56 protein-coding genes (1 of these 56 cut by a window edge) are annotated in these 55183 nt (G+C 60.6%); 33 read left to right on the top strand and 23 right to left on the bottom strand.

Features of this window, described 5'->3' with window-relative positions; genetic code table 11:
• A protein-coding gene (locus ABD837_RS09195; protein ID WP_345053217.1) for an AsmA family protein crosses the window boundary here: on the bottom strand, positions 1 to 2167 show its 5' portion. The gene continues 518 nt to the left of window position 1, outside the view; 2167 of the gene's 2685 nt are visible here — the first part of the coding sequence; its start codon is at positions 2165 to 2167; the stop codon falls past the left edge of the window.
• Between the two features lie 168 nt (positions 2168 to 2335).
• Between ABD837_RS09195 and ABD837_RS09190 the strand changes: the two genes are divergently transcribed.
• Positions 2336 to 2893: a DUF1572 family protein gene (locus ABD837_RS09190; RefSeq protein ID WP_345053214.1), complete on the top strand. Its 558-nt coding sequence runs from the start codon at positions 2336 to 2338 to the stop codon at positions 2891 to 2893.
• On the top strand, positions 2890 to 3510 hold the full coding sequence (locus ABD837_RS09185) for a 2'-5' RNA ligase family protein (protein ID WP_345053212.1): 621 nt from the start codon (positions 2890 to 2892) through the stop codon (positions 3508 to 3510). The genes ABD837_RS09190 and ABD837_RS09185 overlap by 4 nt, the downstream gene beginning before the upstream one ends.
• A gap of 44 nt (positions 3511 to 3554) precedes the next feature.
• Here the strand turns inward: ABD837_RS09185 and ABD837_RS09180 are convergent, their stop codons facing one another.
• The 4 genes from ABD837_RS09180 to ABD837_RS09165 form a co-directional block, all read right to left on the bottom strand.
• Positions 3555 to 4187, bottom strand: a complete 633-nt coding sequence (locus ABD837_RS09180) for a DNA-3-methyladenine glycosylase family protein (protein WP_345053209.1) — start codon at positions 4185 to 4187, stop codon at positions 3555 to 3557.
• A 35-nt stretch (positions 4188 to 4222) separates the two neighbouring features.
• The gene (locus ABD837_RS09175; RefSeq protein ID WP_345053207.1) at positions 4223 to 4879 is read right to left on the bottom strand and encodes a metallophosphoesterase; all 657 of its coding nucleotides are present in this window, start codon (positions 4877 to 4879) and stop codon (positions 4223 to 4225) included.
• Between the two features lie 49 nt (positions 4880 to 4928).
• On the bottom strand, positions 4929 to 6209 hold the full coding sequence (locus ABD837_RS09170) for a cation:proton antiporter (protein WP_345053204.1): 1281 nt from the start codon (positions 6207 to 6209) through the stop codon (positions 4929 to 4931).
• Positions 6210 to 6357: 148 nt separating this feature from the next.
• On the bottom strand, positions 6358 to 7401 hold the full coding sequence (locus ABD837_RS09165; protein ID WP_345053202.1) for a threonine aldolase family protein: 1044 nt from the start codon (positions 7399 to 7401) through the stop codon (positions 6358 to 6360).
• A gap of 297 nt (positions 7402 to 7698) precedes the next feature.
• On the opposite strand from ABD837_RS09165, the gene ABD837_RS09160 reads away from it, so the two are divergent.
• Positions 7699 to 8115, top strand: a complete 417-nt coding sequence (locus ABD837_RS09160) for a hypothetical protein (protein WP_345053199.1) — start codon at positions 7699 to 7701, stop codon at positions 8113 to 8115.
• Between the two features lie 159 nt (positions 8116 to 8274).
• Here the strand turns inward: ABD837_RS09160 and ABD837_RS09155 are convergent, their stop codons facing one another.
• Complete coding sequence (locus tag ABD837_RS09155; protein WP_345053197.1) at positions 8275 to 8778, bottom strand: metallophosphoesterase family protein; 504 nt, start codon at positions 8776 to 8778, stop codon at positions 8275 to 8277.
• A gap of 139 nt (positions 8779 to 8917) precedes the next feature.
• Here ABD837_RS09155 and ABD837_RS09150 point away from each other — a divergent pair, with 139 nt between their 5' ends.
• Positions 8918 to 9616, top strand: a complete 699-nt coding sequence (locus ABD837_RS09150) for an NUDIX hydrolase (RefSeq protein ID WP_345053194.1) — start codon at positions 8918 to 8920, stop codon at positions 9614 to 9616.
• Between the two features lie 27 nt (positions 9617 to 9643).
• The gene (locus ABD837_RS09145) at positions 9644 to 10153 is read left to right on the top strand and encodes a hypothetical protein (protein WP_345053190.1); all 510 of its coding nucleotides are present in this window, start codon (positions 9644 to 9646) and stop codon (positions 10151 to 10153) included.
• Positions 10154 to 10160: 7 nt separating this feature from the next.
• Here the strand turns inward: ABD837_RS09145 and coaD are convergent, their stop codons facing one another.
• The 4 genes from coaD to ABD837_RS09125 all read right to left on the bottom strand — a co-directional run bounded on the left by coaD (position 10161) and on the right by ABD837_RS09125 (position 12901).
• The gene (gene coaD / locus ABD837_RS09140) at positions 10161 to 10628 is read right to left on the bottom strand and encodes a pantetheine-phosphate adenylyltransferase (protein ID WP_345053186.1); all 468 of its coding nucleotides are present in this window, start codon (positions 10626 to 10628) and stop codon (positions 10161 to 10163) included.
• 30 nt (positions 10629 to 10658) lie between these two features.
• The gene (locus ABD837_RS09135; protein ID WP_345053184.1) at positions 10659 to 11534 is read right to left on the bottom strand and encodes a DUF3822 family protein; all 876 of its coding nucleotides are present in this window, start codon (positions 11532 to 11534) and stop codon (positions 10659 to 10661) included.
• Positions 11535 to 11639: 105 nt separating this feature from the next.
• The gene (locus ABD837_RS09130) at positions 11640 to 12149 is read right to left on the bottom strand and encodes an NUDIX domain-containing protein (RefSeq protein ID WP_345053181.1); all 510 of its coding nucleotides are present in this window, start codon (positions 12147 to 12149) and stop codon (positions 11640 to 11642) included.
• Positions 12150 to 12283: 134 nt separating this feature from the next.
• Positions 12284 to 12901 (bottom strand): DUF4126 domain-containing protein, encoded by a 618-nt coding sequence (locus ABD837_RS09125; protein WP_345053179.1) that lies wholly within the window; start codon positions 12899 to 12901, stop codon positions 12284 to 12286.
• Between the two features lie 214 nt (positions 12902 to 13115).
• Between ABD837_RS09125 and ABD837_RS09120 the strand changes: the two genes are divergently transcribed.
• The 4 genes from ABD837_RS09120 (at position 13116) to ABD837_RS09105 (ending at position 16069) form a co-directional block, all read left to right on the top strand.
• Positions 13116 to 13574, top strand: coding sequence for a PaaI family thioesterase (locus ABD837_RS09120; protein ID WP_345053177.1), 459 nt, complete (start codon positions 13116 to 13118; stop codon positions 13572 to 13574).
• Positions 13575 to 13588: 14 nt separating this feature from the next.
• Positions 13589 to 13969 (top strand): hypothetical protein, encoded by a 381-nt coding sequence (locus ABD837_RS09115; protein WP_345053175.1) that lies wholly within the window; start codon positions 13589 to 13591, stop codon positions 13967 to 13969.
• Positions 13969 to 15399: an ATP-dependent DNA helicase gene (locus ABD837_RS09110; RefSeq protein WP_345053173.1), complete on the top strand. Its 1431-nt coding sequence runs from the start codon at positions 13969 to 13971 to the stop codon at positions 15397 to 15399. Before ABD837_RS09115 ends, ABD837_RS09110 begins: the two co-directional genes overlap by 1 nt.
• Before the next feature lie 133 nt (positions 15400 to 15532).
• The gene (locus ABD837_RS09105; protein ID WP_345053171.1) at positions 15533 to 16069 is read left to right on the top strand and encodes a DUF1573 domain-containing protein; all 537 of its coding nucleotides are present in this window, start codon (positions 15533 to 15535) and stop codon (positions 16067 to 16069) included.
• A 91-nt stretch (positions 16070 to 16160) separates the two neighbouring features.
• Here ABD837_RS09105 and ABD837_RS09100 read toward each other — a convergent pair whose 3' ends face one another.
• The 4 genes from ABD837_RS09100 to ABD837_RS09085 all read right to left on the bottom strand — a co-directional run bounded on the left by ABD837_RS09100 (position 16161) and on the right by ABD837_RS09085 (position 19336).
• Positions 16161 to 16538: a DUF423 domain-containing protein gene (locus tag ABD837_RS09100; RefSeq protein ID WP_345053169.1), complete on the bottom strand. Its 378-nt coding sequence runs from the start codon at positions 16536 to 16538 to the stop codon at positions 16161 to 16163.
• A 59-nt stretch (positions 16539 to 16597) separates the two neighbouring features.
• Positions 16598 to 17869: an aspartyl protease family protein gene (locus ABD837_RS09095; protein WP_345053167.1), complete on the bottom strand. Its 1272-nt coding sequence runs from the start codon at positions 17867 to 17869 to the stop codon at positions 16598 to 16600.
• A gap of 73 nt (positions 17870 to 17942) precedes the next feature.
• Positions 17943 to 19013, bottom strand: a complete 1071-nt coding sequence (locus ABD837_RS09090) for an o-succinylbenzoate synthase (RefSeq protein WP_345053165.1) — start codon at positions 19011 to 19013, stop codon at positions 17943 to 17945.
• A gap of 41 nt (positions 19014 to 19054) precedes the next feature.
• Complete coding sequence (locus ABD837_RS09085; protein ID WP_345053163.1) at positions 19055 to 19336, bottom strand: KGG domain-containing protein; 282 nt, start codon at positions 19334 to 19336, stop codon at positions 19055 to 19057.
• 291 nt (positions 19337 to 19627) lie between these two features.
• On the opposite strand from ABD837_RS09085, the gene egtB reads away from it, so the two are divergent.
• From egtB to ABD837_RS09055, 6 genes are all read left to right on the top strand, one after another.
• Positions 19628 to 20941 (top strand): ergothioneine biosynthesis protein EgtB, encoded by a 1314-nt coding sequence (gene egtB, locus ABD837_RS09080; protein ID WP_345053161.1) that lies wholly within the window; start codon positions 19628 to 19630, stop codon positions 20939 to 20941.
• Between the two features lie 135 nt (positions 20942 to 21076).
• Positions 21077 to 22021, top strand: coding sequence for an L-histidine N(alpha)-methyltransferase (gene egtD, locus ABD837_RS09075; RefSeq protein ID WP_345053158.1), 945 nt, complete (start codon positions 21077 to 21079; stop codon positions 22019 to 22021).
• 174 nt (positions 22022 to 22195) lie between these two features.
• On the top strand, positions 22196 to 23350 hold the full coding sequence (locus tag ABD837_RS09070) for a pyridoxal phosphate-dependent aminotransferase (RefSeq protein WP_345053156.1): 1155 nt from the start codon (positions 22196 to 22198) through the stop codon (positions 23348 to 23350).
• Positions 23351 to 23461: 111 nt separating this feature from the next.
• Positions 23462 to 24826 (top strand): MATE family efflux transporter, encoded by a 1365-nt coding sequence (locus tag ABD837_RS09065; RefSeq protein ID WP_345053153.1) that lies wholly within the window; start codon positions 23462 to 23464, stop codon positions 24824 to 24826.
• 57 nt (positions 24827 to 24883) lie between these two features.
• Positions 24884 to 25468, top strand: coding sequence for a DUF922 domain-containing protein (locus ABD837_RS09060; RefSeq protein ID WP_345053151.1), 585 nt, complete (start codon positions 24884 to 24886; stop codon positions 25466 to 25468).
• Between the two features lie 6 nt (positions 25469 to 25474).
• Complete coding sequence (locus tag ABD837_RS09055; protein WP_345053148.1) at positions 25475 to 25819, top strand: tRNA-binding protein; 345 nt, start codon at positions 25475 to 25477, stop codon at positions 25817 to 25819.
• A gap of 203 nt (positions 25820 to 26022) precedes the next feature.
• Here the strand turns inward: ABD837_RS09055 and ABD837_RS09050 are convergent, their stop codons facing one another.
• Positions 26023 to 26421: a DUF4296 domain-containing protein gene (locus ABD837_RS09050; RefSeq protein ID WP_345053146.1), complete on the bottom strand. Its 399-nt coding sequence runs from the start codon at positions 26419 to 26421 to the stop codon at positions 26023 to 26025.
• A 36-nt stretch (positions 26422 to 26457) separates the two neighbouring features.
• Between ABD837_RS09050 and ABD837_RS09045 the strand changes: the two genes are divergently transcribed.
• Positions 26458 to 27360 (top strand): DUF58 domain-containing protein, encoded by a 903-nt coding sequence (locus tag ABD837_RS09045; RefSeq protein ID WP_345053144.1) that lies wholly within the window; start codon positions 26458 to 26460, stop codon positions 27358 to 27360.
• A gap of 1279 nt (positions 27361 to 28639) precedes the next feature.
• Here the strand turns inward: ABD837_RS09045 and ABD837_RS09040 are convergent.
• Complete coding sequence (locus ABD837_RS09040) at positions 28640 to 29119, bottom strand: hypothetical protein (RefSeq protein ID WP_345053142.1); 480 nt, start codon at positions 29117 to 29119, stop codon at positions 28640 to 28642.
• 172 nt (positions 29120 to 29291) lie between these two features.
• Complete coding sequence (tssD, locus tag ABD837_RS09035; RefSeq protein WP_345053140.1) at positions 29292 to 29483, bottom strand: type VI secretion system tube protein TssD; 192 nt, start codon at positions 29481 to 29483, stop codon at positions 29292 to 29294.
• A 158-nt stretch (positions 29484 to 29641) separates the two neighbouring features.
• Here tssD and ABD837_RS09030 point away from each other — a divergent pair, with 158 nt between their 5' ends.
• The 10 genes from ABD837_RS09030 to ABD837_RS08985 all read left to right on the top strand — a co-directional run bounded on the left by ABD837_RS09030 (position 29642) and on the right by ABD837_RS08985 (position 44476).
• On the top strand, positions 29642 to 30547 hold the full coding sequence (locus ABD837_RS09030) for a hypothetical protein (RefSeq protein ID WP_345053138.1): 906 nt from the start codon (positions 29642 to 29644) through the stop codon (positions 30545 to 30547).
• A gap of 294 nt (positions 30548 to 30841) precedes the next feature.
• The gene (locus tag ABD837_RS09025) at positions 30842 to 33817 is read left to right on the top strand and encodes a T9SS type A sorting domain-containing protein (protein ID WP_345053135.1); all 2976 of its coding nucleotides are present in this window, start codon (positions 30842 to 30844) and stop codon (positions 33815 to 33817) included.
• 108 nt (positions 33818 to 33925) lie between these two features.
• Entirely contained in the window at positions 33926 to 34948 is a 1023-nt protein-coding gene (locus tag ABD837_RS09020; protein ID WP_345053133.1) for a VWA domain-containing protein, read from the top strand.
• A gap of 137 nt (positions 34949 to 35085) precedes the next feature.
• Complete coding sequence (locus ABD837_RS09015; RefSeq protein WP_345053129.1) at positions 35086 to 35754, top strand: YggS family pyridoxal phosphate-dependent enzyme; 669 nt, start codon at positions 35086 to 35088, stop codon at positions 35752 to 35754.
• 124 nt (positions 35755 to 35878) lie between these two features.
• Positions 35879 to 37063 carry a lysophospholipid acyltransferase family protein gene (locus tag ABD837_RS09010; RefSeq protein WP_345053127.1) on the top strand — a complete coding sequence of 395 codons (1185 nt, stop codon included), beginning with the start codon at positions 35879 to 35881 and terminating at the stop codon, positions 37061 to 37063.
• Positions 37064 to 37206: 143 nt separating this feature from the next.
• Entirely contained in the window at positions 37207 to 38181 is a 975-nt protein-coding gene (locus ABD837_RS09005) for an alpha/beta hydrolase (RefSeq protein ID WP_345053124.1), read from the top strand.
• A 250-nt stretch (positions 38182 to 38431) separates the two neighbouring features.
• Positions 38432 to 39049 (top strand): phasin family protein, encoded by a 618-nt coding sequence (locus ABD837_RS09000; RefSeq protein ID WP_345053122.1) that lies wholly within the window; start codon positions 38432 to 38434, stop codon positions 39047 to 39049.
• Positions 39050 to 39212: 163 nt separating this feature from the next.
• Entirely contained in the window at positions 39213 to 40895 is a 1683-nt protein-coding gene (locus tag ABD837_RS08995; RefSeq protein ID WP_345053119.1) for an ABC1 kinase family protein, read from the top strand.
• Positions 40896 to 41113: 218 nt separating this feature from the next.
• Complete coding sequence (locus ABD837_RS08990) at positions 41114 to 42190, top strand: hypothetical protein (RefSeq protein ID WP_345053118.1); 1077 nt, start codon at positions 41114 to 41116, stop codon at positions 42188 to 42190.
• A gap of 135 nt (positions 42191 to 42325) precedes the next feature.
• Positions 42326 to 44476 carry a hypothetical protein gene (locus tag ABD837_RS08985; RefSeq protein WP_345053116.1) on the top strand — a complete coding sequence of 717 codons (2151 nt, stop codon included), beginning with the start codon at positions 42326 to 42328 and terminating at the stop codon, positions 44474 to 44476.
• 9 nt (positions 44477 to 44485) lie between these two features.
• Here the strand turns inward: ABD837_RS08985 and ABD837_RS08980 are convergent, their stop codons facing one another.
• From ABD837_RS08980 to hppD, 4 genes are all read right to left on the bottom strand, one after another.
• Positions 44486 to 44953 carry a hypothetical protein gene (locus tag ABD837_RS08980; protein ID WP_345053114.1) on the bottom strand — a complete coding sequence of 156 codons (468 nt, stop codon included), beginning with the start codon at positions 44951 to 44953 and terminating at the stop codon, positions 44486 to 44488.
• 1 nt (position 44954) lies between these two features.
• Positions 44955 to 46691, bottom strand: coding sequence for a phospho-sugar mutase (locus tag ABD837_RS08975; protein ID WP_345053111.1), 1737 nt, complete (start codon positions 46689 to 46691; stop codon positions 44955 to 44957).
• Between the two features lie 251 nt (positions 46692 to 46942).
• Positions 46943 to 47839 (bottom strand): SdiA-regulated/phytase-like domain-containing protein, encoded by an 897-nt coding sequence (locus tag ABD837_RS08970; protein WP_345053109.1) that lies wholly within the window; start codon positions 47837 to 47839, stop codon positions 46943 to 46945.
• Positions 47840 to 48023: 184 nt separating this feature from the next.
• A complete protein-coding gene (gene hppD / locus ABD837_RS08965; protein WP_345053107.1) occupies positions 48024 to 49157 on the bottom strand; it encodes a 4-hydroxyphenylpyruvate dioxygenase in 1134 nt (377 codons plus the stop codon).
• A gap of 165 nt (positions 49158 to 49322) precedes the next feature.
• Between hppD and ABD837_RS08960 the strand changes: the two genes are divergently transcribed.
• From ABD837_RS08960 to ABD837_RS08940, 5 genes are all read left to right on the top strand, one after another.
• Positions 49323 to 49709 (top strand): hypothetical protein, encoded by a 387-nt coding sequence (locus tag ABD837_RS08960; RefSeq protein WP_345053104.1) that lies wholly within the window; start codon positions 49323 to 49325, stop codon positions 49707 to 49709.
• Positions 49710 to 49864: 155 nt separating this feature from the next.
• Positions 49865 to 50221 (top strand): DUF952 domain-containing protein, encoded by a 357-nt coding sequence (locus ABD837_RS08955; protein ID WP_345053101.1) that lies wholly within the window; start codon positions 49865 to 49867, stop codon positions 50219 to 50221.
• 83 nt (positions 50222 to 50304) lie between these two features.
• Positions 50305 to 51063, top strand: a complete 759-nt coding sequence (locus ABD837_RS08950; RefSeq protein WP_345053098.1) for a hypothetical protein — start codon at positions 50305 to 50307, stop codon at positions 51061 to 51063.
• A 193-nt stretch (positions 51064 to 51256) separates the two neighbouring features.
• Entirely contained in the window at positions 51257 to 52015 is a 759-nt protein-coding gene (locus ABD837_RS08945) for a hypothetical protein (RefSeq protein ID WP_345053096.1), read from the top strand.
• 85 nt (positions 52016 to 52100) lie between these two features.
• A complete protein-coding gene (locus ABD837_RS08940; protein ID WP_345053093.1) occupies positions 52101 to 52967 on the top strand; it encodes a carboxypeptidase-like regulatory domain-containing protein in 867 nt (288 codons plus the stop codon).
• An 85-nt stretch (positions 52968 to 53052) separates the two neighbouring features.
• Here ABD837_RS08940 and ABD837_RS08935 read toward each other — a convergent pair whose 3' ends face one another.
• Positions 53053 to 53319, bottom strand: a complete 267-nt coding sequence (locus tag ABD837_RS08935; protein WP_345053984.1) for an ABC transporter C-terminal domain-containing protein — start codon at positions 53317 to 53319, stop codon at positions 53053 to 53055.
• On the opposite strand from ABD837_RS08935, the gene ABD837_RS08930 reads away from it, so the two are divergent.
• The gene (locus tag ABD837_RS08930) at positions 53318 to 54208 is read left to right on the top strand and encodes a carboxypeptidase-like regulatory domain-containing protein (RefSeq protein ID WP_345053091.1); all 891 of its coding nucleotides are present in this window, start codon (positions 53318 to 53320) and stop codon (positions 54206 to 54208) included. The genes ABD837_RS08935 and ABD837_RS08930 overlap by 2 nt on opposite strands.
• Positions 54209 to 54284: 76 nt before the next feature.
• Here the strand turns inward: ABD837_RS08930 and ABD837_RS08925 are convergent, their stop codons facing one another.
• Positions 54285 to 54659 carry an ABC transporter C-terminal domain-containing protein gene (locus tag ABD837_RS08925; protein ID WP_345053088.1) on the bottom strand — a complete coding sequence of 125 codons (375 nt, stop codon included), beginning with the start codon at positions 54657 to 54659 and terminating at the stop codon, positions 54285 to 54287.
• Here ABD837_RS08925 and ABD837_RS08920 point away from each other — a divergent pair.
• Positions 54550 to 55167, top strand: a complete 618-nt coding sequence (locus ABD837_RS08920; protein WP_345053086.1) for a carboxypeptidase-like regulatory domain-containing protein — start codon at positions 54550 to 54552, stop codon at positions 55165 to 55167. The genes ABD837_RS08925 and ABD837_RS08920 overlap by 110 nt on opposite strands.
• Positions 55168 to 55183 lie beyond the last annotated feature (16 nt).

Below are 55183 nucleotides of genomic sequence, written 5' to 3'. Positions count from 1 at the left end.
AGGTTGTGGCCCTGCCGGTGAGAGGCCGGGCGGGCGTCTGGTGCCGGCGGTCGTTGCTCAGGTTGTAGAACGTGCCGTTAAAGCGGGTGATGTTCATGGTGCCGGTGAGGGGCGTGAGCGGGCTGCGGTAGGCAGTGTACAGGTTGCCATTCACGAGGTCGAGGCGGGCCACATCGACGATAACACCGAGACTCCGCATTTCATCGGGCGAAATTTTGGAGCGGTTGGGGTTGATGGGGCCGCGGCCGTCGGAGGCAATGTTCACCACCGGGCTTTGCACTGTGACGCGCTTCAACCGAAAGTCGCCGTGGTTCACCAATCCCACAAAGTCCATCCCGGCCAGGGTCAGCTGTTTCAGTTTGATGGTGACGGCCGGGGCCTGGTACCCTTTGTGCAGGTTCATGCCCACAGGCGAGTATCGGGGCTTCAGCAGCATGTCGCTGAAGCGCAGTAGGTGAGCATCGGTGTCGAGGTGGACGTGCTGGCTGCTGGCCCGGTAATAAGGCGCATCAAACGGCATGGAAAGCTGGCCGGTGTTCAGCAGCCAAGCGCGGGCGTAGGCAATGCGGCGCGGGTCGGCATTAGCCGCCGAATCGATGCGGATGCCTTTGCCCGTCACGTTCAGGTCGCGCACGTGGGGGGCGTGCCGCCAGCGGCCGAAGCGCACGTCGCCGTGCTGCACCCGCACCACGGCCACCTCGGAGCGACGCAACTGCTTCGAGAGCAGCTTCCAGAAGGGCGGGGGCGGCTGCAGCGGCGGCGTGAAATGCAGCGTTGGCCGGTCCAGAACCAAACTCTGGGCTTGGAGATGCTGCTTTTGCAGCGCTTTCGCATCGAGTCCGGTCAGCGCCAGGCTGGGCAGGGTCAGGTCAACGCGCACGCCGTCGGGCTTGCCCTGGCCGGCCGCGGGCGGCCGAATCCGCACCGATTGCAGGTTAAATGTGCCTTTTGAAGTTGATAGATGCAGGCTGCCCAGGGCCACCGCGTGCGCCGCCACCGTGGCCTGGCTACGGCCCAGGGCCACTTCCCAGGCCTTGGCGAAGAAAACGCGCTGCGCATCGGGCGCGTTCGTCGAATCGAAATGAATAGCGGTGCCCGCCACTTTCAGCCCGCGGATTATGGGATGCGAAGCTTTATTCTGTACTTCAACATAGCCGCCTTGCACGGCCAGGTGAGCCAAATCCAGGCTTTTGATAAAGCTCATCGCCGGGCTCGAATTTCCTGCCGCGCCAGTCGTCGGCAGCACGGCCACAACCTGCGGCTGCTGAATCAGGAGCGAATCGGCCTGAAAGCGGTGCTGGTGCTGCAACGGTGCCGCCCGCAGCCCCACGAGGCGTAGGCGCGGCAGCGTCAAATTGAGACGGGGCTGGCCGGACGGGGCAGGGCCCAGCGGCTGCACCCGCCCGGAGTCAAGCTGCAGGCGTTGGTCGGCGGTTGAAATAGCCAGTTTGGCCACGGCTAGCTGGTGGCCGGCCGCTTGCCCTTGCGCATGTTGCAGCAGCAGGTTCCAGCCACTGGCATAGCCCAGGCGCTGCGAATCGGCCGCGCCGGCCGCACTAATGAGGATATTCTGGGCGCTTAAATCGGCGCGGCGGAACCGGGCCATAAGCGGGGCCTGCGCGCCGCCGGGCTGGTAGGTGGCCTGCGTGTGCAGCAGGCCGAAATAGCCAATGTCAAGGCCCTTTAGCTTGAGCGGTAGCTGCTCGTGGAGCGGCTTGGCGGCGTTGCGGGTGGGTTTCTGGGCCAAAGCCAGCACCTCAATGCGGGCCGAATCGAGCACCACGCTGTCGATGGGCACCACACCTTTGCGCAGCAAAGCCAGTAGGCCGACGCCTGTAACATTCAACTGCGCCACATCGAGCCGGATGCGGGGCAGGGTATCGGCTACCGTGGCGGCCGGGCGCAGGCGTAGGCCACTCAGCCGGATGGCGCGCTGCCACAGACTAGTGTGCAGGCCACCCACTTGCAGGCGGTACTGGCCATGGGTTTGGGTGGTTACCTGCTGCTCCAGCTTGCGGCGCAACCAGGGGTCGAGCAGCTGCTGCACGACCAGGGTAAGCACCAGCAACACGGCCGCTACTCCCAGCAGCCACCACAGCCAGCGCCGCCGGGGGCGTGGCAAATCTGAAGCGTAAGAATTAGAGGAAGCAGCGGGCGGTGCAGACACGGAATTTCAGGGGACTGGCCGGCTTAACGATGAAAACCACCGGCAGGGTTGTGCTGGAAAGAATCAAGTCGATGAAGGCGCGAATTTTCCCGACCATTACGCTGGGTATAAGGACGCACCTTGGAAATTATTTGCGCAATTTTTGCCCGCCGCACCTACATTTACCCCATGCAAGCTCCTCCCGATTCCGCCGCCGTGGGCGAGGCCCTGCTGGCCTCCTTTCGCCATAACTTCCAGCAATACAAAGCCCTGGCCGACCGAGCCCTGGCCCAAATCAGCCCCGAGGAATGGCTGCACCAGCCCGCGCCGGGCAGCAACTCGGCCGCTGTTATCGTGCAGCATCTGGTGGGCAACCTGCGCTCGCGCTTCACCGATTTTCTGACGACCGACGGCGAAAAACCCACCCGCCAGCGCGACCAGGAATTTGAGGAGCCTGCCACGGCCGCCGGCATTGCGGCGCTGCAAGTCGAGTGGCACGCTGCCTGGCAAGTGCTGTTCGACCTGCTCGACGAGCTGCGGCCCGATGAGTTGCTGCGCACCGTGCGCATTCGGGGCGAGGCGCATACGGTATTGCAGGCCGTGCAGCGGCAGGTAGCGCACTATGCTTCCCACGTTGGGCAACTGGTGCAACTCGCCAAAATCATTCGGGGCGAAAGTTTTCAGTCCCTGAGCATCGCGCGGGGGCAAAGCCACCAATTCAACCACGCCATGATTGCGAACAAATGAAACAACTTTTTCAGGGTGAAACGGTCCACGACATGGGCGCCGGCCCCGAAAATTCCGTAACGACTGGTATGCTCGCCATTACCTCCCTGCTCAGCGCTCCACACGTCTCGCGCATCAATACCGTCATCAAAAAGCTGGAGGAAAAATTCGGCATTGATGACGTGCAGGCTACCCTCGACCCGCACCTTACCTACCAGTTAGCCGGCGTCAAAAAACTCAGCTCGCTCAAAACAGCCCTGGCTAAAGTTGCGGATAGCACCGAACCATTTCCGGCCTTTACCACCGGGCTGGGCGTGTTTCCAGGCGAGCGGCCGGTCATCTACATCCCCGTGCTGCGTTCCGATGCGCTCAATGCGCTGCACCGGCGCATTCTGGCTGCCACCGCGCCGCTGTGCCTGCGTACCGACAAGTTCAGCGGCCCCGACTGCTGGCTGCCGCACATCTCCCTGGCCCTGCACGACACCACCGCCGACCTGCTCGGTCCCGTGCTCGGCTACCTCAACCAGGAAACCTACAACCTCAAAATCACCATCGACAACCTCGCCATTTTGCGGCAGGAAGGCGATTTGTTCGTGAAAGAGGAGGTCTTTCACATGAAGGAAAAGGTGCTGGGGTAGGTGGTGCTTTGGTAGAGAAACTAAAAACTCCCACCGCTTTCCCCTTACACCGTTGGCGGAACCTGCGTGCCTTGGTCGAGGCTTTGCCACAGGTACTTGCAGGCCAGCGAGCGGTAGGGCCGCCAGGGTTCGGCAATGAGCAGCATGCGCTTTTGCAGGGCGCGGCCGGTTTCTTCAAGGCCGTAAAGCTTGCGCATGGCATTCTGCACGCCCAGGTCACCTTCCGAAAACACGTCGGGCTGGTCGAGGGCGAACATTTGCAGCATCTGCGCCGTCCAGCGGCCCACCCCTCTGATGGCCGTGAGGTGCAGGGTGAAATCTTCTTCCGAGAGGCTGGTGAGGTGGTTGTAGTCGAGCAGGCCGCGCTCGTTGTACTCAGCGATGGCTTTAAGGTAGCCGGCTTTCTGGCGCGAGAGGCCAGCGGCGCGCAGCTCGTCCTCGCTCAGGGCCAGCACTTCGCGCGGCTCGGGGTAACCTTCGGGCGGAAACAGCGACTGGAAGCGTTTCCAGATGGCGGCGGCAGCTTTGGTCGAAATCTGCTGGCTCACGATGGCGCGCAGCAGCGACAGGTATAGATCTTCGTGCGGACGCGGATGAATGTCGCGGCCGTTGACAATCAAAGCCCCCAGAAGTGGGTCGGCAGCCGAAAGGTGAGCAATGGCAGCTTGGTTGAGCATAACGTCGGGCGGAATAAGGCGCGAAAAAACAGGCGTTACGCCGGTAGGTCGCGAGGGTCAACGGGGATTAAGATAATGTCGAGCACCACGCCGGTGGGGGAGAGGCGCAGGCCGGTGAGGTTGCGCCCAAACACCGCGCCCGTATCAATGTACATGGTGTGCGAGTCGGGGTCGTGAATGGGCTCGCCGTCGTCCATGGGCGTGTGGCCCACCACCTGCAGCTTATCGAGCCGCTTGAGCGGGCCGCGCACCCACAGCAACCCCTCGGCACTCTTGGGGTTGTACGCCTCGGCGGAGGCACTGATGCCCGCATGGCTTGCCAATACGTAGTCGTTTTGCCACAGCAGCGGGAGTTGCTGCAGCCAGGGCAGGTGTTCGGCGAGCAGGCTGGGTTGGCGTTTGTACTGCTCGGTGGTGCTGCGGCCGCCCCACCGCAGCCAGCCCAGCGAAGGGCCATGGGGGCCGTAATGGTGCAGCATTTCGGCCTCGTGGTTGCCCATGAGAAAAGTGGTAGAGGACGGATATTGCTCGGAAAGCTGTTTGGCCAAAGCCACGGTTTCGGGAATGTGCGCGCCCCGGTCCACAAGGTCGCCCACCTGAATGAGGTAGTCGGTAGCCGGATTCCAGTGCTTTAGCAAGGTTCTGAACGTGTGCAAGCAGCCGTGCACATCACCAATGAAAAATAGATTCATGGCTCGAAAAACAGTGGAAAGCTAGCGGAAAGGTCCTGGAAGGTGTGCGTTAATCGACTTTTTTTACATCTTCGGCCTGCGGTTGGCTCAACCCCAGCCAGCGTACCAGCGGCCCAATGGTAAGTCCCTGGCCAATAATTGAAAACACCACAATCACATACGTGATGCCCACCAGCAGCTCACGGGGCGTGGTGGCGGGCAAGCTTAGGGCCAGCGCGACCGACAAGCCGCCGCGCAGGCCGCCCCAGGTCAGCACCGTCAGGCTGTGGTCGGAAGTGCGGAAGGTGCCGCGAATGCGCAGCAGCCCCAGCGGCACCGCCACCGCCACCAGCCGGGCCGCCAATACTACGGCAATGGCCACCAAACCCGCCACTACGGTGCGTTTAGGAATGTGCAGTACCAGCACTTCCAGCCCCATCAGCACAAAAAGCAGGGCGTTGAGCACTTCATCAATCAATTCCCAGAATTTGTCGACGTAATCCTGTGATTCTTCCGAAAGCATGCCGCCGTTGCGGCTGAAGTGGCCCACCAGCAGGCCGGCCATCACCATGGCCAGCGGGCCCGAGGTGTGCAGGCGCGTGGCCAGGGCCGTGCCGCCGGCTACCAGGGCCAGCGTCATCAGCACCTCCACCTGGTAATTGTCGATGCTGCGCAGTAGCCAGGCCGTGCCCAGGCCCAGGGCCGTACCCAACGCCAGTCCGCCCACCGTTTCGCGGAGGAAAATGCCCAGCGCGTGGCTTAGTGTTACGTCGCCGGGCCCCAGCATCGCAATTTCCAGCGTCACCACAAACAGCACCACGCCCACGCCGTCGTTGAACAGGGACTCGCCCACAATCTTCGTTTCGAGCGATTTCGGAATATTGGCTTTGGTTAGAATGCTGAGTACCGCCACCGGGTCGGTGGGCGAGATAAGGGCCCCAAACAGCAGGCAGTGGATAAAGGGCGTGGGCAGGCCAAGCCAGGGCAGCAGCACATACATGGCCCCCGCCACCAGCCCCGTACTCAGCGGCGTGCCCACCAGCGCCAGCACGCTCACCGGCCACCGCAGCTGCCCCAGGCGGCGGGTATCGACGTGAATGGCGCCCGCAAACAGCAAAAAACCCAGCATCACCTGCATTACAATGGCGCTGAAATCCAGCCTGTTCACCAGCCGAGCAAAATCCAGTACGGGTTTCACCTCGAAGCGCGCCAAGGCCACCAGCGCCAGCGATGCCACCAGTCCCAGCACCATCAGCCCAATAGCGGTGGGCATTTTGAGAAAGCGCAGGTTGAGGTAGGCAAAAGCTGCCGCCGTGACGAGCAGCAGCGCAAGGGCGGTGTAGAGGTCCAAGCTAGTATGGGTAAGTGAGGCTGGCGATAAAGAAAAAGAACGTCATGCTGAGCGCAGCCGAAGCATCTCTACCGCGATACTAAGTCTTATTAGTTGCGTGGTAAAGATGCTTCGGCTGCGCTCAGCATGACGTTCTTCTATTAGTGCTCTACGATATTCCTGCCAACGCCATCTCAATGCGTGCCAGCATGGCATCATCCACATCCAAGTGCGTCACGAAGCGAATCCACTGCGGCCCGAAGCTGCTGGCCCGGATGCCCTGCGCCTCCAGCGCGGCCAGGAAACCGGCCGCGGGCTGCACGTCATGCAGGCGGAAAATGACGAGGTTGGTTTCCGGGTTCAGCACCTCGGCCACATAGGGCTGCTGGCGGAGCACCTCGGCCAGGCGGGTGGCCCGGCGGTGGTCGTCGGCCAGGCGGTCGACGTGGTTTTCGAGCGCGTAGAGGCCGGCGGCGGCCAGGTAGCCGGCCTGTCGCCAGCCCCCGCCCATCACCTTCCGAATGCGCTTGCATTTCTGAATAAAAGCCTTCGAGCCCAACAGCACCGAGCCCACCGGCGCGCCCAGCCCCTTGCTCAGACACACGGAAATCGTGTCGAACAGCTGCGCGTAATCTTCGCTGCGTTGCCCGGTAGCCACCAGCGCATTGAAAATGCGCGCCCCGTCGAGGTGTCGGGCAAGGCCGTGCCGCTTGGCCACTTCGCTGATGGCCACCATCTCCTCCCAATTGTAGCAGCTGCCGCCGCCGCGGTTGTGGGTGTTCTCCAGGCAAACCAAGCGCGTAGTCGGATAATGCACGTTTTCAGGCCGAATTGCGGCTTCTACCTGCGCGGCCGTCAGGCGGCCCCGTTCGCCCGCCAGCAACGCCACCGACGCGCCCGAATGGAAGGCAATGCCGCCCACTTCCCACAGGTACACGTGGGCCGTCTGCTCGCAAATTACTTCGCTCAGCGGCTCGGTGTGGGCCTTAATGGCAATTTGGTTGGTCATGGTGCCCGAAGGGCAGAACAGGCCGGCTTCGAGGCCAAAGCGGGCGGCGGCGGCTTCTTCGAGGCGGCGCACCGTGGGGTCTTCTTCGTACACATCGTCGCCCACCGGGGCCGCCCACATGGCGGCCAGCATGCCGGGTGTGGGGCGCGTCACGGTGTCGGAGCGCAGGTCGATAACGGGCAGGGCAAAGGTTTCAGCAGGCATAAGTAATGAGATTCAGTGAGTGTTTGGCGCTGGACAGGTAATGATTGATGCTCAAATGTGGCGCGCGAACAGTGAAGCGAAAGGGTTTGGGATAGATTTATAAAATAAATTCTCCAACCAAAACACAGGCACTGGCCGCTGAGTATCGGCAAAAGTAGCGCCTGACGCGGCCCGGTTGCAGCGGGGCCAAATCCACAGTCATTCAGCAAAATGCCTAGCGGGCTTGCACTTTCCACCAGAAAGCCTTACTTTTGCCCTCCGTTTCGTAAGCCCCTAGACTTTAACCATTCCGGCACCATGTCCGTTACCCGCCTCAAGCGCAAACACCGCAAGAACATTGCCCGCGCCAACAACAAGCAGCACATCATCAAGGAGTTGCTCCGCACGCCCGTTCTGAAAAACGTGGACCTGGACGAGCTGAAGTCGCGCTTCGCCCCAGCTGGCGTAGCCGGTGCCGTGGCTGCCGTAAAGGACACCGCTGCTTCTGCTGTGAAAAAAGTGAAAGAAGTAGCTGATGCCGTTGTGCACAGCGACGTGGTCGAAAAGGCCAAAGAAGTAGTAGCTGACGCCGTTGAAAGCGTGAAGGAAGCCGTAACCGGTTCCGACGAAAAAGCCGACAACGCCGAAGCTTTCGACGCTGCCGATGCCGAAACCAAGCCCGTGAACGAAGACGGCCAGGAAGGCGAGCACCCCAAGCCCGAAATCGCGCTGTAAGTAATTAGCTGCGGCCCCAGGCCGGCAGCTTCCCATTTCCACAAGCCCCGTTTCCCTGTTCTGCAGGGAGCGGGGCTTGTTGGTTTGTAGTGGGTGCCGGCTGGCGTTGCGAGTGAAGCGCAGCGGAATGCCGCGCCCCACTCGCAGTCACATATGCCCTTACCCCGCCCGCTTGCCCAACTCCACGGCCTGCAAATTCACCACTTTACCACCGTCGATTCCGAAGCGCAGCAGCGTGCGCACCTGGTGGAAGCCGTGCCGGCCGGCCGCGCCGGGATTGAGGTGCAGCAGGTGGCGGCGCGGGTCCGGCATCACACGCAAAATGTGGGAGTGGCCCGTTACAAACAGGCCGGGGCGGGTAGCGTCGAGCAGGGGGCGAGCAGCGGGCGCGTAGTGGCCCGGGTAGCCGCCAATGTGGGTAATTACGACGCGCAGTCCCTCAATTTCAAAGTCTTGCACCAGCGGTTGGGTGTGGCGCACGTCCGTGCCGTCGATATTGCCGTACACGCCCCGAAACCGCGGCGCCAAGGCCTGCAATTCGTCCACCACCCGGGCGTCGCCGAAGTCGCCGGCGTGCCATATTTCGTCGCAGCCGCGCAGATGATGCGCGATGCGCTCGTCGAAATAGCTGTGGGTGTCGGAGAGCAGGCCAATGTGCGTCATGGGGCAAAGATGGGGCAGGCCGCGAAATCGGTTCGGCCCCGTATCTTGCGGCCGCTGCCTTCCGCTATATTCTCTTTTTTCTTTGGATGCCGGCAGCCCCTGTTTGCCCGACGTCTGTTTTCACAAGCCGCCTATCCCGATGAACATTTTCATCAACGACATTCCGCTGGTCATCAAAAAGCTCAGCGAAAAAGTGTACAAGCACAAGTATGACCTCGTGCTGAATCCGGACGACGATTTTACGTCGAAGGACTTGGTGGGCGACGTGCTGGTGCGCGACGCCGGCCCCTTGTTCATCGACCGCTTGCTGCGCCTGATGGAAGTGAAAAAGCTGAAAAAGCTGAAATCGCTGACCATGCTGGTAAAAAAGAAAAATTTTATCACCCTGCATTTCAAAGACCAGTTCAAGATTGCCAAGGCCGGCGGTGGGCTTGTGGTGAAAGGCGACCAGGTACTGATGATTTACCGCCTGGGCAAGTGGGATTTGCCCAAAGGCAAGCTTAAGAGCGACGAAGACCAGGCCGCTGGCGCACTGCGCGAAGTGGAAGAGGAAACCAACATCAAGCTGGAGTTGGGCGAAGAACTGCCCAGCACCTGGCACAGCTATGCCTACAAAGGCAACAAGATGCTGAAAAAGACCAGCTGGTACCTCATGAAATGTCTGGACGACAGCCTGATGAAGCCTCAGACCGAGGAATACATCGAGGAAGTGCGCTGGATGTCGCCTCAGGAAGCCCTGGCTAAGCTGGAGGATTCCTACGCCTCTATCGCGCTGGTGGTGCGGCACTACCTGAGCGAAATGGCTGGCAAACCAAGCAAGGAAGCCAAAGCCAAATAGTGCCTTCGGCCCCGTATCTTCGTAGGTATGGGGCTGCAACGTATCATCATCTGGGGAATAGCCGGCACAGCACTGGTCGCGTTGGTAGCCGCGTGCTCGCGCTCGAGCGAACGTATGCAGGAGCACGCTATCCCCGCGGCAGCCCACTTGTCCTCCGCTCCTTTGGCGCGGGCGGAAGTGGCTGTACCTACGTTATTAGGGCTTTCGGTTGATGAACTGGCCCGGCACCTGGGGCCACCGCAGCCCATGCCGGTTTCGGTGAAGGCGGTGCTGGAGCAGTTCCCCATCGCCGATACTGCCGATTCGACGCGTTACTTCCGCTACCAGCACCTCTCTTTGCTGGCCAGCTACGATAATGCAACCCGCCACCTCAACGACTTGGTGCTGCTGGGGACTAACGAGGACCTGCTGATGCAACAGGCTGGTTTAGCCGTTGAAGCTGCCAATTATTTAGTGTTGCCGGTGTTTCAGGCGCACCGCCCCACGCAGCTGCTTGGGCTGCGGGTCGTACCGCTCGACCCCACCCAACTGCAATAAGCTCGCGCTAGCTAACCCGGGGCGGCAGTTCAAACGGCACAAATGCCGAAACGTCGGCCCCAAAACGGTGCAGGTCGCGGATAATGGTGCTACTGATGGCCCCCAGCGTAAGCGAGGTCAGTAGAAATACCGTTTCCAGCTCCGGGAAAACGTGCTGGTTGCCGTAGGCAATGGGTTTCTCGTACTCGAAGTCGGGGCTGGTGCGCAGGCCGCGCAGCAGGTAGCGCGCCCCGGTGGCACGTGCAAACTCGGCCGTGAGTCCCTGATAGAGCTGCACCGATACGCGGGGTTCATCGGCAAACAAGCCAGCAATCAGGTCCTGCATTTGCTCGGCGGGCAGGTAGCGTTGCTTGGCGCTGTTGGTGCCAATGGCAACGATAACCTTGTCAAAAAGCCCCAGCCCGCGCCGCACAATGTCGAGGTGCCCAGTGGTGAAAGGGTCGAACGAACCGGGGAAAAGCGCAATGCGGGGCATGGGAGTAATGTTGAGGCTTTTTATTCGGGATTAAGCGAAGTGCAGGCTGAACAAATCGAAATAGCGGTACTCGAACACGTCGTTGAGGCGGTAGCTGTACTGCACGTTGGGGGGGCGCGAGCCAAAGTGCACGTTGCGCACATAGGTGCGCAGCAGGCTGAACACGGCCGAATCGGGCGTGAGGTCACCCCACACGGTCACATCGTCCTGGTCGGGGTCGAGGGCCAGCTCCTGCATCACCAGAATGGTGTAGTACACCACGTCTTCGGCGGTGGTGCAGGGGAACACGTTGCAGTATTCGAGGTGCTGCCCCAGCACCACGAGGGTGAGTTCCTGCTGGCCGGGGTTGAGGTAGAGGCGGCGCTGCGAAGCGGCTCCGCGCTGGTTAACGAGGCCTGCCAGCAGGGCGCTGGTGTGGTGCAGCAGGCGGCCGGTGGCCCCGTAAGTAGCCGTGAGCCACGCGGCTAGTGCGGCATCGGTGGCAAATACATTCACCAGCTCCAGGCCGGGGTGGGTGGTGTGGCGGATGGTGTCGGTGGGCGAAGGCGTGTGGTGCAGGCGCAGGGCCGCCGCCTCGTCGCCGGCCCGGAACAAAGGCGCCGGCAGCAGCGTGAAAGCCCGGCCCGTGACGGCCAGCCGCACGGCATTCCAGCCGCGCAGGTTCAGGAAATCGTGCTGAGCGGCCAGCGCGGGTACGCCGCCGGCGGTGAGTTGATATTCTTCGAGGGCCACAAACTTGCGGCGCTCTACATCGGCTACGGCCAGGTAGAGCCGGGCGGGGCCGGCCAGCAGGTAGAGGTTGTAGGCGGCCGCATTGGCCGGGTCAAAGGTTTCGTCGCGCAGCTGGAGCAGCGCCGTGGGCGCGCCCGATGGCGCAGAAACAGGGTAGGATGCAGAAGAAGGCACGAATCGAAGCTAAAGCCGGCCGGGTGGCCGGGGCTAAAGATAATGCCTGAGGGCAGCAAACGGCAGCGCGAAAAAGCAGTGCCATAGGTTGTGGGCACTCGGAGGCTACGAAAAGAGCAGCTGCGGTACGAAAATATCGTCGGGGCTAAGCACCTGCCGCAGCACGGGGTGTAGCTGGGCAGGGGGCAGTTGTTGCAGCTGGCGGGGAGTAAACCATTGCAGCGCAGTCAGCAATTGGGCATCAGACCCGTGCTCAGGGTCGTGGCCCAATTGAGGCGTTTTATCGCCGTCGGCCAGCACTTCAAAAAACAATTCCAACGCCTGCAACGGCCCCTGGCTGAACTCGTGCAGGTGCAGGAAGCGGCCCACCCGCACTGCCAGCCCGGTTTCTTCCTGAAACTCGCGTACCAGGGCTTCCTTCAGGCTTTCACCAAACTGCCAGCCTCCGCCGGGGGGCGACCAGAACGGCGTGTGCTCGGGCAGCAGCCCGCGGTGCCCGGCCAGCAGCATCGCGCCATCGCGCAGCAGCAACCCACCCACGCGCACGCGCACCCGGCCAGAGTACGCCTGGAGCAAGGCATCGGAAGAATCGGGTAAAGAAGAAGGTGTCGTCATATAACAAGGTAGGCGAGAACAAGGATGCCGAATAGCTTGCCCGACTAACGGCCCCTCGCCCACATTGTTTTGCTCAGGGACCGAAAAAAGCGACATTCCTTTGCCCTGACCGCTGGCATTGAGTGTAGCGCTTACTAATGTGCGGCAGTGGAATGCTGGGACGGCTGCCGCGCTGCCCTGCGTGCCCGCCAGCGCCGCACCCGGCTCAGCATAAACACCAGCAACACCACCACCAGGCCCGCGGCTACCAGCGGCAGCAATAGCGTGAGGACAACGCCGCCGATGGCCGCCGTATTTTCAACTGTAGCCAGCACTGGGTTGGCCAGGCCGCCGGTGCTGGCAGTAGAAGCACCGCGCAGCAATGCGGTACCGGTTTGGACCAGCCCGGCCGTGCCACCGCCCACCAGAATGCCCAGCGTCCAGCGCAAGCCAGGGTCGAGATGGGGAAGGGCCGAGGTCATCAGAATAGTGCCCGCAATGAAAGAAGCCGGGGTTGTGAGCGTATCGAGCATATGGTCCAGGAACGGGACGTAGTAACCGGCAATTTCGGCCACTGTGGCGGTGGCCAGCGTGATGAGAGCCGCCCAGGTGCCCAGCCACGCAAAGCCTGCCGAAGGCGCGAGGTAGCCGGTGTGGTAGGCCAAGCTAGCCGCCAGCAATGGCACAAATACCCGAAAGCCGCTGCACGCCGCCAGCCCCAGGCCCAACGCGCCCGCTACTACATACTGCATGGCCGGCCCGGGTTCTATCATGGCATTTGAAGCGAAAGTGAAGCCGAAAGATAGGGGGGCGGTAGCCAAGCCAGTACCTTTGAGGGCTAGCCGTACAAATGCCTTAGCCGCCGCCCTGAGTGCGTTTTATGGGTTTAGAAAGTCCTAAGGCTTGAGGTTGAGTACAAGGTGGTATAAAATATTAATACGCTTGTCCTCATCGGCTGTTTTTTCATTACCTAAGCTTTTCTTCCCTGTGTCTTCTGATAATCAACCTTCTGCCAACAACTCTGCCTCCGGTTCTGCGTCCGACCTCGAAATTCGAATCCGGCGCAAGCTGGAGCGGCAGCATTTCATGCACCTCATCGGGGCCAACCTCACCGTCATCACCGCTGGCCGCGTCGAGGCCGAACTGGCCCTGCAGCAGCAGCACCAGCAGCAGCGCGGCTTTGCGCACGGCGGCCTGGTGGCAACCATGGCTGACCTAGTGGCCGGATTCGCCGCCGTTACGCTTATTTCGGACAACTACGGCCTCGTCACGGCCGACTTGCGCGTGTCGTACCTGCACCCCGGAGTGGGGCAGCGCCTGCGGGCGATTGGCTGGGTGCTGAAAGCCGGCCGGCGCCTACATTTTTGCGAAGCCGAGGTGTGGTGCGATGAGCTGCTGATTGCCAAAGCCAGCGCGACGATGGCAGTGGTGGAGCCAGCGGCTTAACTTTTTTCATCAAAATGGAAAATGCAGAAGCCTTTCGGTCTGAACTCGAAACTTGGCTAAACGATGTAGTCGCCGATGAAAACCCAGCTGAGGAAATCATTGCTTTCCGTTTTGGTCTTGGTGAAGTTGAGGAAGGCTACGTACTGTATTTGGCTGGTTCGAAGAACTACAACGAAACAGACGATGAATGGGCTGCTTTTCCGCCCGAATTCATTGCTCAAAAAGAACTGATTATTTCCGCCAATGAAGGTGAGGAATGGTATTGGGTGATTCTTGAAGTAATTTATTCCCTGGGAAGGACCTTAAGGAAGAGCCCAATACAGGATTCTTTTTTAGGCGGGAACATTCCAGTGTATACCGGCTTTGAGAGTGGTGATTTATATCGTTTGAAATAATGCTTTCCCTCCGCACTCCGTCCGTTCGCGACTATTTTCCTTACACGCCGACCGCCGACCAATCCCTGCTTTTTACCCAGCTTGATGCGTTTTTGCGCGACCAGTTGCCGGGGCGCAAGGTGTTTGTGCTGCGCGGGTATGCTGGTACCGGCAAAACCACCGTGGTAAGCGCCCTGGTGCAGTGGCTGCACAAAATGCAGCGCAAGTACACCCTGATGGCCCCCACCGGCCGCGCCGCCAAGGTAATGGCTGGCTACGCCGGCGTGGTCGCCAGCACCATTCACAAAAAAATCTACCGCCAAACCAGTGGCTCACCATCCGAGCGGCTCAATTTCCAGCGCCAGCCCAACCGCACCGAGCAAACGCTCTACATCGTGGACGAGGCTTCGATGATTTCGGACGAGAAAGCTTTCGGTGAAAATGGCCTGCTCGACGATTTGATGGGCTTCGTGTTCGAGAAAACCAGCAACAAGCTGCTGCTCATTGGCGATACGGCCCAGTTGCCGCCGGTGGGCCAGCTCCTGAGCCCCGCCCTCGACCCCGAGCTGCTGGGCCACCGCTTCCGGGCCGAGGTGGGCAGCGTGGAGCTGCGCCAGGTGATGCGCCAGGCCCAGGAATCTGGCATTCTGGTGAATGCGACTGAACTGCGCGAAGAGCTGCGCGAGGAAGTGCCCAAAATTCAGCTGCACACGCAGGGTTTTCGCGACATTTTTAAGATGGGGGGCGACAAGCTGGAGGACGGCCTGCGCTGGGCCTACCGCAACTATGGCCACGAGAACACCACCATCATTTGCCGCTCGAACCGCAACGCCAACCAGTACAACCAGCTTATTCGCCGGGCCTTGTTCGATGCCGAGGAGGAGATTGAGGGCGGCGACTACTTGATGGTGGTGCGCAACAACTATTTCTGGCTGCCGAAGGACTCGGAAATCGGATTCCTGGCCAACGGCGACTTCCTGCAAATAACGAAAGTCATTCGGCGCGAGGAGATGTACGGCTTCCACTTTGCCCAGGCCCAGGTGCGGCTGGTGGACTACCCCGACGAGCCCGAGATTGAAGTGAAGCTGCTGCTCGATACGCTGCACACCGAAAGCCCGGCCCTGCCCTCGGACCGCAACAATGCACTGTACCTGGCCGTGAGCGAAGATTACGCCCACCTCAAAACCAAGTCGGAGCGCTACAAAGAAATGCGCAAGGACCCGTATTTGAACGCGTTGCAAATAAAATTTGCCTACGCCCTGACCTGCCACAAAGCCCAGGGCGGCCAGTGGCAGGCCGTGTTTGTCGACCACGGTTTTCTGAAGCCCGACGAGCCGCTGGCCGGTGAGTTTGCCCGCTGGCTCTACACGGCCATCACGCGGGCTTCGGAGCGGTTGTTTCTGCTCAATTTCCAGCAGCAGCTGGTGGGCGACCCGCCGCCCGAAGACTAGCCGGGAACCGAACCCGGCTTCATCGGGTCTTCAGGTAGGCCGGCGCACTTTGGTCGTAAATTTGCCTGGCCCGGCGAAAACCCTAGATTTGTTCAACGCCAACGCTTCATCATTCCTTTTTCAATTGTTTCCCATGAAAAAAACCTTGCTTCTCGCCCTGAGCCTGACGGCTGCTGCCTACACCACGACTCACGCCCAAACGACTGCGGCTGCTAAGCCGGTTGGCCCCGTGGCAGGTCCTGCCATCACGTTCGAAGAAGTGAAGTACGACTTCGGCTCCGTAGTAGCCGGTGGCACCGTCGACCATACCTTCAAGTTCAAGAACACGGGTACTGCGCCCCTCATCATCTCCAACATTGGCGTGAGCTGCGGCTGCACCACCCCGGAGTGGACCAAAGCCCCGGTATTGCCCGGCAAAACCGGCACCATCGCCGCCCACTTCAACTCGACCGGCAAAATGGGCATGCAGAACAAAGTGCTGACCATTGAGTCGAACGCAACTGCCGGTAGCACCACCGTATCGTTGGTGGGCGAAGTGAAAGACGCTGCTGCTACGGCCAGTGCTGCCCCCGCCATGGCCGCTTCGAGCGACGTAAAGGTGAAAGCTGACGACAACAAAACCAAAGTGAAAGTCGGCGGCGGCAAGCTGAAAGCCAAGTCGAAAAACTAGTTTGCCTGGCGGCACTTGCCGCTGGGCACCACAAAAAAAAGGCCTTTCGCACAAGCGGAAGGCCTTTTTTTTGTGGTGTAAGCAGGTTCGGCTATAGCTCGCGCACGGCCAGCAGCAGGCTTATCCAGCCGCCCAGCAGCAGCAGGCCGCCAATGGGGGCCACCGCCCCCAGCTTGGTAATGCCCGTGAAGCACAACGCGTAGAGCGAGCCACTGAACACCACAATGCCGCCGGCCCACAGTGCGCCGGTGGTGCCCAGTGCGCGTAGCTCGGGCCGGGCCGCCCACAACGTCCCAACGGCGAGCAGGGCCAGGGTGTGGTAGAACTGGTAGCGCACGGCGGTTTCGAACGTGTCGAGGCGGCCGGCGCGCACCAGGGTATCGTGCAGGGCGTGGGCCCCGAAGGCCCCAATAGCGACGCCAAGTGCACCAAACAGGCCAGCAAGCTGAAGCAGAAGTCGAGCAGTCATGAGCAGAATTTCAGAAGTGAATGATGGCCCGAAGGTACAGCCCCGCGCGGCCCACCGGCTTAAATCTGGCGTTTAAGGCGCACGGTGGTCGTCTGGAGTTCCCCATCGGGCCGCCGGAGTAGGAGCAGGATATTGCGGCCGTCCTCCGAGTGCATGATGCGGCTGAGCTGCGTCAGGTTGAAGAAATTCGCGGGAATCAGGTTGATGCTGACCAATTCCATTTCCGGCTCGAGGCCTGCGGCGGCGGCCGGCGAGTTCGGCATGACGCGCAGAATAACGTAGCGGCGCAGGTCAGGCCCAACGGCCATGAACTCAATGCCGCACATGTCGTGCTCAAATCCATCGCGAAGTTGCTGGTTGGGGCGCAGAAACAGGCGCTGGTGCGGATAATCAATCACCAATGAAAAGCGCTTCAGCAGCTCGTAGCCCACATTGCCGTTGCGGGGCACGTCGATGCGGCGGTGCACATCGGCCGAATTGGGGAAGGAAGCCAGCACATTGGGCAGGGTGTAGCGGCCCAGCTGCAGGAGCGGCACCCGCCCCAGAAAGCCCTGCACCACGCCGGTCAGGCCGCGGCCGAGGTCGGTAGGCAGGCGGGGCGCTGGGGCCTTCAGGCGAGGGTCCGAGTCGAGCTCGATGGACAAGGCGTGGCTGGCCCCGGTGTCGAGCACCAGCTTCAGTGGCAGCGTTAGCGAGTCGGAAAGCTTAATGGGGGCCGTGAAATAAGCCTTGTTGTTTTCCACGCTCAACGGAATGAAAGACCAGAAACGTCCTGTCGGGGCGTTGTACACCTCGGGGCGCGTAGCCACCAAGTAGCCCTCTTCGGGCCGAAGGGTGACCACAAAGCTGCGGAAGAGTTCGGAGCCCAGGATGCCGTGGATGGGCATGCCGATATAGCCGGACAGGTTCAGCACATCCTGCGACAGCACCAGCAAGGACATGTGCTGGGCCACCACGCCCCGTAGCGCCACCTGCACGCTGTCGGCCTGGTAGGCTTGCAGGCCGGTGTCGGCCCCACCCGCACCAGTAATGCGGAATAGTTGACCGTGACGCAGATGCAACGAGTCGGCCAAAGCCGGCGAAGTAATGATGGACGTGGCGACGCCGGTATCAAGCAGGAAATTGAAAGGCCCATAACCGTTCAAGGTGATGGTAACTACCAGCAGGTTGCGCTGAATCTGCATCGGGATATGGACCCGACGGTGCTTTGGATTTTCTAGCCGGAAGGGGCCAGCCAGCGTCTGGCCCTGTGCCCGGCACACCCGCGCCGGCCCGATGGCAAAGCTTAGGCAAAGCAATAAAAAGAGTAGGTGGGTGCGAATGGGTTTCATGGGCCTGGGCCGAAGGCCCGCGCCGTAAATAACGCTAAAAGTCGCGCGTGTTCGATGCCAGCTGATGGCAGACCTATTCGGGTAGTTCCCAGGTGCTATTGGGGGCGTAGCGCAGTACCCCGCTGCTCACCTGCAGCGGCGCTTCGATGTTGTTGTGGTAGAGCTGGCCCGTGCCCAGCCCCTGCGGAAAGCCTTGCACGTCGTACTCGCCCGTCAGTTGCGCTACTGCGTTCAGGCCCACGTTCGATTCCAGCGCCGATGTGAGCCACCAGCCCAGGCCCCGGGCTTCGGCCAGGGCAATCCACTGGCGGGTTGCGGCGTGACCGCCCAGCAAGGTGGGCTTGAGCACAATGTAGGCCGGTTGAATTTCGTCGAGCAATGCGGCCTGCTGTTTCAACTCGGTCACACCAATCAACTCTTCGTCGAGGGCAATGGGCAGGGGGGAAGAGCGGCAGAGCGCAGCCATCGCCGCTGGCTGCCCCGCCGCAATGGGTTGCTCGATGGAATGCAGGCCGAATTCGGCTAATTGCGCCAGCTTGCGGGGCGCCTCGGCCGGAGCAAAAGCCCCGTTGGCATCGACGCGCAGCGTGAGCCGCGCAGGCCCGGCCACCGCCCTGATTTCAGCTAACAGGGCCAGCTCGGTGGCAAAGTCCAGGCTGCCAATCTTCAGCTTCAGGCAACTATAACCCGCCGCCAGCTTCTGCTGAATTTGCTCGCGCATAAAGCTGGCGTCGCCCATCCACACCAAGCCATTGATGGGCAGGGCCGCCTGCCCCTGGCTGAAAGCGTTGGAATACAACTGCCGCCGGCCGCCATTGGCTAAGTCGAGCACGGCCGTTTCGAGGGCAAAGGTGAGAGCGGGCCAGCCAGGGCCAACCAAGTTCGGCACCTCAGCCAATGCCAGGGAGCGAAGTTGGGCGGCGTTTACGCGCTCACACAACATAGCTACGGCCCCGGCAAAGCCGGGGCCGTAGTCAGGGCTAAGGCCCGCCAGAGGTGCGGCCTCGCCCAAGCCGCTGATGGTCGGGTTGTCGGCATCGGCCAGGTGCAGGTACCAGGCCACATGCTCAGCCAGGGCCCCGCGCGAGGTGCGGGCCGGAAAATTGAAGCGTAAAACGCGTTGGGAATACCGAAGGTGCAACATGCCGCAAAGATGCGGCGGCGCGGCGGTATCGTGGGGCGTAGTTAGGCGTTGTCGCCGTTGGCTGCTTTGCCGCGGCGGCTCACCAGCCCGCCCTTGCGGCCAGCATTGCGGGCTTCGTCGGCTGAGAAGCGGTGGCCCCGGCCGCTGGCGTGCGAGGCTTTGCCGCCTTCGCTGGCAATGCGGCGCTGGGTTTCGGGGCTCATGGCCGCAAAGCCGCGGCGGCTCTTGGTACCCACACGGTTGGCGGGGCGGGTGGCGGGTTTGGCTGCTGCCGAAGCGTCAGCTGAGATGAGCGGTGCGGAGGTGGAGGATGAAGCAACCATGGGATTAAAACGTAAGAAAAGGTACAAAGTGGGAATGCCGTAAATCGAGGTTTGGTAGTACCTAAATTCACGTAATAGGTTGTTGTATTCACTGTTATGTGCTGTAAATGCCACTTTATACGGAGGAGCTTCTACGTATTAATGATGAGCTTCTGCGTGTTTATCGGGCAGCCTAAGTATAGGTTTAGCCAAAAAGCAGCCGGTTGCGAGCAGTCCGGCCGTAACCCCAGGCCCCGGCTTTCGGTTAGCCACTGGAAACTGCTCCGCTCCGTCCCATTCCACCGCCGACTTATGCCCACTGCTGCTACTGTTTCACTGCCCGATTCGGCTCCTACACTGCTGGCCTGGCCAACCCGCTTCCGCGCCGTGCGCAATCAGAGCCAGGCCCTGTGCGCCCCGCTGCTGCCCGAAGACACCGTGGTGCAGCCCACCCTCGACGTGAGCCCGCCCAAGTGGCACCTGGCCCACACCACGTGGTTCTGGGAAACCTTCCTGCTGCGCGAGTTCGCGCCCGGCTACCAGGAGTTTCACCCCCAATACGCCTACCTGTTCAACTCCTACTACAACTCACTGGGCTCGCGCGTGAACCGCGCCGACCGGGGCACCCTCTCGCGCCCAGCCCTGGCCGAGGTGCTGGCTTACCGCGCCCACGTCGATGCCGCGATGCTCGCCCTGCTTGACTGTGATGCTGAGCTGCCGGAGGCTTTTTATGAGCTGCTGGAGCTGGGCTTGCAACACGAGCAGCAGCACCAGGAACTGTTGGCCACTGACATCAAATACATTCTCAGCACCAGCCCACTAGCCCCCGAGTACCTGCCGGCGCACAGCCTGCCAGCCGTGCCCAATACCGCGCCGCCGATGGCCTGGCTGCCGGTGCCGGGCGGCGTACACCGCATCGGTTTTCAGGAAGAGGGGTTTTGCTTTGATAACGAGCTGGCGGCCCACGACGTGCTGCTGGCACCCTTCGAGTTGCAAAACCGCCTCGTAACCAACGCCGAATACCTGGAATTTATCGAGGCCGGGGGGTACCGCGACTTTCGCTACTGGATGGGGGAGGGCTGGGACCTGGCGCAAACCCAGGGCTGGGAGGCACCACTGTACTGGGTACAGCAGGCCGGTGGCTGGTTCCGCTTCACGCACCACGGGCTGCGGCCGGTGGAAATGGCAGCGCCGGTCACCCACATCAGCTTTTATGAGGCCGATGCCTACGCCAACTGGGCCGGCGCGCGTCTGCCCACCGAGGCCGAGTGGGAAGCCGCCGCCCGGCACTTCGAGTCCACCACCACCGCCGGCACCTGGCTCGAAAGCTCGTTTTTCGACCCGCAGCCGGTGCCCGTCGATGCCAGCCCCAACGAGTGCCACCAGCTGCTCGGCGACTGCTGGGAATGGACCTACTCGGCCTACCATGCGTACCCAGGCTATGCGCGTGCTGCCGGAGCATTGGGCGAGTACAACGGCAAGTTTATGGTGAACCAGCTGGTGCTGCGTGGCGGCTCCTGCGCCACGCCCGAAAGCCACATCCGCGTGAGTTACCGCAACTTTTTTCACGCCGACAAGCGCTGGCAGTTTACCGGCCTGCGGCTGGCAAGAACAGAGAACAATTAGCAAACGTCAGTTAAACAGCCTTTCTTCCTTCTTTTCCCACCAACACCGCTGCTTTCTCTGCCCTGGCTATCCGCAAGCGAAGCCAATACGCAGGTTCGACGGTTGCTAAACGAGACATGTTACATGGTAACCGAAATGACTGAGCTGGCCCGCCACGTGGCCGAGGGCCTGGCCCGCAACCCCAAAACGCTGTCGTCGATGTATTTCTACGACGACGCCGGGAGTCGTCTGTTTCAGCAGATTATGGCCCTGCCGGAGTATTACCCCACCCGGGCGGAGTTTGCCATCTTCCGGGAGCACGGCGCGGCCATTGGAGCGGCGCTGGGCGGCACGGCGGGCGAGTCGTTTACGCTGCTGGAACTTGGGGCCGGCGACGGAGCCAAAACCAAGCTGCTGCTGCGCGAGCTGCTAGCTGCCAAGTCAGAGTTTACCTACGCGCCCGTCGATATTTCGGCCGGCGCCATGAGTGGACTGGTGGCCACGCTGGCCCAGGAGCTGCCCGCCCTGCGCGTGGTGCCGGTGGTGGAGACCTACGCCGATGCCCTCGACCAACTGCACACCCAGCCCGGCCGCAAGGCGGTGCTGTTTCTGGGCTCGAACATCGGCAACTTTCACCCCGCCGACCGGCTCGACTTTCTGCGGCAGCTGGCGGCCCCGCTGAACGAGGAGGACCGCCTGCTCATCGGCTTCGATTTGCGGAAGGACCCGCGCCGCATTCGCGCGGCCTACGACGATGCACAAGGTATTACGGCCGCCTTCAACCTGAACCTGCTCACCCGCCTCAACCGCGAGTTGGGCGCCGATTTCGACCTGGCCCGCTGGCAGCACTTCACCGATTACGAACCCCTGACCGGGGCCGTGCGCTCGTTCCTGGTGAGCACCGAGGCCCAGAATATCCACTTCGAAGGACTGGAACTGACCGTGCCTTTCGCAGCGTGGGAAGTCATCCATACCGAGAACTCCTACAAATTCACGCGGCCCCAAATCGAAGCACTGGCCGCCGAGGCGGGCCTGCGGGTGGTGGACTTCTTCACCGACGGAGCCGGCGACTTTGCCGATGTGGTGCTCGCTGCCCGCTAGTTAGATTTAGGTTCAGAAAACAACACGTCATGCTGCGCTTGCCGAAGCATCTTCACCGGGTAGGTAATTCGATTTACTATTGCGGTAAAGATGCTTCGGCAAGCGGAGCATGACGTTTCTTTTAGCCAAAACCTGCTCACGGGCGAGCATTTGTCCAACCCTACGCTTCATCCCATGATGCCTGACACTCTTACCGTTGCTCCGGCCGCTGCCACCTCCTCCGTATTAAGCCTGGCTTCGGGCTACGGGCACTTCGCCGTGCCGGCTGTGGCGCTGGCCGCTGCTACCGCCGCCCTGACCACCGCTGGGCAACACGCCGAGCCGCTGGCCGTGGCCCCGGCCGCCGGGCTACCGGCGTTGCGAGCGGCCCTCGCAGCCCGCTACCAGCGGCGCGGCGCCCGCAACGTCACGGCCGAAAACGTATTGGTGACGGCCGGAGCTAAAACCGGCCTCTTTGCCGTGCTCAGTGAGCTGTTAAAGGCTGGCGATGACGTGCTCGTACCCACGCCAAACTGGTTTGGCTTTAGTGAGCTGGTGCGGCGGGCCGGGGGCATGCTACGCCCGCTGCCGTTAGCAGCCGCGAACAATTACGCTCTCACGCCCGAGGCGTTGCGGGCGGCTCTCACGCCGGCAACCCGCCTGCTTATGCTCAGCAACCCCAACAACCCCACCGGTCGGGTGCTGAGTGCCGAAGAATGGGCCGGCCTGCTCGCCGTAACGGCGGAATTCCCCGACCTGTGGGTGTTGAGCGATGAAATCTATGAAGGCATCAGCTTTGGGGCCACGCCGGTGCCCACGCTGCTGGCCCAGCCCGGTGCGGGGCCCCGCAGTGTGGTGGTGAGTGGGTTTTCGAAGTCGCTGGCGCTGGCGGGCTGGGGCGTGGGCTGCCTGGTGGCTCCGCCCGCGCTGGCCGCAGCCGTTACGGCGCGGCTGTTTGCGACCGGCGTATCCGTGCCAACACCCAACCAGCTGGCCGCGCTGGCCGCCACCGAGCACGCCGAAGAAATCGGTGCCGCGCTGTGCGCCCAGTTGAAGCCCACCCGGCAGCTGCTGCTCGAAGGCCTGGCGGCCCTGCCGGGAGCTGGCGAGGTTTTCGCGCCCGAGGGTACCTACTACGTGTTCGCCGATTTCCGCCGCTTCCTGCCGGCGGGCCTGCCACCGGCTGAGGCTTCGGCCTTGCTGGTGCGGCGGCTGGCGGCGGCTGGGGTCGAAGTTGTGGACGGCGCTACCTGCGGTGCCCCAGGCTTCGTTCGGCTGTCGTACGCCGTGCCCGAAACGGTACTCACGGAAGCGTTGGCGCGGCTACGGGCCGGGCTGGTGGCGGAGTAGGAGACTGAAAGCGGTGCCAACCGGCACTGTTTTGGGGCAACGCTGACGCGCGGGTCCGTTCCTGGCTCAGAGCGGCAAGCCGTACCTTTGCTGGAAATAGAAACAGGCGTTATGTTGGAGAAATTACGGCCGCACTGGCGGCCGACGATGCTGCTGGCCTACCCGGTCGTGCTGTCGCAGGTGGGGCATATTCTGGTGGGTTTTGTCGATTCGGTGCTGGTGGGCAAGTTGGGCACGGTGCCGCTGGCCGCCGTGAGCCTGGGCGTGAACAGCGTGAACGTCATCATGATTTTGGGTATTGGCCTGAGCATGGGCAGCGTGCCTCTGGTGGCGGCTGCCGACGGCCGCCGCGATTCTGCCGACCTGGCCCGCCTCCTTGTGTCGTCGGTGTGGCTGAGCGCACTGGCCGGGTTGGCATTGGCCGGGCTGGGGCAGCTGGTGCCTTCACTGCTGCATTTTCTGGGCCAGGCCCCGGCCGTGGAGGTGCTGGCTGCGCCGTGGGTACGGGTCCTGTGCTGGTCGTTTTTGCCGTTGATGCTATTCCAGGGCTTTCGCGAATTTGCCGAAGGGCTGGGGCTGACGCGGCAGGCCATGTGGCTGTCCATCGGGGCCAACGTGGTAAACGCCGCCCTCTGCTACGCCCTCATTTTCGGGCACTGGGGCGCCCCGGCGATGGGCATGATGGGAGCCGCCTGGGCTACCCTGGCGGCCCGCTGGCTCATGGCCCTGCTTATGGGAGCCTACGTGCTGCTGGCCCCGCGTCTGGCTGGGGTGCGCGCTGCCATTACCTCATGGCTGCCCGACGGTCCCACCTTGTTCCGTCTGTTCGACCTAGGTGCGCCCATCGGTGTGCAAATGGCCTTCGAGGTGGGAGCCTTTGCCGCTGCTGCTATCATGATTGGCTGGCTTGGCGCGGTGCCGCTGGCCGCGCATCAGGTGGCCATCAACCTGGCCTCGATGACGTACATGGCCGCCAGTGGCATTGCGGCGGCCGCCACCATTCGCGTGGGGCGGCTGGCGGGAGCAGGCAACCGGACCGAGGCGCGCCAGGCAGGCTTCGCGGCGTATGTGTTGGGTTTGGTTTTTATGGGCAGCATGGGGCTGCTGTTTATTGCCTTCCGCCACTACGCGCCGCTGCTCTATAGCCACGACCCCGCTGTGGTGGCCCAGGCTGCCACGCTGCTGCTCGTCGCGGCTCTGTTTCAGGTATCCGACGGCTTGCAAGTGGTGGGGCTGGGGGCGCTGCGCGGGCTGGGCGACGTGAAAGTGCCCTCGGTGGTGGCCCTGCTGGCCTACTGGGCCGTGGCCCTGCCGCTGGGCTACTGGCTGGGCTTTGGGCTGCACCTGGGGGCGCCGGGCGTGTGGACGGGCCTGCTCGCCGGCCTCAGCATCGTGGCCGTGGTGCTCATGGTGCGTTTCCGCCGCGAAACGGCGCCTGAATACGTGGCTTCGGTGCCCGCGCCCGAGCTGGTGTAGCGAGCGGAACGGTTTTTGACTACCGGCGCCTTGCTCTCTTTTTTAATTTTAGCTGTGATGAATACCTTCTTTTCTCCGCTGTTGCTGTTGGCCGGGCTGCTGCAAGTGCCAGCACCTGGCCCGGCCCGGCAGGCTCCAACCGCCAAGCCCGCTTTGGCCCCAGCGCCCATGATTACCTGGTCGGCTGAGCGCCGGCTTACGCTGGCCGATTTCCAGGCCCGCGCCCCGATGGGCAGCCCCCTGTCGGCCTCTACTTCGTCCAACATCAAAGCCGACGCAGCCTGCAAAGACTACGTGTTCAGCAGCACCGTGGTGTCCACCTTCGACCCTAATACCTCCTGGTTCCGCAACCCTAAAATGGCCAGCGAAAACCTGTTACGGCACGAGCAGCTGCACTTCGACATCACCGAAGTGTACACCCGCATCATGCGCCAGCGGTTGCAGCTGTTCGCCGCCAAAGCCAATTGCGAGAAGCTCCAGCCCGGCTTCAACAACACCACCAAGCTGGTGTATGCCGACTGGGACCGCGAGCAAAACCGCTACGACCAGGAAACCAACCACGGCCTGAATGCCGTGCGCCAGGCGGCCTGGGAAAAGCAAACCGCCGCCAAGCTCGACATGCTGAAGCCCTTCGCTCAATAGCCTTCCATGTCTGACAACGCACTTTCCTGGGCCGAGTTCGAGCGCGTCGACCTGCGCGCGGGCACCATCGTGGAGGCCCGGCCCTTCCCGGAAGCCCGCCGCCCGGCCTACCAGCTGCTCATCGACTTCGGCCCGGAAATCGGCCTGAAAAAGTCTAGTGCCCAGATTACGCACCACTATGCGCTGGCCGACCTGCCCGGCCGCCAGGTACTGGCTGTGGTGAACTTTCCGCCCAAGCAAATCGGGAAATTCCGCTCCGAAGTGCTGGTAACCGGCTTCGCCGACGCTGAAGGCCACATAGTGCTAGCCGCCGTGGCCGGGCCCGTGCCCAACGGCCAGCGACTGGTGTGAGCGACGCTGAGGGCCTGCACGAAGCGTCCTAGGAGATAGGAACAGCTACTCAGAGCCTATCCGAAAAATGCCCAGCCCGCAAAAAGGCCGTCATGCTGAGCTTGTCGAAGCATCTCTACCGCTTCGTTGAACGGCGCTGACGAAGCGGTAGAGATGCTTCGACAAGCTCAGCATGACGTTCAATTTATTTTTCAGATAGACTCTTAGTGGTGCTGCGGGGCCGGCGGGCCCACCGGTAGTGGGTCAAACTTCTTTTGCCGTGCTTTCAGGGTATCGATTACGGCCTGATAAATCTCGGTCAAGTCTTTGCCGTGGCTTCCGTAGTAACGGTAGCTGCGCTGCAAGGTCGAATCGGTGACCTGCCGCTGCCAAAACGACTTTTTCTGCTCGGCCAGAAAGAGGGAGCGGGCTGAATCGGGCTGCAGGCGGCTGTTTTCAACCTGGGCTTCGAGTTGCTGCAAGTCGGCCAGCACCGCTACCATGCGCTCTTTGGGGAGCAAGTCGGCGGGCCGGGGGACTTCTTCGGGGCGCTGGCAGGCAGCCAGGGCCACGAGCAGAGAGGGCAGGAGCGGAGCCAGGCCGCGGCGGCAGAATGATTTCACGCCACAAAGTTAGCCGCTTGCCGTAGCTTCGCCGCCATGAACCCCTCCGTGCCCTCGGCCCTCACCGACTTGGTGCGTCGCTTGCGCCACCTCGAAATCCGCATTCGCAAAGCAGTAGAGGCCCAGCTGCAAGGCGATTTTCACTCGGTGTTTAAAGGCACGGGCCTGGAATTCGACGATGTGCGCCTCTACCAGTACGGCGACGAGGTGCGCGCCATCGACTGGGCCGTGAGCAGCAAGGGGCACGGCACTTTCGTAAAAACCTATAAAGAGGAAAAGGAACAGCAGGTGATGGTGCTGCTCGACGTGAGCGCCTCGCTCGACGTGGGCGACGGCCAGCGCCGCAAGCTCGACGTGGCCCGCGACATTGCCGGGCTGCTGGCCCTGTCGGCTGCCCGGCAGGGTTCGGCCCTGGGCTTGCTGGCCTTTAGCGACCAGCAGGAGCTGTACCTGCCGCCCGGCAAAGGCCCCCGCGCCGCCTACGCCTTGATAAACCGGCTGTTTGCCCTGGAGCCGGTGTCGCCGCGCACGGGCTTGGCTGCTGGCATCCGCCAGGCGCTGGGGTTGCTCAAGCGCCGCACGCTGGTGGTGCTGGTGTCCGACTTCATCGACGGCAGCTACGAGCGTGAGCTCACCATGCTGGCCCAGCGCCACGACCTGATTGTGGTGCAGCTGCTGGCCCCGCGCGAGCGCCGCTTCCCGGCCTTGGGCATTGTGCCCCTGCGCGACGCCGAAACCGGCCAGGTACGCTGGGTGAACACCTCGGCCGCCGCCTTCCGCGCGGGCATCGAATCCGCGGCCGACCGCCACGAAGCCGAGCTTGTGAACCTGTGCCGCCGCACCCGCACCGGCTTCCTGGCCCTGAGTACCGAGGGCGACTTCGTGCCCCAGCTGGTGAATCTGTTCCGCCACCGCCAGCAGTCGGGCCGGCGGGGGTAAGCGCATCTCAACGGCTATTCAGCACGTCATACTGCGCTTGTCGACCCCTCTTTAATGCGGTGGTAATCCTGCCGATTTAATTGCGTTGCGCGGTAGATATGCTTCGATTGCGCTCAGTAGTACGGCATGACTGGCTTTGGCGATTTTTTAACCGGCTTCCAGTAGGAGGCAAACACGAGTACGGCGAAGCGAAGAACTAGAGCAGTTTCGGGGTTAGTGCGTTGGCACGAATGAACGGGCACTTTAAACAATAACTTTTCAAATACGATATTGAATTTGTGCCCGTTGTGACAACATTTACCCAGCAATTCCAGACCCAATTGCAATAGGTTCACTTCCACCACATGTTAATAACAAAACGATGATAGTCAATTTCAATAATAATACTGATTTGGTGTGCAACTTCTCTATCCAATGGAATGGTGGAGAGACAACTGAAAGCGGTGGAATCGGTTTGGGTGAATCCATTAGCATTGATACATCCGCCTATACCATACCCGAGGGAACCTCATGTTGGGCAAGAGCTTATTCCGAATCGGTGGCGAATCATAACTCTGGGAATAATTTTAACATTGAGCCCAACCATGCTCCAGTCACCTATTTCTTTGGAGGTGATGTGCTGTCTGGGTATGGTTTTTCCTGTGATGGGTGTGACAGCTAGCCCATACCTGAGGCATTGATACATAAATAGGGGAAACCTCCGGCTGGGGGGATTTCCCCTATTTGTTTTAGGCGTTACGCTGTTGGTCAGATAAAGCAACTTGGGGGTACGATTAAGCCGAGGCGCGGGCGGCGCGAGCGCGGATTTTATGCCTCCCCCAAAGCACAGCCGAATGACAATCGAAGGGCATGTGAACACTCGTGGGCATGGCTCTTTTAAAAGCAGCCTTATATCGTAGACAAGGACTGGCCTTTTGAAAAACCTATTTTTGATTTCTCAAGAAAACTACCTCCTCTTTCAAACAGGCTCCACCCGAAAGGGCGGAGCCTGTTTGTATTCATCTTCCGTGCTGGGGTGTTTAAGTGGAGGATGAATTGTGATAAAACAAACAGCCATTTTGGCGGATTTTTCTCCTAAAACCCTTAAATAGCTGCCAAAACCTACCCTCTGAGGTCCGGTTTCGGTTCCGCGAGGACCGGTTCTGACTCTCGGAGGTTTGGTTTCGGACCTTCAAGAGGCGGTTCAGACTCTTCAAGGTCCTATTTCGACTGTAAAAGGCCCGGTCCCGACCCGTTATGAGTCGAAACCGGGCCTTTTACAGACCAAACCAACCGGCGGCTAGCCTTTGAGGGCCTTGGGGGGGCGGCCGCCGCCGTTGCCGGGGAACTGCTGGCTCAGGTCGTCGTAGGCGGCCTGCGCGCCGGGGTGCTGGTTTTTGGCCAGAAACTTAATGTTGTTGTAGAGGGCCAGGGCGGCGGCGTAGGCATCGGAGCCGGCCAGCATCAGGGTGGATTCGGTGTCGAGGGCCAGGCCGTCGAGCAGCTGCTGCACGGGGGCCAGCCCCTGCACAGCGGCCGCGTCGCGGGCAAACTCCTCCACGTCGACGAAGATGGGCACAAAGCTGGGGTTGGCGCTGGCGTAGTCGTAGGTCTTGCGCACGAAATCGACGGTTTTCGCGCCCATTTTGAGCATCGCCGACCGCTCGTCGGGCGTGAGGGCATGCAGGTAGGGACGCAGCTCGGCGGCTCCTTGCTGGAAGTAGCCCAGGGCCTTTTTCAGCGCGGCCTCGGGGATGGCGGTAGAAAACAAGTTTTGCATAACAAAGAAAGGAAGGGTGTTGCCGGCACCGTTGCCGGTGAGCCGCAAGGTAAGGGGCGGGTTGTTAGCAACCTAGCGGCTGCTACGGTGCGCGGTAGGCCGCGCCCAGGACCAGGGTTTCGAGCGGGGCGCTGCCGTTGGCGTCGCGGAACACGACGGCCGCCGCTTGCCGCTAGTGGGGCTCGGCGGCCCAGGCCAGCAGGGCGTCGGTATCGGGCACGCGCAGGGTGAGGGGCACCGGCGCGTGGCGCACCTTGGTGCTCACCCGGCCCCGTTGGTGGGTGGCCTGGTGCCCGCCGTAACGGCAATGCAGCACGGGAAACACGTGGCCGGCCACGTGCAATCCGGCGGCGAAGGCCGCCATACTGTGTGGAAAGGGAAAGGGGGGTAGGGGCGCAAAGCCAAAGCGTTTGCGCGAAAAGCGGGCACGGGCAACCCGCATACCGGTTTCGGTGGTTGCCGCAGGCTACATTTGGGGCCTTGCCTGCCCCGCCCGCTATGCCGTTTTGCTTTCTTCCGCGTTTGTGCCGGCTGCTGCTCCCGGGGCTGCTGCTGCCGGCGCTGGCTGCTGCCCAAACGCCCCCTGCGCCGCTGCCGCAGCCCGAGGGCCGCTTTCTCAAGACCACCGTGCGTGTGGGGGAACCGCTCGACTACGAGCTGCGCTACGCCCACGACCCCGCGCTGGAAGTGGTGTTTCCGGATTCGCTGGCTCGTTTTGCGCCGTTCGAGTACGCCGGCAAAACCTTTTATCCTACCCGCACCCGGGGCGGCGTCAGCCTCGACCGGGCCGTGTACCACCTGCGCACCTTCCGGCTCGATTCGGTGCAGGTGCTGGCCCTGCCCGTGGCCATATTGCAAGGCCCCGATACCCTGAGCGTGGCTCCGCAGCCCAGCCGCGTACGCCTGCAGCGCACGGCCGCGCCCCTGCCGCCGGGTACCACCGAGCTGCCCGCCCTCCGACAAAACCTGGCCCTGGAAGCCGTGCCCCCGGCTTTCAACTACCCCTACTGGCTGGCCGGCGTGCTGGCGGGCCTGCTGCTGCTGGCGGGCGGGGCGGCCTTGTTCCGGCAGCGGCTGGCGCGGCGCTACCAAGCCTACAAGCGCCGCAAAAACCACGGGTACTTTCTGGCCCAGTTCGCCCGTCACGTCGAGCGGTTTGAGCTTTCCCGCTCGGCCACCAACGTGGAGCGGGCCGTAGTGCTGTGGAAAAACTACCTCGCCGGCCTCGAAAACAGCGCCCTCAACTCCTTCACGACCCGCGAAATCGTGGCCTATTTCGAAAACGACGCCGACGTGCGCCAGGCGCTGAGCACCACCGACCGGGTCATCTACGGCAACCTGCAAACCGAAGGGGCCGAAGAAGTCGACCGCGCATTTCAGCGCCTGCGCGGCTTTGCTGAGCGGCGTTATGCCTCAGTAGTCGGGTAGGAGAGCGCCGCTCGGTGTGCTTTATCCCAATGGATTATCAGCTTTTTTGCCTGCACAAAATTGGCGTGGGTATGTGCCTTGAAATTTATAGACTTACTGCGTTAGAGCGAGCTACGCAATAGAATCATTTCAAGAAAATGACGAGTGCTTGGAGCGGGTTAGTTATATTGTTATAATTGAAATAGGGTAAATACAGGCTGAAAAAAATGTTGTTTTAGCCGTGGGAATGATTTCTCTAAAAAAGGAGTATTTTTGAAGTTAGCTCTTCAAGATTTTGAACTATTAAATGTAATTATGACGAAATTCTTCTCTGGTTATCAACTGCGGCAGGGCCTGGCAATTACTTTGCTGGGCTTACTCTTCAGTGGCAGCTTTCACCTGGCACTGCCCGATGCGGGTAGCCATGAACCCGGCTGGTTAGCGGAACGCGAAGGCGAAGACAAAGAGAACGACGGTGACGAGGTGCGCCCCGACCGGCCCGACCTGGCCCTGCTGCAGGACATGGACCGTACCCGCGACCCCGCCACCGGCACCGTGCCCACCGAGCGCCTGCTCGCGGCGGCCCGCTTCAACGAGAAGTTTCTGCAAAACGCCGCTCAGCGGGGTACGGCGACCACCGGCCTCGAAAGCGCCAGCTGGACCGAGCGCGGCCCCAACAACGTGGGTGGTCGCGTGCTGGCCATGTTGTTCGACCCGGCCGATGTCACCGGCAGCGCCGTTTTTGCGGGTACTGCCAACGGGGGGCTGTGGAAAATCACCAACGCCACCACCGGTACCTACACTTGGAGCAACGTGAGCAGCGGCCTCAGTAACCTGGCCGTATCGGCCCTGGCGGCTGACGCGAGCGTGTCGCCGGCCATCATATACGCCGGCACCGGGGAGGGCTTCTTCAATGCCGATGCTGTGCGCGGAGGCGGCATCTTCAAATCAACCGATGGTGGGGTCACCTGGGCGGTGCTGCCGGCGACGGTGAGCAACCCGGACTTCCTGCGGTGCCAGAAGCTCGTGGTGCACCCGGTCACCCACGACGTGTACGCGGCAACTCGCAACGGCGGCCTGTACCGCAGCCAAGACAAGGGCGTGACCTGGACTCAGGTGCTGAATACCACCACCGCGCAGGCGTCGGTAAGCACACGGGTAGCCGACATTGAAATCGCGGCCGACAACACCATATTCGTGACAATGGGCCTTTTCGCCACCGATGGCATTTACCGCTCGGCCACGGGCAACGTCAGCTCGTGGACTAAGCTCAATACATTGTCGGGCTCGGGCCTGCCCACCACGGGCTACAACCGCATCGAACTGGCTTGCGCGCCTTCGGATGCCAACCGGTTATTTGCGATTTTCGAGAACAGTGCGACTAATGGCTTGCTCGACATCTACCGCTCGCTCAATAAGGGTAATACGTGGACGGTGATGCCCAAGCCCGGCGGCAGCAGCTTCGACTACACCAGCGGGCAGGCCTGGTACGCGCAGGCAGCAGCGGTGTCGCCCATCAACCCTGATTTACTGTATGTGGGCGGGCTCGACCTGTATGTAACGGCCAATGCTTCGGCTGCTACGCCCATCTGGACCAAAAAATCGGCTTGGAATGTGGCCACCACATCGACTAACTACGTGCACGCCGACCATCATGAGTTCCTGTTCCTGCCCGGCTCGGGCTCAGAGGCCATTTCGGCCAGCGATGGGGGGCTGGCCTATACGGCTACCGCAACTGCAGCCACCACCACCTTTTCGCAGCGCAACACTAATTTCAACGTAACGCAGTTTTACGCGGTGGCCATGCACCCCACCAACTACAACTATTTTCTGGCCGGTGCACAGGACAATGGCACCCGGCAGTTCACAACTGCCGGCATCAACTCGACGCCCCAGATTTCGGGCGGCGACGGTGGCTATTGCACCATCGACCAGAACGCCCCGACCAACCAGATTTCCAGCTACGTCTACAACCAGTATTACCGCACTACGGATGGCTGGAGCACTTCCACGCAGCTGTTTCTCAGCGGTACGACTGGCTCGTTCATCAATCCCTGGGACTTCGACAGCAGCCTCAACGTGTTGTACGCGGGCAATACGACCAACACCTACCTGGCCTGGACCAACCCCATGACCGCCAACAACGCGGCGGGGGCCTCAACAATTGCCCCCGCTCTGCCGGCCAACTCCGGCGATGTGAGCTTTGTGGGCATTGCGCCGCTCACGGCCAAACGTATTTATCTGGGCACCAATGCTTCGAGCGCGACCGATGGCGGCACGGTGCTCATGGTCGACAACGCTAATACGGCTACGCCCACCATTACCAAGATTTTCCCCGGCACCGTGAACACCGCCGTGTCGTGCGTGGCCGTCGACCCGGCCAACGAGGCTCACGTGCTGGTCACGCTCTCCAACTACGGCGTGGTAAGCGTGTACGAATCTACCAATGCCACCGCCGCCACGCCTACCTGGACCAGCGTGGAAGGCAACCTGCCCGATATGCCCGTGCGCTGGGCGCTGTTCGACCCACGCGGCACCAGCAAGGCCCTACTAGCCACCGAAATGGGCATATACTCGACCGATAAGCTCAACGGCAGCAGCACCGTGTGGAAGCCCACTGCCAACGGCCCCCTGAACATGCGCGTGGATATGCTGCGCTACCGCACCGGCGATAAAACCGTGGCGGCGGCTACCCACGGCCGCGGCCTGTTCACGTCGGCCATGTTCGCGCTGCCCCTGCCCGTCACGCTCACCAGCCTGTCGGCCGCCCGTCAATCGTCGGGCGCGTTGGTGCGCTGGCAAACGGCCAGCGAGCAGCACTCGCTGCGCTTCGAGGTGGAGCGCTCGGTGAATGCGGTCGATTACCAGCGAATCGGCACCGTGGCGGCCGCTGGTTCCAGTTCCAGCGCCCTCACCTATACCCTGCCCGATGCTACAGCAGGCCTCGGAACCTACTACTACCGTCTGCGGCAAGTCGATACCGATGGCACCATCACCTACTCGGCACCCGTGGCCCTGGCTGCGGCTGCCGGTGCTGGCAACGCCCTGCTGAGCAGCGTATACCCAAACCCCTTCCGCGCCGACTTGAGCGTGGAGCTGAGGGAGCCAGCCACCGGCCGCGCAACCCTGGACCTGGTGGACGCCCAGGGCCGGCGGGCTTGGGCCAGCACGGTGGCCGCCACCGGGCGGCAGTTGCACGCGGAAATCCCCGCCGCGCTTGCTCCCGGCACCTACGTGCTCACGGTGCGTGCCAACGGCCAGGTGGCCCACCGCCGCGTAGTGAAGCAATAAACGACTGTAACGTAAGAGAAGTAGCGCGGACTTTCGGTCCGTGAGTGGAAGCAGCCTTAGGGATGTTCTCCCTCGCGGACTGAAAGTCCGCGCTACTTTCGCGGCTGCTTGAACAACTTTTTCAACCTTCTGCGCTACACCACCCTGGCTGGCTACCAGTGGCAGCAACCGCGCCTGCTGCTGCTGCTGCTGGCCGTGCCGCTGCTGTTTGGGTTGCGCTGGCTGCTGGCCCGGCGGCGGGCGCAGGTGGCCGTTGCCCTCACGCCCGGCTCTGCCCCGCGCGACTGGACGGCGGCCCTGCGTTTTGTGCCCGACGTGGTGCTGGGTCTGGCCCTGTGCTTTGGCATTGTGGCCCTGGCCCGCCCGCAGCGCACCGACGAGCGAGTGGAACAGTCGGGCCGGGGCATCGACATCGTGCTGGCCCTCGACATTTCGGGCTCGATGGAAATTCAGGACCTGCGCCCCACCCGCCTCGAAGCCGCCAAAAAGCTGGCGACTGATTTCGTGAACAGCCGCGTGGGCGACCGCCTTGGCCTGGTGGCCTTCGCCGGCGAGGCCTACTCATTGGCCCCCCTCACCACCGATTACGACCTGCTGCGCGAAGACCTGGCCAGCCTACGACTGGGCCTGATTGCCGAAGATGGCACCGCCATTGGCACCGCCTTGGGCGTAGCCGTGAACCGCCTGCGCGAGTCAACGGCCCGCTCGCGGGTGTGCATCCTGCTCTCCGATGGCGAAAGCAACGCTGGCAGCCTTGACCCGCTCCTGGCCGCCCAGCTGGCCCACGCGTTCAACATCCGCCTGTACACCATCGGGCTCGGCAAGGACGGATTTGTGCCCTACGGCCAGGACTCGCTGGGCCGCACCCGCTACGTGAGCACCCGCCTCGACGAAACCACCATGCGCCAACTCGCTGCCGCTGCCGACGGCCGTTTTTTCCGGGCCACCGACACGGGTGCGCTGCGCGAGGTTTTCGCTCAAATCAACCGCCTCGAAAAGTCCGAAATCAAGCAGTACCGCTACCGCAACATCACCGACCTGTACCGGCCGTATCTGTGGCTCAGCGTGGCCCTGTGGCTGCTGTGGCTGCTGCTCAAAAACACATTCCTAAGCAACCCGCTGGAAGATTGAATAGTTGATGTGAAAAATGTGAGGAATGTGGAGTTGTGCTGTTAATGGCTTCAAACCGCATTCAGAAGTGCCGCCTAACCGTTGGCCTACCTGATTCTCCGCATTTTCACATCCGTCACATTTACACATCATCAAAAGTGTCCATCACCGATAACATCCACCGCCTCAACGCCGAATTGACCGGTACCGCCGCCCGCCTGTGCGTGGTCACGAAAACTCACCCCGTCGAGCGGCTGCAGGAGGCCTACGAGGCCGGCGCGCGCTGCTTCGGCGAAAACCGGCCCCAGGAAATGGCATCCAAGCAGCCTGAGTTGCCTGCCGATGTGGAGTGGCACCTCATTGGCCAGCTCCAGACCAACAAGGTGAAGCTGCTGGCCCCCTTCGTGCACACCATTCAGAGTATCGACAGCCTGAAGCTGCTGCGCGAAATCAACAAGCACGCGGCCAGTAACAACCGCGTCATCAACGGCCTGCTGCAATTCCACATCGCGCAGGAGGAAACCAAATCGGGCCTCACCCTGGCCGAGGCCGAGCAAATCCTGGGCTCGCCCGAGTTCCCGAGCCTGACGCACGTACGCCTCACCGGCGTAATGGGCGTGGCCACGTTCACCTCCGACGCCGAACAGCTGCGCCGCGAGTTCCAGCTCCTGCACAGCTACTTCGACCAGCTCAAAGCCCAATATTTTGCCGATTCGCCCGCTTTCTGCGATATCTCAATGGGCATGAGCGGCGACTACGCCTTGGCCGTGGTCGAAGGCAGCACGCTGGTGCGGGTGGGCAGCGCCATTTTCGGCAGTAGGGGGTAGGGAGCTGCCGAACCAAGCCGTTCAACACCCCGAAACACCGCGTGAAACCTGCCTGGCACGCTGCCCGAAGCGCAACGGTAGAAATTCTCCTATCTTCCGTCCCCGTTCGCTGCTCTTTCCGCTTATGCCCGCCACCACTGCGTCTTCGTTGCCACCGCCGGCCATTGTGGCTAACCAGCACATCTACGACGACTATTTCGAGGAAGAATTCACCCAGACGCTCGACGAGAATATTCTCCAGCTCCTCGACCGGGTATGGTTTCGCTCCGAGCTGGTGGGCTTTGAAGATTTTCCGCAGCGCAACAACCCCGACCGGCCCCTGATTTTTGCCAGCAATCACTCCGGCATGGCTTTTCCCTGGGATGCCATGGTGGCCCTTTCGCACCTGTGGCGGCACCTGCTGCAGAAAAACGGCAACATCGACGACTTGCCGCGCCCCCTCTCAGCCCCGCTGCTCTCGCAAACGGCCCTGATGAATCCTTACCTGGTGCGCGACTTCTGGAAGAAAAACGGCTGCGTGGACGCCACGACGCTGAATTTCGAAACCATGATGTACTACCAGGACCACAACCTGATGCTGTACCCCGAGGGCGTGCCCGGCATCGGCAAAGGGTTCAACCGCAAGTACGAGTTGCAGCGCCTGGCCACCAGCATGGTGCGCCTGGCCCTGCAGCACGGCACCGACATCGTGCCCTTCTACACCATCAACGCCGAATACCTCAATCCCTACGCCTACAGCTTCGAACCAATAAACCGGCTCACCAAGAAAATCGGCATCCCGTTTCTGCCGCTTACCCTGCTGCTGTTGTTGGTTATCATTCAGCCCTGGGCCTTTTACCTGGCTTTTCCGGCCAAGCTCACCTTCGTGATGGGCACCCGCATTCGCCCGTCCGACCTCACCGACAAAACCGTTGATGAACTAAGCCGCGAAGAATACCTGGACCTGAGCGAGCAAGTTCGCCAGCAGATGCAGGGCGAGATGGATACCGCCGTTGCGGCCCACGGCCAAAAGCCTTACCGCTGGGGCGAGCTCTGGCAGCGCATCAAGGAAAACCGGCGCTTCTTCCCGTTCTTCTTGCCCTTCGCCTGGCCCGCGATGTTCACCGAATTCGAACGCCTCTACGTGAAGGAAGGCCGCCGCAATTTTCGCATGCAGCTCGACCGGCCTGGCGCCTGGCTGCGCATGCTTTGGCGCAACCCCATAACCCTGGCCTATTTTATCCCGTTGCTAGGCTGGATTCCGCTGGCCATCAAAGGCTATAAAGGCAATAAGCTGGGGCAGCAGCAGAAGGCTTACCGGAGTAACTAAGAATACCGCCAGAGGTAGGGTGCGGGGCTTGCCCCCGCCCGCCGTTGAACAGATTAGTTTAGTATGGCGCCAACGGCGGGCGGGGGCAAGCCCCGCACCCTACTTCCTGCGCTTCCTCCATACCCTCCCGAATCCCACCCGCAATGCCCTCGTTTCAGCACCTGCTGCTCAAGCAGTTTCTCACCGCTGCGGCGGTTCCACTAGCCCGCCGCAAGCCCAGTGTGGGGGCCATTCGCCTGGCGATGGAGGCCGGGGCCCTGTTCCAGTTTATGCCCTGGAAGGTGAACCTGGAAAGCTTTAAGCTCGATAACCGGCTGGAAGCCGAGTGGCTGCGGCCCCGGGCGGCGCACCCAACCCGCGTGCTCCTCTACCTGCACGGCGGTGGCTACGTGCTGGGCTCCCTCAACACCCACCGCAGCCTGGTCGGCAGCCTAGCTCAGCGTACCGGCCTCAACGTGCTCACCATTAACTACCGCAAGGCACCCGACCACCCGTTCCCGGCCGCCCTGCACGACGCCCGGCGGGCCTACCGCTGGCTGCTCCGCCAGGGCCACCAGCCCCACGACATCGTGGTCGGTGGCGACTCGGCTGGTGGCGGGCTGGCCCTGGCCTTGCTGCTGGCCCTGCGCGACGCTGGCGAGGCCCTGCCGGCCGCCGGCGTCGGCCTCTCGCCTTGGACCGACCTCAACCTGCCCACTGCCGCCCTGCGCCGCGTGGCCCGTGAAGAAGGCCTGTTGCTCGAAGCCCTGCAAATGCGTAGCTGGGGTCCGCTGTACGCGCACAAAACGGCGCTTTCGCACCCGCTGCTCTCGCCCGCGCAGGCCGACTTGCACGGCCTGCCACCGCTGCTCATCCAGATTTCTACGGCTGAAGTACTCTACGACGACGTGCTGAAGTTTGCCGACAAGGCCCGCGCCGCCGGGGTGCCCGTAGTGGTACAGCCTTTCGAGGGACTGGTGCATTGGTGGCACCTGTTTTGGCGCCTGGTACCCGAAGCCCGCCAGGCCCTCGACCAAGTCGCCGAGTTTCTGGTTGATATCTGGGCTGCGCAAGCGGCTCCTGGTGTGCGGCTGCCGGTAGTGCCGCGCCGGGTGGCTGCTCGCCGCCGCGCCGCGTAAGCTGTGGTTGAAGCGGTTGCGCAGAACTACTGCGAACCCCGAATATTCGCGAAATTGAAAAAAAATATATTCTCTTTTTGATGAATTTCGGCCACTTTTGAAAAAAACCGGCGTACAGGGCCCAACTATGTTGCCAAGCCTTCGTAGGTTTGCAGCAGAATTAGTCGGCTTGCATACTACTTTATGTCGGCAACCGGCTTTCAATCAGCAAACTCCCTTCTTCACCTTCACCAAAAACTGTTTCGTCGTCATGGAAGATTTGTTTAAGAAATTCGTAAATGCTGGCGTTGGCTACATTGCCCAAGGCAGCAAGTCTGTTCAAAGCACCATCGAGAAGCTGGTGAAGGACAGCAAGATGACTGAGCAGGAGGGTAAGAAAATTCTGGATGACCTGCTGAAAAGCGGCGAAACCAAGCGTGCCGAACTCGAAAAGCAGTTTCAGGGCCTGGCCGACCGCGTGAAAAGCACCGTAGGGCTCGGCGACGACAAGCCCAAGGCCAAAGGCAAAGGGTCCGCTAAGAAGCCCGCCGCGAAAGCTGCTGCCAAGCCCGCCGCCAAAGCTGCTGGCGTAGTTAGCGCTGCCCGTAGCACTGCTAACCAGGCCGCCAGCCGCGCCGCCGGTGCCGTTAAAACTGTAGCCGACCGGGTGAGCGCCGCTGCTGGCACTGCCCAGAAATCGACTGCCGCCATGGCCGGCGCAGCTAAATCGACGGCTAAGCCTGCGGCCAAGCCGGCCGCCAAGCCTGCTGCTAAAGCTCCGGCAAAAGCCGCTAGCAAACCGGCTGCGAAGCCCGCTGCTAAGGCTGCCGCCAAGCCGGCTGCTTCGGCTGCAACGTCGACTTCGAACAGCGGCGAGAGCAACTCGTAAGCACCGCTTATTCCGAATGCAAAATCCCCGTTTGCCTGGTGCAAGCGGGGATTTTTAGCATGTGGGCATGGCTTGTGCTGAGCCGGATTCGGCAAGCCGGCCAGGCGGAGTCTGCGAAATCGGTTTAATGTGCGTAAATCTGCGGTTTGTAAATCAGAGGTTGATGTTTAAAAATACGATTTCTAATCTGGCCCGCATCCGGCAGGTGGCCGAGGTGTTGCTGCGCTACGGCTTTGAAGACGTGGTGACAACCACGCCGTTGCGGCGCCTCATTAGCCAGGCGCGCCGCCTGAGTTGGCAGCGCGCCGACCGCCAGGTATTCGAGACCACGCGTTGGGAGCGGGTGCGCCTGATTATCGAGGAACTGGGCCCCACGTTCATCAAGCTGGCCCAAGCCATGAGCAACCGGGCCGACCTGCTGCCCGAAGCGCTGATTGAAGAGTTTGAAAAGCTGCAAAGCAACGTGCCGCCTTTCGACACGGTGGTGGCCCGCCAGATTATCGAGGAAGAACTGGGCCGGCCGATTTCGGAGGTTTTCAGCGAGTTTGATGATGTAACGCTGGGCTCGGCCAGCATTGGGCAGGTGCACCGGGCGCGGCTGCTCACGGGCGAGGAAGTGGTAGTGAAGGTGCAGCGCCCCGGCGTGCGCGAAAAGGTGCGTTCCGACCTGGCCTTGCTGCATGAGCTGGTGCGCCTCACGGCGGGCTTCCTGCAAAAGCAGGGCCTGGCCAACCCGCAGGACATCGTGGATGCCTTTGAGCGCAGCATGAGCAAGGAGCTGGATTACACCGCCGAGGCCCGCTCGATGGAGCAGTTTCGCAAGCTCTACGAGGACTACACCACCTTTTCTGTGCCCAAGCCCTACCGCGAGCTGAGCACGGAGCGCATCCTGGTGATTGAGTTTGTGAGCGGCTGCAAGATTACCGACAAGGTGCAGTTGCAGGAGTGGGGCCTGAGCCCGGCGACGGTGGCCGAAAACGGCATGGACATTTACCTGACACAGATTTTTGAGTTTGGTATCTTCCACGCCGACCCCCACCCGGGCAACGTGCTGGTGCGGCCCGACGGTACCATCGTCCTCATCGATTTTGGGATGGTGGGCCGCCTCACCAAGCAGCAGAAGTATGCGTTTGCGGGCGTGTTCATCGGGATGGCCCGGCAGGATGCCCGCAGCATGGCGCTCAACTTCCGCCGGCTGGCCCTGACGGCCGAAATCCCAGACATGCGTGCTTTTGAGTCGGACCTCAGCCAGCTGATTGAGGATTTCGCAATGCTCGACGTGAAGGAGATGAGCATGAGCGACCTGGCCGATGCGCTGCAAGGCATCATTTACACCTACAAATTGCAGGTGCCAGGGGCGGTGTTCCTGATTTTGCGGGCGCTGGTGATTCTGGAAGGCATCGGCAAGGTGCTGCACCCCAATTTCAACACCTTCGAGTTCGTGCGGCCCTACGGCGCCAAGATTATCAAGGAGCAATACTCGCGCGAGAACCTGCTCACCGAAGCCGAGTATACCGGGACCCAACTGCTGGCCCTGCTGCAAACCCTGCCCGCCGACGTGCGCCAGATTGTGCGCAAAATCAGCAAGGGCGAGCTGCGGCTGAAATTTGAGCTGGTGGGTTACACCACGTTGCTGCGCAAAGCCGACCAGTTGGTGAGCCGCACCATTCTGGCGTTGCTGTGCGTGGGTGGGCTGCTGTTTTCGGGCCTGTCGCTGCTGGGGCGCTACTCGCCCGACATGCCCTACCACCGCGGCGTGCCCGAAATAACGTGGTGGAGCTTGGGGGCCACCGGCTTCCTGCTGCTGGTGCTGCTGCTGCTGGGCACCCGCCGCGACGAGAAATGATGGAAAAGGGTAGCGGCAGCTAATAATACGAGGGAATTGAAAAGTCCTTTTCTTGAAGGGTTTTGAGGGTGGACTCAAATGATAGTCAATTATTTATATTTATTGATGCGTTGTAGTGATGTCTGATAGTCTTTGATTTAGGGTGGCGGGCGTTTTATCGGGGGGCTAGTTTTGCCCATGCTTCTCACTTATGGGAAGCGTATAATCTGATAAGCCCAATGAACATTTTTTCTTCTGCCCCGGCATTCCTGGCCTTGGCCACCATCTTGCTGGGCGCCGGCCTCGGGCCTGCTTTGGCCCAGTCGCGCGCTGGCAGCAACGACGAGCAGACCTACGACACGCACAAGAACCTGACCGTAGCGGTGACGCGTTTCGCCCCAGCCCGGGCGGCCCTCACCGACTTCATCCGGCACCGCTCCGCACGGGTGCAGAAGCAGGAGGAAACCCCTGACCAGCTCATTGCTGAATTCGCGCTGCCAATCCGCGAGCTGCCACGCCTCGATTCGCTCACCGCCGCGTTGGGCTACGTGCTCGAAAATAACCTTAACGCGCACGACCTAACGTCGCGCCTGCAAGAGCTGCAGGCTGATGAGCAGAACGAGGCAAGCCAGTTGGCTACCCTGAAAAAGGAGCAGGCCGAAGGCCGGCCCAACGCGGAACAGCGCCTGGCCTGGGGCAAGCTAACCGAGGAACACACCGAGCGTTTGACCCGCGTCCGCCACCAACTGGAGGGCATTGCTGCACACGCCGGCCAAGCCTACGTGACCCTGCGCCTCTACGACGAGGTGAGTTTTCCCACCGGCAACCGCCGCATTAGCTTCGTAAATATGCCGGGGGTGGAGTATGGCTACCTGCACCTCGATAATCCCAAAGTGGGCCTCACCAGCGCCAACTACCAGGGCTACTCCCTCAAGTATTTGGTTACGCGGGGCAAAAGCTACCTGAACCTGGGCGTGTATAAGCCGGTGGGAGCAACGGAATCGAACGAGGAATTCGTGAACGAGCTGTTTGTGGTGAACTTCGGGCAGGACTTTTACCCGCGCAACTTTGGGCGGGGCCGCCGGCGCTACCTCAACCTCTACACCAGCTACCAGCTGGGTGGCTTCATTCTGACCCGCAACAACGACCGGCACAACGAGTTCATCCCCAATCTAAACCTGGGCCTGGGCGTGGAGCTGCTCAAAACGCGCCATGTGCTCATCGACACCAAGGGCAGCTATTTTGTGCCGCTTAATTCGCGCAGCCGCGACTTGCGTGGGTTGCTGGGCCAGGCCTCATTCAACTTCGTGTTTTAACCGCGCGGGTCCATCGAAAAGCGGCTTAAAGGCAAGTAGGCGCATTAAAAACGAGAAAATGGACCGACAGAATTGTAGCTGAACCTTTACGCCCCGACCTTTGGGGATAGGCTGTGCTGCTGCTCATTCTTTCTCATGCCCTTTTCCTTGTTTTCTTGGTTGCTTCTGGCTGCCGGCATTTTGCTGGAACTACTCCCACAGGTGGCGGCTGCCCAAACGGTCCCAGCCGGCCCGCCGGTACTGCGCGAAGCCAGCCTGCGCACCGACACGGCCACCTATTTGCTCAGCCGTAACACCGTGATGCAGGCCGGTGGGCCGGCGCTATACTTCTGGTACCGGCGCGACGACGAAACCGCCGAATTGCGCCTCTATCCGGCCAGCAACCGCCCGCTACGCCTGCGCCGCAGCCCCGATTACCAGGTGCTCGACTCGCTGAGCAGGGAGGCCGATGGCAGCTTCCGCACGCGCCTTAAGTTTCAGAACCTGACCAGCAGCCGCTTTCTGCGCTTGGTGGTGGAGCAGGCCGCCGACTCAGTGGGGAAGGCCTCGTTGCGGCAAGTGGTTTCACTGCTGCCCCTGGCGCGCACCACCGTAGACCTGCGCGTGAGTGACAACGAGTTGTTTGTCGGGGAAGAAAAGGTGCTGGAACTCACCAGCTCGAACGCACGCAACGTGCGCGCCACCGGCGAGTGGGTGCGTGGCACCGATTTCGACTATCGCCTCGTGGCCGATGCCAACGGCGTGTTGCGCCTGCACGTGCTGCCCAACCAGCTGGGCGCGCGCACGCTGGCCCTGAAGCTGCAAACCGAGCGGCCCACGTTGGGCCCAGGCGGCCACCTCAGCTACCAGCTGCCGGTGCTGCGGCAGGAGTTTAACGTGAAAGCCAGCCGCCTGCGCTTCCTCTCGCCCGACAAGCGCAGCGTGACCATGGACGAAGCCAGCCGCCGCAAGGGCGTGGAGCTGATTCTTGACAACGGCCGCTTCTTTGAGTTGCGCCGCACCTACCGCATAGAGGACCAGGAAGAGCCCGGCGGCGAGCTGATTGCCGACCTGTTCATTCGCCAGTTTCTGAGCAACGACCGGGTGCTGTGCTACCTGCGCCCCTACAATACCCACCGCCAGACCGAGGGCTACCTCTACATTAAGGATGCTGACGTGGCCCGCTACCTTACCAACCTCGACATCACACCGCAAGCCGTGATTCGGAACGTGCAGGTGCTGCACCGCGGCGGCGACTGGACGCCCGGGCTAAGCGTGAGCCCCGGCGAAACCGTGGACGTGCGCCTCGAAGGCGAGGGCCTACTAAAATCGCGCGTCTCATTCGAGGATTTGCCTGTTATTCCATCCGATTCGTCGGTGCGCACCGACGCGCGGCTGGTGTACCGGGTGCGCGTGCCGGTGAGCTTCGACAAGCGCAAGAGCACGATTTTCAACGCCGGTCAGCCCACGGGCTACGCGCTGGGCATCAAGGAGTTTCAGCGGCCGCACCCGCTCGATTTCGTGTCGGTGGTGTACGGCGACGGGGCCCGGCCCATCACGCGCCTCAACGGGCCGGTGCTCTACGACGGCACCATTCGCGACGTGGTGTTCCAGTTCAACCCCAACGCCATTGATGGCAACGAGCAGCTCTACGGCAAGCAGTTTCTAAGCTTCGAAATCCGCATCCTCAACAGCAAGGGCGATTTGGTGGAGCAGCGCAGCGTTGACAACGTCGTGATTTGTCCCGGCGACCAGTCGGCCCGCGCCGCCTTCTACCAGGACAAGCAGTGCCGCACCGACCCGCTGAGCCTGAACTCCCTGCTGGGCCGCAAAACCTACGACCTCGACGAATGGAGCCGCATCATCATCACGGTGAAGCACCAGAGCAGCCAGTACGCCGACCCCGGCTACACCCAAACCGTGGAGTTGGTGCTCAAGCGCCGCTACAAGTTCGACATCGACGTGAGCTTCCCGGCCGGCCTGCTCACGCGCCGCCAGGGCGAATCGGGCTATGGCGACCTGGGCGGAATTTCGCTGGCCACGCTGGCGCAGTTCAGCTTTTATAGCCCCACCAAAATCAATCGCCTGCGGCCCTACAAAATTGGCGCGGGCTTCGTGGCGCTTAACGCCTTCAACCTGGGCAGCAGCGGCACCAACCGCGATTTGGGCGTGGTGATACTCGGCTCGGTGTATCCCACGCGGCGCGAGGCCAAGTTCACGTTTCCGCTGTATTTGGGCGGCGGGTTTCTGCTGGGCACGCAGAAGTGGTTTTATATGGTGGGACCGGGCATTGGGGTGCGGCTGTAACAGCAAATATTATTGAGTATAATCCTTCAGCTCTAATGCCCCGGCTAAGGAAATTTTATGGGCAATTTTTCTAGCTTTATTTAAATTCAAAACCTTTAGTATTAGAAAACCATCTCTGGAATCGGGTACAGACAGCATAATGAGATACCGCTGATGCCGGACGGTTTGGTAAACGCCAGAATCACTTATTTCTTCCTGAGCAACTTCTGAAAATCGTTTTAGAAATACATGATTAGCGGACGGAAGGCGCTCCCAGCCACCAAGCGGAATGAGGCCGAATAAACAAGTGAATTCGCCTTTGTAACCGTTTGCGAAGTCCAGAACAACATAACTATAAGTAGTAGCTACTGCTACTGCTAATAAAAGGAGTGGGATGCCAAATGCAGGCTCGCGATTAATAAACGCGTACAGGAAGGAAGCAAAAATAAACGCTCCCAGAATATATTTCTGGGAGCGTGGTAGCGGTATTTTAAGCATATTACTGCAGGTCCATATCCGTAATTATCGCCTTTATTTTCTCATGGCCCAGGCGCTGCGCCAGGTCAAAATCCACTACCGATTTCAGCGGTTGCTTCACGCTGAAATAGAACTTGATTTTGGGCTCGGTGCCGCTGGGGCGGGCGGAAATCTTGCTGCCGTCTTCGGTGAGGAACTGGAGCACGTTGGAGCTTTCTACGCCGGTGTCGGAGGTGAGGCCAGTGGCCAGGTCGTGGATTTTGCCGGTTTTGTAGTCGCGGATTTCCACCACTTTCAGGCCCGCGATGTGCTGGGGCGGGTTGGCGCGCAGGGCGGCCATCATCTCCTGAATTTCCTCGGCCCCGCGCTGGCCTTTTTTGGTGAGGGAAATCAAATCCTCCACGTAGAGGCCGTACTGGGCGTACATCTCCACCATTTCCTGGTAGAGGGTGCGGCCCCGGTCTTTGGCCACGGCGGCCATTTCGGCTACCAGCGCGCAGGCCGAAATGGCGTCCTTGTCGCGCACGAAATCGCCGATGAGGAAGCCGTAGCTTTCCTCGCCGCCGCCGATGTAGGTTTCCTGCCCCTCAAGCTCGCGAATGAGGCCGGCGATGTACTTGAAGCCGGTGAGCGTACGGTAACTCTTTACCCGGTAGTGGTGGGCAATGTCGCCGAGGATTTCGCTGGTCACGATGGTGTACACGATGAAATCCTGCGGGGTGCTCTGGCCGGCGCGGTGGCGGGCCGAGAGCAGATAATTAGTGAGCACGGCGGCCGTCTGGTTGCCGTTGAGGAGCACCCATTCGCCCTCGTTGTTTTTCACGCCCACACCCACGCGGTCGGCGTCGGGGTCGGTGGCGAGCACGATGTCGGCGTTGGTGGCTTTGGCCTGGTCGAGGGCCAGCTGCATGGCGCTTTTTTCCTCGGGGTTGGGCGACTGCACGGTGGGGAAGTTGCCGTCGGGCGTGGCCTGGGCCTGCACCACGTTCACGTTGCTGAAGCCGAATTCGCGCAGCAAACCAGGCACCAGCGTAATGCCCGAACCGTGGATGGGCGTGTACACAATGTTCAAATCGTGCTGGCGCTGAATGGCAGCCGGGTCGATGCTGAGTTTGCTGGCGGCGGCGAAATACTTCGCGTCGATATCGGCCCCGATGGGAATGATTTTCGACGGGTCAGCGGCAAATTTTACTTCGCTGGGGCTGGTGATTTTGTTGACTTCGATGATGATGTTGGCATCGTGCGGCGCCACCACTTGCGAGCCGTCGTTCCAGTACACTTTATAGCCGTTATACTCCTTCGGGTTGTGCGAGGCGGTAATTACGCAGCCGCTCTGGCAGCCCAGCTCCCGGATGGCAAACGACAGCTCGGGCGTGGGCCGCAGGGCCTCAAACAGATAGACGATGATGCCATTGGCCGAGAAAATGCCGGCCGCAATTTGGGCAAACTCGGGGCTGTTGTTGCGCGAGTCGTGGGCAATAGCCACTTTGATTTCCTGGCCCGGGAAGCTCTGCAGCAGGTAGTTGCACAGACCCTGGGTGGCCATGCCCAGCGTGTAGCGGTTCATCCGATTCGAGCCCGGCCCCATGATGCCGCGCAGGCCGCCGGTGCCAAACTCCAGGCTGCGGTAGAAAGCATCGGTGAGGGCCTCAGTTTGGCCGCTAGCCTGCAGGTCGCGGATGGCCTGTTGGGTCTGGACGTCGTAGGCCGGCGTGAGCCAGGTATCGATGGTGCGCTGAATTTCGGGAGTGAGTGACATGAACGAAAGCGTAAGTAGGGTGCAAGGTCAGAAGCAAAACGGCCGCAAAGGAAAGAGGTTGGCCGGAAAGATGAGCTGGTGCCGGGCTGGCGGCAGCAGAACATTCAAAGAACGTCATGCCGAGCATTCTGCGCATCAAGTAGAGACCGAGGCATCTCGCGTGCTACCACTACTCATGTTCGTTCTCACAAATAGTCACCACTTCACGCGAGCTGTTTCGGCTACGCTCGGCATGACGTTCCATCATTAACTCAGCGCGCCAGCCAGCGGCTCAGATTCAGCCCATACAGCCGCTGCTTCACCAACGCCAGGCGCCGCACCAGCCGCTCGTTGGAAATGAACACCCGGCCAGGGCCCACAAAACACAACCCCTCGACCTGCCCAATGCGCAAGGCGCCGGGCAAGCGCAGCCGGCGGGCGCGCCCAGCTAAATAGGAGGTATTGGCAAAGTCGGTGAGCAGCCACAGAAACACCCGGCCGGTTTTGGTATAGCCCAGCAGCGCCGCGGTGCGCCCATCGGGGCTAAGCGAAGCGGCCGTGACGAGGCCCTGTGCCGCCAGCGTTTCGTGCAGGTGCGCCACGTAGCGGCCGGGTTGGGTGGGCAGCGTGTAGTGGCGCGTTTGGGCATCGGCCCAGCGCTTCGAGAATAGATGCAGCGAATCGTGGGCTACGAAAAATGCTTCGCAGTCGAAATTGTGGCGGTATACGCCGGGCTCAAAATCTGTCTGTTCGGGGTAGCGAAAAGCAATTTCTTCGGCCATGGCCGTGGTGTCAGTGGGGCCGGGGCGGGGCAGGCGTAGCACGCGCAAGTCGCGCCGCCGGCCGGCGTTATTGCCAAAGTCGCCGATGTAGAAATAGCGGCTGTCGGCGGCCAACTCCTCCCAATCGGTGTTTGGAAAATTCACGATGCGTACGCGCTGCACCACGCGCCCGCTGGCCGTATCGAGCCGGAAGATGGCAGGTGGGTTGTTGCCGTCGTTCAGCGTCCAGAGTGCGCCGCTGGTGTAGAGCAGGGCCGACGTTTCGGGCACGGCGGCATCGAGCCGGACTTTGCGTTTGGGGTGGGCGCGGGCGGGTTTCGCGGGCTCCACGCGCTGGGCCAGGGCGGCCGGAGCGGCGGAGAGCAGCAGGAGTAGCCCAAGTAGCATTCTAAGGAGGTAGATTTTAGGCATATTAAAAACGGCGGGCAAAAGAAAAAAGAACGTCATGCTGAGCTTGTCGAAGCATCTCTACCGCGCAACTAATCAATTTTAGTATGGCGGTAGAGATGCTTCGATAAGCTCAGCATGACGTTCTTTTACGGACGTTCAGAGTCAGCGCGAGAACGCTGGCTTACAAATTCCCGCGCAACGCCTGCTCGCGCTCGATGCTCTCGAACAGCGCCTTGAAATTGCCTTTGCCGAAGCTCTTGGCCCCTTTGCGCTGGATGATTTCGTAGAATACCGTGGGCCGGTCTTCCACGGGCTTGGTGAAAATCTGGAGCAGGTAGCCTTCCTCGTCGCGGTCGACGAGCAGGTTCAGAGCTTTCAGCGAATCCAGGTCCTCGTCAATCGCGCCGATGCGCTCCAGCAGGTCGTCGTAGTAGGCGCCGGGCACGCTCAGGAACTCCACGCCGCGGCGGCGCAGCTCGGTTACGGTCTGCCGGATGTCGCTGGTAGCAATGGCGATGTGCTGCACGCCGGGCGAGTGGTAGTAGTCGAGATACTCTTCAATCTGCGACTTTTTCTTGCCTTCGGCGGGCTCGTTAATGGGGAATTTCACGTAGCCGTTGCCGTTAGAAACCACCTTGCTCATCAGGGCCGAATATTCGGTCGAAATGTCTTCGTCGTCGAAGGTGAGCAGCAGCTTGAAGCCCATCACGTCCTCGTAAAACTTCACCCACTGGTTCATTTCGCCCCAGCCTACGTTGCCCACGCAATGGTCGACGTGCAGCAGACCCACCGGCGCGCTCTGCGGCACGGCGCTGCTTTTGGCCACGTAACCGGGCATGAAGGGGCCGGTGTAGTTGGTGCGCTCCACGAAGGTGTGGATGCTCTCACCGTAGGTGTAGATGCCCGAGAGCGTGACGGAGCCGAACTCATCCTCGATGGTATAGGGCTCGAAAGCTGATTTGGCGCCGCGCTTGGTGGTTTCTTCCCACGATTTGCGGGCGTCGTCCACCCACAGGGCCATCACCTTCACACCGTCGCCGTGCTGGCGCACGTGCTCCGAAATCTCCGATTCGGGCAGGAGGGAGGTGGTGAGCACCAGCCGGATTTTGCCCTGCTGCAGCACGTAGCTGGCGCGGTCGCGCAGGCCGGTTTCGGGGCCGGCGTAGGCCACCAGCTCGTAGCCGAACGCGGCCTGGTAGTAGTAGGCCGACTGCTTGGCATTGCCGACGTAAAATTCGACGAAATCGGTGCCTTTGAGCGGGAGGAAATCCTGGGCGGGTTGGGCCAGCACTTCGGGCGAGGTCATGGTTTGCATGGGCGGATACGGGGCTAGGGGGTGGGGGATGTGGTGGTAAAAATACGGGCGCGGCCGGGTTCCGGCCGTTATTCGGCCCACCGTGCGTGCCAACTGGCCAGCAAATGGCCGGTATTCGGCAAAACCTTCCCATTTTTGTAGCCAATCATCTGCCTTAGCGCCCCCATGAATACCGAAGAACTGAACCTCGCCCTCGTGGCCCTGATTGAAAAAAAGGCCGAGCTGCACACCCTGAAGTACGACGATGCCCGCTACGACGAAGTGGAAGAAGCGCTGCACGACCTCGAAGACGACTTCAACGATGAGTACGGCGACTTCCTCGAAACCGCCCTCGACAAGGTGCACACCGACCTGAAATCGGACACCGACGTGCTGCTGCCCACCGCCTATCTGCCCAGCACCCCCGGCTCCACGCCATCGCCCAAAGAAGGCGTGTGGGTCGATTCGGAGAAATACCCCGGCAAAGAAGCCCGCATCACGCTCATTCCGAGCCCCGTGCGAATCATGTTGACGGTAGGCAAGCAAGTACAGCAGGAGCTCTGGAAAGCATAAAAGCTGCGGCTTGACAGTCTGGATAAGGAACGTCATGCTGAGCTTGCCGAAGCATCTCTACCGTAGCGCTAATCAAGTTTAGTATGGCGGTAGAGATGCTTCGGCAAGCTCAGCATGACGTTCTTTTTTTGTTTAATTCTTCAAAAACAAACGCTATGCTCTACCGCATCGCCGAGCCTGCCGACTGGCAACAGGCCCAGCAAACCGGCTTTTTCGCCAGCGCCGACCTTCTGGTCGAGGGCTTCATCCATTCCTCCGAGCAGCATCAAATTCTCGAAACAGCCCACCGGTACTATGCCGGGCGGGCCGATATGGTTTTGCTGGAGTGGGACGAGGCCGCCCTGGCTGCCGCTGGCGTGCGGGTGGAGCGGGAGTGGGTAGAAAGTCGGCAGCAGCATTTCGCCCACGTTTTCGGGCCGGTGCCGCTGGCAGCGGTGCGGCATAGCTGGCCATTTGGTGCCGATGCTGCTGGGAATTTCGCGCTGCCGGCCGGGCTGGCTAGCGCCGAATAGCACAACGCCTACGGCCTGCAACCATTGGCCGAAAAGTGGGCTCTTCAGGTTAGCATCCTTCCGCCACTTTCCTTTCTTTGCCCATGCGCTCTGTACGCACCCTACTGGCTTCCCTTACCCTGGCAGCGGCCCTGCCTGCCTGCGGGCCTTCGTATTTCCTGACCATGCACCCGAGCAGCGGCTCCGGCACCTGGGCTAACGGGGCCGAAATAGCCCGCCAGCAGCACGACAGCCTGGAAGTGCGTTTAAGCTTCGTGCGCTACGAAGCCAGCCGACTAATATTCGAGGCCGAGTTGCGCAACCGCTCCGGCCACGATTTCACGGTGAGCCCCACCGATTTCTACCTGCAGCCGGTGGCGACCCAGCCCGTGGCTTCCACGGCGCCTGCGCCCGTGCTGCCCGGCCGCCTCACGGCCTTCGACCCCGAGCCAAACATTCAGGAGCTGCGCCAGCGCATCGAAGTCGAGTCGGCGGAGGCCACGAAGGTTAGTGCCGCGGAAGTACTTACCAGTCTCAGCCACACTGTTGAGAACGTGGCGGCCATCAAAAAGAAAGAGACCAAGGAGCAGATTAGTGCCCGCGAAAACCGGCAGCAAAACGAGAATGCCAGCTTCGACAGCCAGCGCCTGCGTGCCGCCGCCGCCGCCGAGCAGCACCGCGCCCAACTCGGCGAATTAGAAGGGCAGGCCCTGCGCCGGACTACCTTAGAAACCGGTCGGGCGGTGCGCGGCTACGTGTATTTCCCGCGAGCCGATATGGCCGACGTCATTCGCGTATCGGCGCCTGGGCTGGCCCCCGGCACCACCCTGGATTTTACCCAGACCCGCACCCAGCAGCATTAACGGGCCTAAAGGTTGGCTGGAAGTAAATTGCGTAGTAATTTCCGGAACAGACAACCCCGTACTGGTTTCCGCCATCTGGCCTGCGTTGCCCCACGTTTAACCTGCTGCTATGCGCCTCTATTTTACTCGTTTATGCTCTTCACTGGTCCTGGTGGGGCTTTTCACGGCCTGTGCTCCTACCTATCAATTAGGGATGAAACCGGCGCAAACCTCCAACTTATTTGTAGAAGGCCGCGAGCAAGCCCAGGCCACCGCCGATAGTGTGGAAGTGCGCTTAAGCTTTGTGTGCTACGAACCGACGCGAGTGGTGTTCGAGGCCGAATACCGCAACCCTACGCACCACGCGTTGGTGGTTGAGCCCGCCGCTTTTCAGTACGAACCCAGCCGCCGGCCGGCCCCCGCTTACGACGCGAAAGCCCGCCGTCCCAAGCCGCTGCCGGGCACCGAAGTAACGGCCGCCGTGGCCGCCGCCAGTCAGTCGTTGTCGCTGCCGCCGCTGCCGCCCGCACCGCTCAAGGCTTTCGACCCCGAACCGGAAATAACCATGCTGCGCGCCACCGCCGACAAAGAGGCGGCCAAAGCGGCCCGCATCGACTGGTTCGGCGTAGCGCTGAGTGCCGTAAGCATTATTTCGGATGTGGCCAGCGTCGGCCGGCGCGAAACCGTGGGCCAATACCAGAGTCGCGCCGTCATCCACGACGCGGCCGTGACCTACAGCGTCATCTCGGCTGCCACCAAAATCGAGCACGCCGTGGCTGCCGACGTACTGCAGCAGCGCGCCGCCATGCTCCAGGAATACGCGCTGCGCAAAGTCACCCTCGAACCCGGCCAGCAGGTGCGCGGTTACCTCTACTTCCCCCGCTACGATGCGGCCGATGCGCTGGTGGTGAAGGCCCCGGTGGGCAGCCGCGTAGTGCCGCTGGAGTTCGCGCAGGTGCGCCGGCGGCAGTAGAGGTGAGTAAAGCAGGAGGAGCTTTTGCTACGGCAGAGGCTTTTAAGCAGCAGCTTTTTTGGGTTAATTTGGTTAATGAAAAAATTTGCTACCAGAAATCGCTTCGGTGTTTCTGCTGTTTCTTCCGTTGCATGGGCGGGCGCAGGAAGTGTTGATTAGCGGGCAGGTGGTAGATGCGGCAACTAAAAAGCCGGTCGAGTATGCTTCCATGAGCTTGCGGAATGCACAGACCGGCGCGCTCACCGACTTGCAAGGGAGATTCCAAATAGCTGGCCTAAGCCCCAATACGCCAGATTCCCTCATTATGATGACGCTGGCATACGAGCGTTATGCGATGGTCGTGACCGCCGCTAAATGCACCGATTTAGTATTGGAGGTGACGCAACGGAAAGGGTTCAGCTTAGGACGAGTATATGAGTCTCATTGCAGGCCTTATCCCGTTATTCCTGAAAGCGAGCAATTGCGCTTCAGCATTGATTCGCAGTATGCTTTTTTCATTCCAAACAAAGAACACAAGCAATTAGGTAAGCTGCGAGCGGTTTCTCTTTTCCTCGGTGATGAGGGATTGCCGAGTACCCCATTCCGCCTGCGCATCTACAGACCCAAAGGGAAGAACCAGTCGCCCGGCGCTGATTTGCTCAGTGAAACCGTCTTCATCAAAGCCGCGGAAGACGGTAAATGGCATACCATCGACCTAAGTGCTTATAACATCCCGGCTGTGAAGGAAGGCTTTTTTATTGCTGTGGAATTTGCCGTTCCGAGGACAGTTATTCCACCAGCGGAGCTAGCAAGTCATCCTCCCAAAGGGCTAATTATGCGTCCAGATTTTGAAGTCAAAAAAAGCAATACGTGGCATTTTTCTCCGGCCACGGGCTGGAGCTTAGCTCCACTAACCGGCGGCATGCGTCGTTACAATGCCATGGTAAAAGCGGAAGTTGAAGTGCTCAACTAAAGTAGATTCACGCCACTTATTTAAAATCAGATAAGCCACTGCGATTGTGCTGCAGCGGCCTATCTGTTAATTGTAGCCAAGTAAATCACCCCAATTCCGCCAGTTCCAACCCGCGCAGTCCCTTCTCCTCCAGTTCCTGATTCAACGCAGACAGACGCGCACCCCAAGCGATAAAGTCCTGCGGCGAGCCGCTGCCACCGTTCAGTTTGGCGATGATGTCCTGTTTCTTGGTTTCGAGCATGTTCATAGCTTTTTCGAGCTGCTCGTATTTCTTTTTCTCGGCGAGGGCGGCGCAGTGTTTGGCGGGCTTGGGGCCACGGAAGTAACCTGCCTTTTGGCTAACTTGTAATATGAAAAACCCGCTACCAAAAATTGCCTTGTTGCTTCTGTTGCTTCTACCACTGCTTGGGCGGGCGCAGGAAGTGCGGATTAGCGGGCGGGTAGTGGATGCTGTAACTAAAGCACCTATACCGTTTGTATCAATATCTCTGCTTTTGGAAGACGTCGGAGCCCTTTCTGACGAAGCAGGCTATTTTCATATTATTACTTCAGCGCACATTATGAAAGACTCATTATTAGTTCGGTCTCTCGGATATAAACCTCGAATTATATCAGTTGAACTGGATAAGGCAAATGACTGGGTAGTTGAACTCAGCGCGGCAGATAGGAGCAACACAAAACTGCTATCCGAGTTACCTGTCATTACTGGCTTGCCTGGTAACCAATATGCTTTTTATTTTAATAGAAAGCATCAGGAGCGGCTTGGGAAACTGAATGCTGTTTCATTTTACGTAGGATATAGAGGTATCCTGCGTGAAGAATTCAGACTTCGATTATACAATGCGGATAGGCCAAATCACTCTCCTAAAACAGATATGCTCTTCGAACCGGTAGTTGTTAATGGATTCAAACCTGGAGCATGGAATACAGTTGATTTACGTAGCTTTAATATAGATTTCCCAGATGGTGGTTTCTATCTAGTATTAGAGTATTTAACAGGGAGTGGCGGCCCAAACCACGTCTCGTATTTGGATGCGCTACCTGCATCTGGTATAATCTTGAACCCATCAATTGCCGTAAAAGAATGTAGGATTTGGATTCAGGGACCTGGGCACTGGGATTTCAGTAAAGGAAAACGTGGAGATTTTATTTTTGATACTTGGACCCTAAAGTCAATTAGTTGTGCGGAATTTCAAATGTTTGGAAATGCAATAAAAGTTGAGGTTGAACGCACCGAATAATACATCAAGCTAATAAAAATAGGCCGCTGCGATGATGTCGCAGCGGCCTATTTATTTAGAACAGAAATCAAATGTTTTACCCCAACTCGGCCAAATCAAGCCACCGTTCTTCCTTCTCACCCAACTCTTTTTCAATAGCCGACAAACGGGCACCCCAAGCCGCAAAATCCTGCGGGCTGCCAGCAACGCCATTCAGCTTGGCGATGATGTCCTGTTTCTTGGCTTCGAACATGCTCATGGCTTTTTCGAGTTGCTCGTATTTCTTTTTCTCGGCGAGGGTGGCGCAGTGTTTAGCGCGCTTGGGACCATGGTAGTAAACTATATTTTGGCTAACTTGGAATATGAAAGACCCACTACCAAAAATTGCCTTGTTGTTTCTACTGCTCCTGCCACTGCTTGGGCGTGCGCAGGAAATCTGGATTAGCGGGCGGGTGGTGGATGCTAAAACCAAGCAGCCAATTCCTTTTGCTTCTCTCGGCCTTTTGAACACAGGTGCGGCTGCTCTCACCAATGAGAACGGGTATTTCCAACTGGTCGGGCTGGGTGAATTTAAACAGGACTCCTTGATTTTGATGACGCTTGGCTACTGTCGTCAGGCGCTATTTGTGGAGCAGGGTAAGGCGGAAAACCTACGCATTGAAATGAAGCCACGACCACCAGGATATATTATAAGTTGTCCAGTCGGACCCTGTGCTACCAATGTTAAGAGAAAGCCAATGCCTAAAAATGAAGTGCTTGAGGGACTGCCTGGTACTCAGTATGCTTTTCTAATCGATAATAAAGCAAACATCTCATCCAAGCTGCAAGCAGTATCGTTTTATGCGGGAGAAAATGGGTTGCCCGGAAAATTGTTTCGTCTGCGCATTTATGATGTGGCAGATACTAACTCTGCTCCGGCGCGTGACCTGTTAACTGATGTTACGCAGCCAGTTTGGTCAAAGTGTAGTGCATGGCTTTGAGTCCGCGCAAATAAAG

This window comes from Hymenobacter glaciei, from assembly GCF_039539585.1.
GTDB lineage: Bacteria > Bacteroidota > Bacteroidia > Cytophagales > Hymenobacteraceae > Hymenobacter > Hymenobacter glaciei.
The sequence above is the reverse complement of the archived record's forward strand: the minus strand, read 5'-3'. Positions and strand labels throughout refer to the sequence as shown.

What these genes read in the sequence shown, in the direction of transcription:
- ABD837_RS08945 (WP_345053096.1), top strand. Translation starts at nt 51,257, where the DNA reads ATGAAACCGGCGCAAACCTCCAACTTATTTGTAGAAGGCCGCGAGCAA.
- tssD (WP_345053140.1), bottom strand. Translation starts at nt 29,483, where the DNA reads ATGGCGGCCTTCGCCGCCGGATTGCACGTGGCCGGCCACGTGTTTCCC.
- ABD837_RS09005 (WP_345053124.1), top strand. Translation starts at nt 37,207, where the DNA reads ATGCCCTCGTTTCAGCACCTGCTGCTCAAGCAGTTTCTCACCGCTGCG.
- ABD837_RS08955 (WP_345053101.1), top strand. Translation starts at nt 49,865, where the DNA reads ATGCTCTACCGCATCGCCGAGCCTGCCGACTGGCAACAGGCCCAGCAA.
- ABD837_RS09180 (WP_345053209.1), bottom strand. Translation starts at nt 4,187, where the DNA reads ATGCTCAACCAAGCTGCCATTGCTCACCTTTCGGCTGCCGACCCACTT.
- coaD (WP_345053186.1), bottom strand. Translation starts at nt 10,628, where the DNA reads ATGCCCCGCATTGCGCTTTTCCCCGGTTCGTTCGACCCTTTCACCACT.
- ABD837_RS09110 (WP_345053173.1), top strand. Translation starts at nt 13,969, where the DNA reads ATGCTTTCCCTCCGCACTCCGTCCGTTCGCGACTATTTTCCTTACACG.
- ABD837_RS09095 (WP_345053167.1), bottom strand. Translation starts at nt 17,869, where the DNA reads ATGAAACCCATTCGCACCCACCTACTCTTTTTATTGCTTTGCCTAAGC.
- ABD837_RS09105 (WP_345053171.1), top strand. Translation starts at nt 15,533, where the DNA reads ATGAAAAAAACCTTGCTTCTCGCCCTGAGCCTGACGGCTGCTGCCTAC.
- ABD837_RS09085 (WP_345053163.1), bottom strand. Translation starts at nt 19,336, where the DNA reads ATGGTTGCTTCATCCTCCACCTCCGCACCGCTCATCTCAGCTGACGCT.
- ABD837_RS08960 (WP_345053104.1), top strand. Translation starts at nt 49,323, where the DNA reads ATGAATACCGAAGAACTGAACCTCGCCCTCGTGGCCCTGATTGAAAAA.
- ABD837_RS09000 (WP_345053122.1), top strand. Translation starts at nt 38,432, where the DNA reads ATGGAAGATTTGTTTAAGAAATTCGTAAATGCTGGCGTTGGCTACATT.
- ABD837_RS09160 (WP_345053199.1), top strand. Translation starts at nt 7,699, where the DNA reads ATGTCCGTTACCCGCCTCAAGCGCAAACACCGCAAGAACATTGCCCGC.
- ABD837_RS09190 (WP_345053214.1), top strand. Translation starts at nt 2,336, where the DNA reads ATGCAAGCTCCTCCCGATTCCGCCGCCGTGGGCGAGGCCCTGCTGGCC.
- ABD837_RS09090 (WP_345053165.1), bottom strand. Translation starts at nt 19,013, where the DNA reads ATGTTGCACCTTCGGTATTCCCAACGCGTTTTACGCTTCAATTTTCCG.
- ABD837_RS09115 (WP_345053175.1), top strand. Translation starts at nt 13,589, where the DNA reads ATGGAAAATGCAGAAGCCTTTCGGTCTGAACTCGAAACTTGGCTAAAC.
- ABD837_RS08980 (WP_345053114.1), bottom strand. Translation starts at nt 44,953, where the DNA reads ATGCTTAAAATACCGCTACCACGCTCCCAGAAATATATTCTGGGAGCG.
- hppD (WP_345053107.1), bottom strand. Translation starts at nt 49,157, where the DNA reads ATGCAAACCATGACCTCGCCCGAAGTGCTGGCCCAACCCGCCCAGGAT.
- ABD837_RS08930 (WP_345053091.1), top strand. Translation starts at nt 53,318, where the DNA reads ATGAAAAACCCGCTACCAAAAATTGCCTTGTTGCTTCTGTTGCTTCTA.
- ABD837_RS08920 (WP_345053086.1), top strand. Translation starts at nt 54,550, where the DNA reads ATGAAAGACCCACTACCAAAAATTGCCTTGTTGTTTCTACTGCTCCTG.
- egtB (WP_345053161.1), top strand. Translation starts at nt 19,628, where the DNA reads ATGCCCACTGCTGCTACTGTTTCACTGCCCGATTCGGCTCCTACACTG.
- ABD837_RS09165 (WP_345053202.1), bottom strand. Translation starts at nt 7,401, where the DNA reads ATGCCTGCTGAAACCTTTGCCCTGCCCGTTATCGACCTGCGCTCCGAC.
- ABD837_RS09055 (WP_345053148.1), top strand. Translation starts at nt 25,475, where the DNA reads ATGTCTGACAACGCACTTTCCTGGGCCGAGTTCGAGCGCGTCGACCTG.
- ABD837_RS09010 (WP_345053127.1), top strand. Translation starts at nt 35,879, where the DNA reads ATGCCCGCCACCACTGCGTCTTCGTTGCCACCGCCGGCCATTGTGGCT.
- ABD837_RS08990 (WP_345053118.1), top strand. Translation starts at nt 41,114, where the DNA reads ATGAACATTTTTTCTTCTGCCCCGGCATTCCTGGCCTTGGCCACCATC.
- ABD837_RS09150 (WP_345053194.1), top strand. Translation starts at nt 8,918, where the DNA reads ATGAACATTTTCATCAACGACATTCCGCTGGTCATCAAAAAGCTCAGC.
- ABD837_RS09065 (WP_345053153.1), top strand. Translation starts at nt 23,462, where the DNA reads ATGTTGGAGAAATTACGGCCGCACTGGCGGCCGACGATGCTGCTGGCC.
- ABD837_RS09100 (WP_345053169.1), bottom strand. Translation starts at nt 16,538, where the DNA reads ATGACTGCTCGACTTCTGCTTCAGCTTGCTGGCCTGTTTGGTGCACTT.
- ABD837_RS09175 (WP_345053207.1), bottom strand. Translation starts at nt 4,879, where the DNA reads ATGAATCTATTTTTCATTGGTGATGTGCACGGCTGCTTGCACACGTTC.
- ABD837_RS09130 (WP_345053181.1), bottom strand. Translation starts at nt 12,149, where the DNA reads ATGACGACACCTTCTTCTTTACCCGATTCTTCCGATGCCTTGCTCCAG.
- ABD837_RS09155 (WP_345053197.1), bottom strand. Translation starts at nt 8,778, where the DNA reads ATGACGCACATTGGCCTGCTCTCCGACACCCACAGCTATTTCGACGAG.
- ABD837_RS08970 (WP_345053109.1), bottom strand. Translation starts at nt 47,839, where the DNA reads ATGCTACTTGGGCTACTCCTGCTGCTCTCCGCCGCTCCGGCCGCCCTG.
- ABD837_RS09060 (WP_345053151.1), top strand. Translation starts at nt 24,884, where the DNA reads ATGAATACCTTCTTTTCTCCGCTGTTGCTGTTGGCCGGGCTGCTGCAA.
- ABD837_RS09025 (WP_345053135.1), top strand. Translation starts at nt 30,842, where the DNA reads ATGACGAAATTCTTCTCTGGTTATCAACTGCGGCAGGGCCTGGCAATT.
- egtD (WP_345053158.1), top strand. Translation starts at nt 21,077, where the DNA reads ATGACTGAGCTGGCCCGCCACGTGGCCGAGGGCCTGGCCCGCAACCCC.
- ABD837_RS09125 (WP_345053179.1), bottom strand. Translation starts at nt 12,901, where the DNA reads ATGATAGAACCCGGGCCGGCCATGCAGTATGTAGTAGCGGGCGCGTTG.
- ABD837_RS09040 (WP_345053142.1), bottom strand. Translation starts at nt 29,119, where the DNA reads ATGCAAAACTTGTTTTCTACCGCCATCCCCGAGGCCGCGCTGAAAAAG.
- ABD837_RS08975 (WP_345053111.1), bottom strand. Translation starts at nt 46,691, where the DNA reads ATGTCACTCACTCCCGAAATTCAGCGCACCATCGATACCTGGCTCACG.
- ABD837_RS08985 (WP_345053116.1), top strand. Translation starts at nt 42,326, where the DNA reads ATGCCCTTTTCCTTGTTTTCTTGGTTGCTTCTGGCTGCCGGCATTTTG.
- ABD837_RS09185 (WP_345053212.1), top strand. Translation starts at nt 2,890, where the DNA reads ATGAAACAACTTTTTCAGGGTGAAACGGTCCACGACATGGGCGCCGGC.
- ABD837_RS09070 (WP_345053156.1), top strand. Translation starts at nt 22,196, where the DNA reads ATGATGCCTGACACTCTTACCGTTGCTCCGGCCGCTGCCACCTCCTCC.
- ABD837_RS08950 (WP_345053098.1), top strand. Translation starts at nt 50,305, where the DNA reads ATGCGCTCTGTACGCACCCTACTGGCTTCCCTTACCCTGGCAGCGGCC.
- ABD837_RS09145 (WP_345053190.1), top strand. Translation starts at nt 9,644, where the DNA reads ATGGGGCTGCAACGTATCATCATCTGGGGAATAGCCGGCACAGCACTG.
- ABD837_RS09045 (WP_345053144.1), top strand. Translation starts at nt 26,458, where the DNA reads ATGAACCCCTCCGTGCCCTCGGCCCTCACCGACTTGGTGCGTCGCTTG.
- ABD837_RS08995 (WP_345053119.1), top strand. Translation starts at nt 39,213, where the DNA reads ATGTTTAAAAATACGATTTCTAATCTGGCCCGCATCCGGCAGGTGGCC.